Origin of the sequence: Variovorax sp. PAMC28562, assembly GCF_014303735.1 — a bacterium.
GTDB lineage: Bacteria > Pseudomonadota > Gammaproteobacteria > Burkholderiales > Burkholderiaceae_C > Variovorax.
Map to the genome: position 1 here is coordinate 226,265 of NZ_CP060296.1, position 54,086 is coordinate 280,350.

Annotated in this window: 61 protein-coding genes and 4 tRNA genes (2 of these 65 running past the window's edge); 33 read left to right on the top strand and 32 right to left on the bottom strand. The window is 63.3% G+C overall.

The annotated features are described in order from the left end of the window. Positions 1-149, bottom strand: partial view of a hypothetical protein gene (locus tag H7F36_RS01065; protein WP_187052947.1) — the 5' portion only. 7 nt of this gene lie to the left of the window's left edge; the window shows 149 of its 156 coding nt (coding positions 1-149); its start codon is at positions 147-149; its stop codon lies beyond the left edge, outside the window. After that, a complete protein-coding gene (locus H7F36_RS01070) occupies positions 146-457 on the bottom strand; it encodes a hypothetical protein (RefSeq protein WP_187052948.1) in 312 nt (103 codons plus the stop codon). The genes H7F36_RS01065 and H7F36_RS01070 overlap by 4 nt, the downstream gene beginning before the upstream one ends. A 231-nt stretch (positions 458-688) precedes the next feature. Here H7F36_RS01070 and speB point away from each other — a divergent pair, with 231 nt between their 5' ends. Continuing rightward, complete coding sequence (gene speB / locus H7F36_RS01075) at positions 689-1,699, top strand: agmatinase (RefSeq protein ID WP_187052949.1); 1,011 nt, start codon at positions 689-691, stop codon at positions 1,697-1,699. Between the two features lie 353 nt (positions 1,700-2,052). Further along, positions 2,053-2,427: a glutaredoxin domain-containing protein gene (locus tag H7F36_RS01080; RefSeq protein WP_187052950.1), complete on the top strand. Its 375-nt coding sequence runs from the start codon at positions 2,053-2,055 to the stop codon at positions 2,425-2,427. A gap of 34 nt (positions 2,428-2,461) precedes the next feature. On the opposite strand, the gene H7F36_RS01085 is transcribed toward H7F36_RS01080, so the two are convergent. Both H7F36_RS01085 and H7F36_RS01090 read right to left on the bottom strand, forming a co-directional pair. Further along, positions 2,462-2,665, bottom strand: a complete 204-nt coding sequence (locus tag H7F36_RS01085) for a hypothetical protein (protein WP_187052951.1) — start codon at positions 2,663-2,665, stop codon at positions 2,462-2,464. Positions 2,666-2,768: 103 nt separating this feature from the next. Further along, positions 2,769-3,173 carry a DUF4174 domain-containing protein gene (locus H7F36_RS01090; RefSeq protein ID WP_261802455.1) on the bottom strand — a complete coding sequence of 135 codons (405 nt, stop codon included), beginning with the start codon at positions 3,171-3,173 and terminating at the stop codon, positions 2,769-2,771. 168 nt (positions 3,174-3,341) lie between these two features. Here H7F36_RS01090 and H7F36_RS01095 point away from each other — a divergent pair, with 168 nt between their 5' ends. Beyond that, positions 3,342-3,599: a hypothetical protein gene (locus tag H7F36_RS01095; RefSeq protein WP_187052953.1), complete on the top strand. Its 258-nt coding sequence runs from the start codon at positions 3,342-3,344 to the stop codon at positions 3,597-3,599. Between the two features lie 67 nt (positions 3,600-3,666). On the opposite strand, the gene H7F36_RS01100 is transcribed toward H7F36_RS01095, so the two are convergent. From H7F36_RS01100 to H7F36_RS01110, 3 genes are all read right to left on the bottom strand, one after another. Continuing rightward, entirely contained in the window at positions 3,667-4,341 is a 675-nt protein-coding gene (locus H7F36_RS01100) for a response regulator transcription factor (RefSeq protein WP_261802456.1), read from the bottom strand. A 73-nt stretch (positions 4,342-4,414) separates the two neighbouring features. Beyond that, positions 4,415-4,903, bottom strand: coding sequence for a hypothetical protein (locus H7F36_RS01105; protein WP_187052954.1), 489 nt, complete (start codon positions 4,901-4,903; stop codon positions 4,415-4,417). Positions 4,904-5,152: 249 nt separating this feature from the next. Beyond that, positions 5,153-5,395, bottom strand: a complete 243-nt coding sequence (locus tag H7F36_RS01110) for a hypothetical protein (protein ID WP_187052955.1) — start codon at positions 5,393-5,395, stop codon at positions 5,153-5,155. A gap of 187 nt (positions 5,396-5,582) precedes the next feature. Between H7F36_RS01110 and H7F36_RS21980 the strand changes: the two genes are divergently transcribed. The 3 genes from H7F36_RS21980 to H7F36_RS01120 all read left to right on the top strand — a co-directional run bounded on the left by H7F36_RS21980 (position 5,583) and on the right by H7F36_RS01120 (position 8,067). Beyond that, the gene (locus H7F36_RS21980) at positions 5,583-5,855 is read left to right on the top strand and encodes a hypothetical protein (RefSeq protein WP_222620419.1); all 273 of its coding nucleotides are present in this window, start codon (positions 5,583-5,585) and stop codon (positions 5,853-5,855) included. An 18-nt stretch (positions 5,856-5,873) separates the two neighbouring features. Beyond that, positions 5,874-6,740 (top strand): DUF6502 family protein, encoded by an 867-nt coding sequence (locus H7F36_RS01115; protein ID WP_222620420.1) that lies wholly within the window; start codon positions 5,874-5,876, stop codon positions 6,738-6,740. A 259-nt stretch (positions 6,741-6,999) separates the two neighbouring features. Continuing rightward, positions 7,000-8,067 carry a DUF5666 domain-containing protein gene (locus tag H7F36_RS01120; protein ID WP_261802457.1) on the top strand — a complete coding sequence of 356 codons (1,068 nt, stop codon included), beginning with the start codon at positions 7,000-7,002 and terminating at the stop codon, positions 8,065-8,067. 56 nt (positions 8,068-8,123) lie between these two features. On the opposite strand, the gene H7F36_RS01125 is transcribed toward H7F36_RS01120, so the two are convergent. Then, positions 8,124-8,987 carry a DUF6502 family protein gene (locus H7F36_RS01125; protein WP_315971436.1) on the bottom strand — a complete coding sequence of 288 codons (864 nt, stop codon included), beginning with the start codon at positions 8,985-8,987 and terminating at the stop codon, positions 8,124-8,126. Between the two features lie 178 nt (positions 8,988-9,165). On the opposite strand from H7F36_RS01125, the gene H7F36_RS01130 reads away from it, so the two are divergent. The 3 genes from H7F36_RS01130 (at position 9,166) to H7F36_RS22095 (ending at position 10,515) form a co-directional block, all read left to right on the top strand. After that, positions 9,166-9,603 carry a hypothetical protein gene (locus tag H7F36_RS01130; RefSeq protein WP_222620421.1) on the top strand — a complete coding sequence of 146 codons (438 nt, stop codon included), beginning with the start codon at positions 9,166-9,168 and terminating at the stop codon, positions 9,601-9,603. Between the two features lie 131 nt (positions 9,604-9,734). Beyond that, positions 9,735-9,902 carry a hypothetical protein gene (locus H7F36_RS01135; protein ID WP_187052958.1) on the top strand — a complete coding sequence of 56 codons (168 nt, stop codon included), beginning with the start codon at positions 9,735-9,737 and terminating at the stop codon, positions 9,900-9,902. Positions 9,903-10,251: 349 nt separating this feature from the next. Further along, positions 10,252-10,515 (top strand): hypothetical protein, encoded by a 264-nt coding sequence (locus H7F36_RS22095; RefSeq protein WP_261802458.1) that lies wholly within the window; start codon positions 10,252-10,254, stop codon positions 10,513-10,515. Positions 10,516-10,628: 113 nt separating this feature from the next. On the opposite strand, the gene H7F36_RS01145 is transcribed toward H7F36_RS22095, so the two are convergent. The 7 genes from H7F36_RS01145 to H7F36_RS01175 form a co-directional block, all read right to left on the bottom strand. Further along, positions 10,629-10,716: transfer RNA gene (locus tag H7F36_RS01145), tRNA-Ser, on the bottom strand. Positions 10,717-10,753: 37 nt separating this feature from the next. Beyond that, positions 10,754-11,458 carry a TetR/AcrR family transcriptional regulator gene (locus H7F36_RS01150; protein WP_187052960.1) on the bottom strand — a complete coding sequence of 235 codons (705 nt, stop codon included), beginning with the start codon at positions 11,456-11,458 and terminating at the stop codon, positions 10,754-10,756. Positions 11,459-11,466: 8 nt separating this feature from the next. Beyond that, the gene (gene hemW, locus H7F36_RS01155) at positions 11,467-12,672 is read right to left on the bottom strand and encodes a radical SAM family heme chaperone HemW (protein ID WP_222620455.1); all 1,206 of its coding nucleotides are present in this window, start codon (positions 12,670-12,672) and stop codon (positions 11,467-11,469) included. A 110-nt stretch (positions 12,673-12,782) separates the two neighbouring features. Next, the gene (rdgB, locus tag H7F36_RS01160; RefSeq protein ID WP_187052962.1) at positions 12,783-13,379 is read right to left on the bottom strand and encodes an RdgB/HAM1 family non-canonical purine NTP pyrophosphatase; all 597 of its coding nucleotides are present in this window, start codon (positions 13,377-13,379) and stop codon (positions 12,783-12,785) included. Positions 13,380-13,422: 43 nt separating this feature from the next. Next, the gene (gene rph, locus H7F36_RS01165; protein WP_187052963.1) at positions 13,423-14,154 is read right to left on the bottom strand and encodes a ribonuclease PH; all 732 of its coding nucleotides are present in this window, start codon (positions 14,152-14,154) and stop codon (positions 13,423-13,425) included. Positions 14,155-14,198: 44 nt separating this feature from the next. Further along, positions 14,199-15,104 (bottom strand): PP2C family protein-serine/threonine phosphatase, encoded by a 906-nt coding sequence (locus tag H7F36_RS01170; protein ID WP_187052964.1) that lies wholly within the window; start codon positions 15,102-15,104, stop codon positions 14,199-14,201. Continuing rightward, entirely contained in the window at positions 15,101-16,108 is a 1,008-nt protein-coding gene (locus H7F36_RS01175) for a serine/threonine protein kinase (protein ID WP_187052965.1), read from the bottom strand. Before H7F36_RS01175 ends, H7F36_RS01170 begins: the two co-directional genes overlap by 4 nt. 90 nt (positions 16,109-16,198) lie before the next feature. Here H7F36_RS01175 and H7F36_RS01180 point away from each other — a divergent pair, with 90 nt between their 5' ends. The 4 genes from H7F36_RS01180 (at position 16,199) to H7F36_RS01195 (ending at position 20,347) form a co-directional block, all read left to right on the top strand. After that, positions 16,199-17,116, top strand: a complete 918-nt coding sequence (locus H7F36_RS01180) for a YicC/YloC family endoribonuclease (protein WP_187052966.1) — start codon at positions 16,199-16,201, stop codon at positions 17,114-17,116. Positions 17,117-17,127: 11 nt separating this feature from the next. Next, the gene (gene gmk / locus H7F36_RS01185) at positions 17,128-17,748 is read left to right on the top strand and encodes a guanylate kinase (RefSeq protein WP_187054742.1); all 621 of its coding nucleotides are present in this window, start codon (positions 17,128-17,130) and stop codon (positions 17,746-17,748) included. Between the two features lie 46 nt (positions 17,749-17,794). Beyond that, complete coding sequence (rpoZ, locus tag H7F36_RS01190; RefSeq protein ID WP_187052967.1) at positions 17,795-17,998, top strand: DNA-directed RNA polymerase subunit omega; 204 nt, start codon at positions 17,795-17,797, stop codon at positions 17,996-17,998. Between the two features lie 93 nt (positions 17,999-18,091). Then, on the top strand, positions 18,092-20,347 hold the full coding sequence (locus tag H7F36_RS01195; protein ID WP_187052968.1) for a RelA/SpoT family protein: 2,256 nt from the start codon (positions 18,092-18,094) through the stop codon (positions 20,345-20,347). Positions 20,348-20,353: 6 nt separating this feature from the next. Here the strand turns inward: H7F36_RS01195 and greB are convergent, their stop codons facing one another. The 4 genes from greB to hrcA all read right to left on the bottom strand — a co-directional run bounded on the left by greB (position 20,354) and on the right by hrcA (position 22,266). Further along, the gene (gene greB / locus H7F36_RS01200) at positions 20,354-20,956 is read right to left on the bottom strand and encodes a transcription elongation factor GreB (protein ID WP_187052969.1); all 603 of its coding nucleotides are present in this window, start codon (positions 20,954-20,956) and stop codon (positions 20,354-20,356) included. A gap of 56 nt (positions 20,957-21,012) precedes the next feature. Then, positions 21,013-21,089, bottom strand: a tRNA-Arg gene (locus H7F36_RS01205). A gap of 69 nt (positions 21,090-21,158) precedes the next feature. Next, positions 21,159-21,235, bottom strand: a tRNA-Ile gene (locus tag H7F36_RS01210). Positions 21,236-21,261: 26 nt separating this feature from the next. After that, positions 21,262-22,266 (bottom strand): heat-inducible transcriptional repressor HrcA, encoded by a 1,005-nt coding sequence (gene hrcA / locus H7F36_RS01215; protein WP_187052970.1) that lies wholly within the window; start codon positions 22,264-22,266, stop codon positions 21,262-21,264. 28 nt (positions 22,267-22,294) lie between these two features. On the opposite strand from hrcA, the gene H7F36_RS01220 reads away from it, so the two are divergent. From H7F36_RS01220 to rapZ, 3 genes are read left to right on the top strand one after another with little or no spacing between them, the layout of a single operon-like run. Next, entirely contained in the window at positions 22,295-23,191 is an 897-nt protein-coding gene (locus H7F36_RS01220; RefSeq protein ID WP_187052971.1) for an NAD kinase, read from the top strand. Position 23,192: 1 nt separating this feature from the next. Then, positions 23,193-24,875, top strand: a complete 1,683-nt coding sequence (gene recN / locus H7F36_RS01225) for a DNA repair protein RecN (protein WP_187052972.1) — start codon at positions 23,193-23,195, stop codon at positions 24,873-24,875. After that, positions 24,872-25,747, top strand: coding sequence for an RNase adapter RapZ (gene rapZ / locus H7F36_RS01230; RefSeq protein WP_187052973.1), 876 nt, complete (start codon positions 24,872-24,874; stop codon positions 25,745-25,747). The genes recN and rapZ overlap by 4 nt, the downstream gene beginning before the upstream one ends. 33 nt (positions 25,748-25,780) lie before the next feature. Here the strand turns inward: rapZ and mutY are convergent, their stop codons facing one another. The 3 genes from mutY to mutM form a co-directional block, all read right to left on the bottom strand. Then, a complete protein-coding gene (gene mutY / locus H7F36_RS01235) occupies positions 25,781-26,851 on the bottom strand; it encodes an A/G-specific adenine glycosylase (RefSeq protein ID WP_410003057.1) in 1,071 nt (356 codons plus the stop codon). After that, positions 26,841-28,802 (bottom strand): dynamin family protein, encoded by a 1,962-nt coding sequence (locus H7F36_RS01240; RefSeq protein ID WP_187052974.1) that lies wholly within the window; start codon positions 28,800-28,802, stop codon positions 26,841-26,843. The genes mutY and H7F36_RS01240 overlap by 11 nt, the downstream gene beginning before the upstream one ends. A gap of 72 nt (positions 28,803-28,874) precedes the next feature. Continuing rightward, positions 28,875-29,690: a bifunctional DNA-formamidopyrimidine glycosylase/DNA-(apurinic or apyrimidinic site) lyase gene (mutM, locus tag H7F36_RS01245; RefSeq protein WP_187054744.1), complete on the bottom strand. Its 816-nt coding sequence runs from the start codon at positions 29,688-29,690 to the stop codon at positions 28,875-28,877. A gap of 144 nt (positions 29,691-29,834) precedes the next feature. Between mutM and H7F36_RS01250 the strand changes: the two genes are divergently transcribed. The 8 genes from H7F36_RS01250 (at position 29,835) to H7F36_RS01285 (ending at position 36,247) form a co-directional block, all read left to right on the top strand. After that, positions 29,835-31,610 (top strand): tetratricopeptide repeat protein, encoded by a 1,776-nt coding sequence (locus H7F36_RS01250; RefSeq protein WP_410003058.1) that lies wholly within the window; start codon positions 29,835-29,837, stop codon positions 31,608-31,610. Continuing rightward, a complete protein-coding gene (locus tag H7F36_RS01255; protein ID WP_261802459.1) occupies positions 31,607-32,119 on the top strand; it encodes a lipoprotein insertase outer membrane protein LolB in 513 nt (170 codons plus the stop codon). The genes H7F36_RS01250 and H7F36_RS01255 overlap by 4 nt, the downstream gene beginning before the upstream one ends. After that, positions 32,116-32,988 carry a 4-(cytidine 5'-diphospho)-2-C-methyl-D-erythritol kinase gene (gene ispE / locus H7F36_RS01260; protein WP_187052976.1) on the top strand — a complete coding sequence of 291 codons (873 nt, stop codon included), beginning with the start codon at positions 32,116-32,118 and terminating at the stop codon, positions 32,986-32,988. The genes H7F36_RS01255 and ispE overlap by 4 nt, the downstream gene beginning before the upstream one ends. Before the next feature lie 52 nt (positions 32,989-33,040). Then, positions 33,041-33,117: transfer RNA gene (locus H7F36_RS01265), tRNA-Gln, on the top strand. A gap of 97 nt (positions 33,118-33,214) precedes the next feature. Continuing rightward, positions 33,215-34,189, top strand: a complete 975-nt coding sequence (locus tag H7F36_RS01270; RefSeq protein ID WP_187052977.1) for a ribose-phosphate pyrophosphokinase — start codon at positions 33,215-33,217, stop codon at positions 34,187-34,189. A gap of 114 nt (positions 34,190-34,303) precedes the next feature. Next, positions 34,304-35,014 carry a 50S ribosomal protein L25/general stress protein Ctc gene (locus tag H7F36_RS01275; RefSeq protein ID WP_187052978.1) on the top strand — a complete coding sequence of 237 codons (711 nt, stop codon included), beginning with the start codon at positions 34,304-34,306 and terminating at the stop codon, positions 35,012-35,014. Between the two features lie 86 nt (positions 35,015-35,100). Continuing rightward, the gene (gene pth, locus H7F36_RS01280; RefSeq protein WP_187052979.1) at positions 35,101-35,760 is read left to right on the top strand and encodes an aminoacyl-tRNA hydrolase; all 660 of its coding nucleotides are present in this window, start codon (positions 35,101-35,103) and stop codon (positions 35,758-35,760) included. Then, on the top strand, positions 35,705-36,247 hold the full coding sequence (locus H7F36_RS01285; protein ID WP_261802586.1) for a hypothetical protein: 543 nt from the start codon (positions 35,705-35,707) through the stop codon (positions 36,245-36,247). Before pth ends, H7F36_RS01285 begins: the two co-directional genes overlap by 56 nt. On the opposite strand, the gene H7F36_RS01290 is transcribed toward H7F36_RS01285, so the two are convergent. Then, on the bottom strand, positions 36,225-36,509 hold the full coding sequence (locus tag H7F36_RS01290) for a YfhL family 4Fe-4S dicluster ferredoxin (RefSeq protein WP_187052981.1): 285 nt from the start codon (positions 36,507-36,509) through the stop codon (positions 36,225-36,227). The two genes, H7F36_RS01285 and H7F36_RS01290, sit on opposite strands and share 23 nt — an antisense overlap. Positions 36,510-36,573: 64 nt before the next feature. Between H7F36_RS01290 and H7F36_RS01295 the strand changes: the two genes are divergently transcribed. From H7F36_RS01295 to H7F36_RS01325, 7 genes are all read left to right on the top strand, one after another. Beyond that, a complete protein-coding gene (locus tag H7F36_RS01295; RefSeq protein WP_187052982.1) occupies positions 36,574-37,533 on the top strand; it encodes an ABC transporter permease in 960 nt (319 codons plus the stop codon). Beyond that, complete coding sequence (locus tag H7F36_RS01300; RefSeq protein WP_187052983.1) at positions 37,530-38,405, top strand: ABC transporter permease; 876 nt, start codon at positions 37,530-37,532, stop codon at positions 38,403-38,405. The genes H7F36_RS01295 and H7F36_RS01300 overlap by 4 nt, the downstream gene beginning before the upstream one ends. A gap of 42 nt (positions 38,406-38,447) precedes the next feature. After that, positions 38,448-39,458, top strand: coding sequence for an ABC transporter ATP-binding protein (locus tag H7F36_RS01305; RefSeq protein WP_187052984.1), 1,011 nt, complete (start codon positions 38,448-38,450; stop codon positions 39,456-39,458). Positions 39,459-39,538: 80 nt separating this feature from the next. Continuing rightward, the gene (locus H7F36_RS01310; RefSeq protein ID WP_187054746.1) at positions 39,539-40,297 is read left to right on the top strand and encodes an ATP-binding cassette domain-containing protein; all 759 of its coding nucleotides are present in this window, start codon (positions 39,539-39,541) and stop codon (positions 40,295-40,297) included. Positions 40,298-40,382: 85 nt separating this feature from the next. Further along, positions 40,383-41,876: an ABC transporter substrate-binding protein gene (locus H7F36_RS01315; RefSeq protein ID WP_187052985.1), complete on the top strand. Its 1,494-nt coding sequence runs from the start codon at positions 40,383-40,385 to the stop codon at positions 41,874-41,876. Continuing rightward, complete coding sequence (locus tag H7F36_RS01320) at positions 41,873-43,279, top strand: amidase (protein WP_187052986.1); 1,407 nt, start codon at positions 41,873-41,875, stop codon at positions 43,277-43,279. Before H7F36_RS01315 ends, H7F36_RS01320 begins: the two co-directional genes overlap by 4 nt. Before the next feature lie 31 nt (positions 43,280-43,310). After that, positions 43,311-44,672: a tetratricopeptide repeat protein gene (locus H7F36_RS01325; protein ID WP_187052987.1), complete on the top strand. Its 1,362-nt coding sequence runs from the start codon at positions 43,311-43,313 to the stop codon at positions 44,670-44,672. Between the two features lie 15 nt (positions 44,673-44,687). On the opposite strand, the gene H7F36_RS01330 is transcribed toward H7F36_RS01325, so the two are convergent. After that, positions 44,688-45,386: a histidine phosphatase family protein gene (locus tag H7F36_RS01330; RefSeq protein WP_187052988.1), complete on the bottom strand. Its 699-nt coding sequence runs from the start codon at positions 45,384-45,386 to the stop codon at positions 44,688-44,690. A 124-nt stretch (positions 45,387-45,510) separates the two neighbouring features. Here H7F36_RS01330 and H7F36_RS01335 point away from each other — a divergent pair, with 124 nt between their 5' ends. After that, positions 45,511-46,236 (top strand): alpha/beta fold hydrolase, encoded by a 726-nt coding sequence (locus H7F36_RS01335; protein ID WP_187052989.1) that lies wholly within the window; start codon positions 45,511-45,513, stop codon positions 46,234-46,236. Positions 46,237-46,244: 8 nt separating this feature from the next. On the opposite strand, the gene pxpA is transcribed toward H7F36_RS01335, so the two are convergent. Genes pxpA through H7F36_RS01370 form a run of 7 tightly spaced genes read right to left on the bottom strand, consistent with a single transcriptional unit; the run spans position 46,245 to position 52,728 of the window. Beyond that, the gene (pxpA, locus tag H7F36_RS01340; RefSeq protein WP_187052990.1) at positions 46,245-46,979 is read right to left on the bottom strand and encodes a 5-oxoprolinase subunit PxpA; all 735 of its coding nucleotides are present in this window, start codon (positions 46,977-46,979) and stop codon (positions 46,245-46,247) included. Then, positions 46,969-48,036, bottom strand: coding sequence for a biotin-dependent carboxyltransferase family protein (locus H7F36_RS01345; RefSeq protein ID WP_187052991.1), 1,068 nt, complete (start codon positions 48,034-48,036; stop codon positions 46,969-46,971). The genes pxpA and H7F36_RS01345 overlap by 11 nt, the downstream gene beginning before the upstream one ends. Then, positions 48,033-48,698, bottom strand: coding sequence for a 5-oxoprolinase subunit PxpB (gene pxpB / locus H7F36_RS01350; protein ID WP_261802460.1), 666 nt, complete (start codon positions 48,696-48,698; stop codon positions 48,033-48,035). Before pxpB ends, H7F36_RS01345 begins: the two co-directional genes overlap by 4 nt. Then, on the bottom strand, positions 48,699-49,202 hold the full coding sequence (gene coaD, locus H7F36_RS01355) for a pantetheine-phosphate adenylyltransferase (protein ID WP_187052993.1): 504 nt from the start codon (positions 49,200-49,202) through the stop codon (positions 48,699-48,701). A gap of 39 nt (positions 49,203-49,241) precedes the next feature. Further along, a complete protein-coding gene (locus H7F36_RS01360) occupies positions 49,242-49,901 on the bottom strand; it encodes an RsmD family RNA methyltransferase (protein ID WP_187052994.1) in 660 nt (219 codons plus the stop codon). Continuing rightward, positions 49,898-51,250, bottom strand: coding sequence for a M16 family metallopeptidase (locus H7F36_RS01365; RefSeq protein WP_187052995.1), 1,353 nt, complete (start codon positions 51,248-51,250; stop codon positions 49,898-49,900). Before H7F36_RS01365 ends, H7F36_RS01360 begins: the two co-directional genes overlap by 4 nt. A 14-nt stretch (positions 51,251-51,264) precedes the next feature. Next, a complete protein-coding gene (locus H7F36_RS01370; protein ID WP_261802461.1) occupies positions 51,265-52,728 on the bottom strand; it encodes a M16 family metallopeptidase in 1,464 nt (487 codons plus the stop codon). Positions 52,729-52,758: 30 nt separating this feature from the next. On the opposite strand from H7F36_RS01370, the gene ftsY reads away from it, so the two are divergent. Continuing rightward, positions 52,759-53,949 carry a signal recognition particle-docking protein FtsY gene (ftsY, locus tag H7F36_RS01375; RefSeq protein WP_187052996.1) on the top strand — a complete coding sequence of 397 codons (1,191 nt, stop codon included), beginning with the start codon at positions 52,759-52,761 and terminating at the stop codon, positions 53,947-53,949. A gap of 20 nt (positions 53,950-53,969) precedes the next feature. On the opposite strand, the gene H7F36_RS01380 is transcribed toward ftsY, so the two are convergent. Next, positions 53,970-54,086, bottom strand: partial view of an FHA domain-containing protein gene (locus H7F36_RS01380; RefSeq protein WP_187052997.1) — the 3' end only. It continues 216 nt past the right edge of the window; 117 of the gene's 333 nt are visible here — the last part of the coding sequence; its start codon lies beyond the right edge, outside the window — the gene reads right to left on this strand; its stop codon occupies positions 53,970-53,972.

The window sequence follows — 54,086 nt, forward strand, 5'->3', positions numbered from 1 at the left end:
TTTTTCTTGACGAAGCCGGCCGCGTTTTCGTCAGCGCCGGCCTCACCCTCGTCCGAGTGAGGATTCGTCGGATCCTCGTCTGTCGGGAACTCCGGCTGCACGGGGAGCTGCGCCGGATCGTCTTCGGAAGGGACTTTGGGCATGTTCATTTGAGGGGGCTCCTTTGTTGCGATAGGTCCGACCCAGTCGGCGTGACCGGTGCCTTCGGCGCCACTGGCGCTACAGGCCGTGGGTCGGTCGAAGCGGGTCCGACGTACTGCTGCGGCGGCGGCTCCGCGCTCGACGCGGCGCCGCACACGCGCTGCACGTCGCGCCAGGCCAGTTCGACGCTGCGCGGTTCGCGAACCGGCGCGCCGTTGACTGCCTGGTAGTTGCTATTGGCCTGCTCGCAGGACAAGGCGGGCCTTGCCGCTGCCGCTGCTGCTGGCGCGGGTTGCGCGGTGGCCGGCTGCGCCATCGCGATAGCGAGCAGACCGCCGAGTAGTGAGCCTGGTGCAAAGATGCAGCGCCGATGCTGCCCGGAGATTGAAGAATAAGGAGAAGAACACACAACTCACACGGTAAGCCCGACACCCCAGCAGGCATGTAAGGAGATCGCTTTTCCTCGATGGTGAGTTTTTTTGCCGTTCGCGCCGCCGGCATCTCGGTAGCATGGCGAGAGATTCCCAACCCGTTGCCGAGCCCGCCCATGTCATCGCCCACCTCCACTGTCGCGCCCACTGCCACCACGGCCACGGCCGCCCGCTTCAACCAGCCGCTCGGCGGCGACGTCGTGCCACGCTTCGCCGGCATCGCGTCGATGATGCGATTGCCGATTCAGGAAACCAGCGATGGGCTGGACGCCTGCTTCGTGGGTGTGCCGTTCGATCTTGGCACCTCCAACCGCTCAGGCGCCCGCTTCGGGCCGCGCCAGGTGCGCAGCGAGTCCGTGCTGCTGCGCCCTTACAACATGGCGACGCGCGCCGCGCCCTTCGACTCGCTGCAAGTGGCCGACATAGGCGACGTGGCGACCAACGCGTACAACATCTTCGATTCGATCGAACGCATCGAAACTGCCTACGACCGCATCATCGCCAACGGCTGCCGGCCCATCACCATCGGCGGCGACCACACCATCGCCTGGCCGATCCTGCGCGCGATGCACAAGAAGTACGGCCCGATCGGCGTGGTGCATGTCGATGCGCATGCCGACGTCAACGACACGATGGGTGGCGAAAAGATCGCGCATGGCACCCCCTTTCGTCGTGCGGTCGAAGAAGGCCTGCTCGACTGCGACCGCGTGGTGCAGATCGGCCTGCGCGGCACCGGCTACCACGCCGACGATTTCGACTGGTGCCGCAAACAGGGCTTTCGCGTGGTGCAGGCCGAGGAGTGCTGGCACAAGAGCCTGACGCCGTTGATGAAGGAAGTGAAGGAACGCGTCGCGGGCTTGGCAGGCCAGGGTCCGGTGTACCTGAGTTTCGACATCGACGGGCTCGACCCCGCCTTCGCACCCGGCACCGGCACGCCGGAGATCGGTGGCCTGAGCGTGCACCAAGGCATGGAAATCATCCGCGGCCTGCGCGGGTTGAATATCGTCGGTGCCGATCTGGTCGAAATTTCCCCGCCTTACGACCCGCACGGCACGACCGCTTTGGTCGGTGCCAACCTGGCGTTCGAAATGCTGTGCGTGTTGCCGGGCGTGCAGTATCGGGATTGATGCCGCCCACAACTTCAGGTCGTCAGGTCGTCAGGTCAGCGCTCGACTTCATCGATTACTTGCACTCGGGCGTCCAGTTCTACACACCGGCTTCGACTGCCGACGTGAGCGCGCCGATCGACCTCTGCGGCAAGACCATCGGCACCGCCGCAGCACCGCATTTCCGGCGGAGATCAAGACCTGGAGCGACACCAATTGCGTTGCGGCGGTCAAGGCACCGATCACGGTCGAAGGGCCCTCGCCATCAAGCAAATCGCGATCAACGGCACGCCTGTGCCCTGATGCCGGGCTACGGGGGCTAGCATGGGGCGACAGCTGAAACCATTCGATTCAGCAAACCTCAGAAAGCTTTCATGCCGCGTCCCGTCCTAGATGAAGCCCATATCCATCCCGCTGTGCGCACCGCGATTTCGGAGAGCCGGCAAGGGATCGTGCGCGAAGTGATGGGCGCCATCGCCGCCAATGACATCGTGGTGGTCGGCATGGCGATCAACCCCTATCCGAAGAAGGCACGCAAGCTGCTGGACGAGGCCAGGCAGGCATTCAAGTACCTCGAATACGGCAGCTACCTGAGCGGATGGCGCGACCGCAATGCGCTCAAGATGTGGACCGGCTGGCCGACCTTTCCGATGGTGTTCGTCAAGGGCGTGCTCGTCGGCGGCGCCGATGAGTTGAAGGCCTTGCTCGACAGGGGTGAGTTGAAGGGCATGCTGGACCGCCGGGCCTGAACCTCAGGCTGCCTATCGAGCCCGGGCCGCTCCACTATTTGCAGGCGAACACAATCCCGTTTTCCGCTTGCGCTTTGCCCAGAATGGAAGCGGTCAAGCCGTCCTTCTGGCAGTAAGTTATGGCCTGGTCGTAAAACGGTGCCCGGAACGTGCCTTCACGCAGCGAGATGATCTGGTTGGGCGGTGTACCGCAGCCCGCGATCAGCAGGACGAAAAGATAGAGTGCGAACCGGTTCATCGCAGCATTCTGGCGCACTGGGCCATGGAACGCAGGCCACAACCGACGTTCCAACCTGGAGCAAATAGCCGCGGACCTCTGAATAGCATGGGTCAGCGGACGATCAGCGCTGCCGCATCGGCATGCGATCGATCGTTGCAAATACTTGATCCAGATCGACGTCGTTTCCCTTAACCAGCTTCACGCCGCCGTCCTTGCCGACCAGCACGAAGGTCGGCGGGCCGTGCGGATTGAGTTCGAGCGCGCTTAGCAGGGAACGGGTCTGCTCGCGCGTCATCACCAAGCCGTTTCGTCGACCCTGGCCCGCTTCGACGGTGTAGAGAACCATCTCGCGCTCGACGAACGCTGCGCGAGTCGCGGGGCGTTCCAGCGCTGATTCGACGCGCCGCAGCAGAGCACGATCGGAGGCCGGAACGACAACCACGATCGGCCGCGACTGCCATCGTTCGGCGGCCAGCGGGTTATCGGTGGGTGATGCGGCGTGCGACGGAACAATGGGCAAGACCATTGCAAACGCAATGGCTCGCCACATGGCACCTCCTGGAAGCGGCGATAAACATATCGATTTCATGATGGCGAGGTATAGCGCGCAAGCCTCAGCGCCTGAGTCGGACTATCGCGCGAGTGCGCGCGTACGAGAAACAACACGACGGCAGGCACCGTCATACTCGCCCACATGAACGAACCCGTCAGCCTCCGCACAAAAATTCAGTCCATCCGGGATGCTTCCCTGAAAGAGCCACCCTTTCCGTACAGCCAGGTGCCGCCCCACTTCGACATCGGTGACGTGGCAAGGCTCACGCACAAACCTGCGGGTGATCAGCGGGTTCGCCAGCAACGCATCGAAGCCTGGGTGCGGGACGTGGATGCGACTTGGAAGCGGGTCGCCATCAACCAAGCGGCGGCAGCGAAGGCACCGGGCAAAGTGGACTAGCGCCACGGTGATCGGCAACCATCCCGGACTCTTATTCCACGCTCCGCACATGGGTCAATGGCGGTCCTTAATCGAGCAAGCCGTGTTTTAAAGCGAAGTAAGTCAGGTCGCTGTTGGTCGACAGCTCGAGCTTTCTCACCAATCGCGACCGGTAGAGCGTGACGGTTCTGGCCGAAAGATGAAGCTTCTTTGCGATCACGGCCGGCTTGTCTCCCGCCGCCAGAAGCAGAAGAATCTGAAACTCCCGTTTGGACAGGCGTTGATGGAGTGGCAGGGCCCCCTCGCACAATTCGCGCGCAAAGTGCTGCGACAGCGTTGCACTCAGGTATCTGCGGCCGCTGGCGACGCGACGGATCGCAACGATGAGCTGGTCCGGGTCGCAGGATTTGTGAAGGTATCCATGGGCCCCTTCCTCGAGCAGCTTGCGGGCGTACTGCGCTTCCGGATGGCCACTGAACACCAAAATGGCCATTCCCGGCGCCCTGGACCGAAGCGATCCGATGATGTCGAAGCCGTCCCTTCCGGGCATCGTGAGATCCAGCACCAGCACGTCCAGTGTGTTGCGCGTGGCGAGTTCAAGCGCTTCGAAACCATCGGCGGCTTCACCTCCAATGCAGAGATCCGAGTGTTCCAGCAACCAGTGCCGAAGTGCAGTTCGCACAACTGGGTGGTCGTCCGCGATGCCGATCCTGATCGGGACGCGGGCGACTGGGTCAGCTGCGGCGCCGAAACTGTCATTCACCGCGCATCCCGCCGTGCAAGATTCTCTTGGGGCTAAGCAGACTCGTCATTGCGCGCCGCATGCAGTTCGCATTTCAGTTCGCCAGAACCGGATTGCGGCGCTCTTCGTCGAGACGACGCTGCGCCACCGCTGTCGCGCACTGCATCTGCCGGGCATGGCTCGGCAAAGCACACAGGTTGTTCATGCAGACGGCGCGCATCAGCACATTGCGACCTGCGCAAAGACCAGATGAGTGTTCGCCACCGGAAGGCCTGTAGGAAGTCAATCTGCGAGAGGCGGCCGGCACGGGAGCCACGAGGGGAGCGACATAGCCTTGAGGGCTTCGAGCTTCCACTTTGCCGGGCTCCTGGGCCATAGACACCGGCGCTGCCGACTGAGCCTGCTGCGAGTCGTAGCTTTGCGACCGGTGGTGCAGCGCGTACCAAACGCAAAACGCGATGAACAGCAGCAACGGCACGATCAGCAAGCGTGCCATTACCCGGACGATCGGCGCCAACGGCACGGCGCCCTGCCCTTCATCGCCTGTGCTGGGAGAAGCAGTCGACGACGTTTCGTGAGGCATGTGCACGGTCCCACAAACATCGCACCGCGCCTTGCGAGAACCTGCTGTTCGACAGAATTCGCACACCTGGATCGGCGACCGATCGCGCAGCCACAGCAGTCCAACGAAATCGGTCGGGGCTATGTAAGCGCGCAGCGGGTCTGCAAATGCCGGAAAGGGCCACGTGTGTTCCATGGAATCACTCGACTCAGGCCGAAAAGATGTCCTGGAACCCCGAACGCCCCGGGACACGCTTCAGTGCGCAGGCGTTCATGACCGGCCGCGCTGATAAAGAGGCCGACTGTCGTCCACTCGACGCTCCGCTTCGAGCTCCCCGATGACGGTCTTGCTCCGCGCTACCGCTGCCCGTGCTGCAAGGTCAGGCTCAAACGCGGCCAGAGCCAGAAGTTGTTGCGCTGCGTGCACCAGCCGTGCAATCGCGCCCGCTATCGCATCCGTCGCGCTGTCCAGTAGTGCGTTCAGATTGGGTCGTTCAAACAGCGCAAGCTTCATCGTGGCCTCCGAAGTAAGGTGAGAAATGTGAGGAAGTCACATACTATTGCGATACTTTGGTACTCCATTTGTCAGACATTACGCCGTCGCTTGTAGGTTTTGGGAATTGTTTCAGGCTGATTTACAACAATGTGACAATGTCACATAATTGTTGGTGAACAACGCTTCTGCTAAATCCGGAGACGCCATGAGGGATGACAGTCTGTCGATGGGCGTTGCCTTTTCACACTGGCAACAACTCACCGATGAATATGCGCAATCGCTGCAAGCGCTGGCGCGGGGCGACCGCCATTGCGTCGAGAACCTTGATCGCATCGCGCGTACGCTGCTTCAAAGTCAGGTCGCGCGCGCACCGAAGTCGGCATTGCCTCCGCCAGATAAGCCGTCAACTCGATGGAGGTGTTGGTGCAACGCGTTCGCATCTCTGTACAGGCTGCCGCGCGCGGCGGTTCGTCACTGACATGTGCATGAAGGCACCTTGACCGCCGCCGGCACCCAGGAAGCAGGCGTCGTCGCGCTGGACGCTTGCAGGCGTGTTTTGCGTCCAGTCATCCGGCTTGCACTTTCGCTTGGTTTGAAGCACTCGCACTTGCAACGCCTGCTCACAGAGCTTCTGCTGGACGAGGGGACGCATCTGTGGCGCGAACAAGCTGTGGAACCCAACATTAGCCAGCTGTCCGTAACCACCGGACTCAATCGCAAAGCCATCACGCTCAGAGTACGAACGCCTGCCAAGGATGCCCCGCATACCGAACTGTCGGCGGCGGCCAAGACACTCACACTCTGGGCCCAGCTGCGCGAAGACGATCCCGAACTCCAGTCACTTCCAGTTTCTGCGGATGATGGTTCATTGACGTTTGAAGTCATTGCCCGTCGCGCCAGTCGAGGCAACCTGCACCACCGCGCCATTCTTGAAGAACTTATCCGGCTGGATTTGGTAGCAGTACAAGGCGGCCGGGCGAGCTTGAAGACTTCGAGTTTTGTGCCGCTGGCCGATCTGCGCAGCATGCTTGTCGTGCTCGGAGACAACGCCCACGATCATCTGGCAGCGGCCGTCTCGAATGTGCTGCACGACAATCCGCCCATGCTTGAGCGCGCAATCTATGCGCGCGGACTGACGCCTGAGGCCTGCGAGGCGATCCAACAGTTGGTGCGCACGCGATGGTCTGTGCTTCACCGTGAGCTGGCAGCCACAATGACGCGCGCGGTCGACGCAGACAGCGACGACAAGAGCGCCCGCATTCGTGTCGGCATCTATGCGTTCACGGAAAACAGCAGAGAAGATCCAATAGCGAATGCAATCCGGCCCACGAGCCGACAGCTTGGAGCACCCCGCGATGAATAAAAACATTTGGCAGCCCGTTGTGCTTTTCGCGATAAGCCTTCTCATTGGCTCGTGTGGCGGAGGTGGCAGCGGGGGCTCAGGCGGCATAGGCATTGCGGGCACTGGCACAGCCGTGAACGTGGGCGGTTCAGGCGCTGCGCAAGGCGATGGCGCGGCAAACGCCGGAGGCGCCTCGTCTTCCGGCGCCGCCGGAGGCGTTTCTTCCGCTGCCGCAGCCGGTGGCGATGATGGCTCCGGGGTCGGGTCAGGAGGAACAGGCGTGAGCTCTGCGTCGGCCGCGGGCATCGGTTCGACCGACGGCTTGGGCAGCGTGATTCTCAATGGCGTGCGCTACAACACCGACAGCGCCGTGTTCAACTTGCAGGATGCGCCAGAGCTGCTGCTCGGCATGAGCGTCAAGGTCACTGGTCCGGTCAATAGCAACTTCACCGCGGGCACGGCAGCGACGGTCGAGTCGGCTGCCGACTTGCGCGGAACGGTGTCTAACATCGACTTGGCAAGCAGCACCTTCAGCCTGCTTGGTACCACGGTTTCCACGGACGAGGAGACGGTCTGGGCCGACGCGAGCGGGCTGTCCGGCATTGCGGACGGATCGACCTTGCAGGTCTGGGGTTTGCCCGCAGCGCCTGGCATGCTGCGCGCCACGCGTATCGCTCGAGTCGCTTCCGGAGGCGCGCCCATCCTGACGGGCACCGTGCGAAATCTGGACAAGGTTGCCGGCGTCTTCTCGATCGGCACGTTGAACGTGAACTATGCCAACGCCTTGTTTGTCGGTGGTCTTGATTCAGCAACGCTGGCGAATGGAACGATCGTCCGGGTTCGCGGGGTCGGATTTGCCAGCGCAGGTGCGCTGAATGCAACCGCCCTCCAATCGTGGTATTCGCTTGCGCAGGCAACGGGACAGACGGCGACCCTTGACGGCGTGGTGACCGAATACGCTGGACTGGCGTCCTTGAAGGTACTCGGCGTGCCCGTCGATGCGGGCACAGCGCAGATCACCGGCGGGCCGAGTTCGAGCATTGGCAACGGCGTGAAGCTGGAAGTAGCGGGCGTCTTCTCCGCCGGCATGCTGCGGGCGACGAAGGTGAAGATCCGGCACATTTCCGGCACCGGCGGCCCGTCCTCATTCGCACTCATTGGCACGGTAGGCGGGTTCACCAGCGCGGCGGACTTCAAGGTCCGCGGACAGCCCATCAATGCAAGCGGTCAAAACGTGCTGTTCCAAAACGGCATCGTCGGAAACCTCGGCAACGGCGTCAAGGTGACGGTGACCGGCTCACAGGTTCTGAACGGCGTTCTTCTTGCGAACACGGTGACTTTCAACTGAGCAATTCGGGATGAACCAGCGGCAAGCCGCCGGTCATGGCGCACGCGCCTGCGATCTCAGTCGGTCGCGGCAGGTTTCGCCGCTGCTGCAGCGCGCTCTTCGTGATAGGCATAGACGCCCACGCGAATCCGAGCACCGCCATGGCCTTCGGCCGCATCGACGGCCTTTGTCATCAGCCCGGCAAGTTCGTGATGCAAAGCGTCCCATCGCAGTCGCGCCAGTTGCTGGATCGCACCGCAATCGTCGAGCGTGAGGCCGCCAGCGAAAACCGACCGCTCCAGCATCTGGGGCGCCCGACCAAACGTGTTCGACACGCCGGCGAGCAGATGATCCCGTGCGTTGTCGCCGAGGAACGCCAGCATGGATCGCACATCGTCGGCGGGCACGAAGCCAGCGACTGCCAACGTGGCGCGGCCATCCTTTTCCTCGACCATATGCAGTCGCGTCAACTCGTCAAGCACGGCGCGATGATGGTGGTTCCCGCGGCTCGAGCGTCGGGCCAACATCTCGAAGCTGAGCAGCGGCTCCGCGGCAGTGACCGGGAGTGTTTTGAGATCGGGCAACGTGCTTACGAGCTCAAGCCACGCCGTCAAGGTCTTGGAGGCGGCTGACATGTCGGTGTGCGGCAGTGCGTCCGTTGGTGCTCTGACCTTGAGCGTGACCGCCTTGCGATTGAGTCCGGTGGTGATCGACAACTGGCTGATGTTGGGTTCGACTCCTTTTTCACGCCAGGATGTCCGTGCCTCCTCAAGCAGCAGATCGCGCACCAACTCTTCGAGGTCACGATGCTTGACCCCCATATTCAGGGCAAGGCGGATCAAGGGACGCATGACGCGCGCGCAGACCGAAAGCGCCCAGCCTAAGCGTTCATCAATCAACGGTTTCCTCAACGAGCGATCGCAGGACGCGAAAGCGAACAATTCTCATACGCGAGGACTTTATGCGATTTCTGCGCAATCGTTAAGGTCCGGTTCAGCAATCACCGCAGCCAGCAGCAGAAGTTCGGCCCAACGTAGCGGGACAAATCGGCTCAGACAGTCTCTGGACAGAAGAATGCGGTGCCGTCCCACATCCGCCCTGAGCACAAGGAATTTAGGCTTGGCCCGACATGTGAATTTTTCACATGAACGTTTTGAGGATGCAATTGATGGCCTTATTCGCTGGACAGAAAGTCGTGTGCTCCACAGAGATGATCAAAGCACGCGAGGTCGACGAATGAATACCGTTGCAATTCCAGAGCCTTCGACGGCTCTCAAGCCGCTGGTTGAGTGCCGGTTTTGCGGCAAGCAAAACGCAATCGACTCAACGCATTGCAGAGGATGCGGCAACGAGTTCGCCGAGGTAACGGTCAGCGACACCAGCAAGGGGCAGCGAATCCAAAATTTCAGCGCCTGGCAGCAAGTCAGCGCGCGACCCATAACCGCAGCCAATACCGAACCACCACGCGCTCGCTGGCTGTATTGGATCGGCGGCGTCGCGGTGGCTTCGTTGTGCATCGCGGTGCTGGCTTTTCTTTTGTACCGACTGCCTGTCTAGCTTTGCGACCGCGCTGCGCCCTCACGGTACCAACCAACTACCCAAGACGCCGCCACAAATGAAGAATCGAGAGTTCGAATCTGTATTCCACACATGCGCTGCGAAAACAAGAAGAAGTAAGGGAGGCGTTGGTGAAAGTGGATAACGACGACTTCTGGAAGCGACCTTCTCAGCTTGAAGACCTCGAAGCCACGCGGCGTGAGACCGAGCAGCTGCACTCACGCGCATGGCGACGTAACGTCGCAGCATTGCTGTTGATCGTGGTGTTGCTGGGTGTCGTTTGGCTGCTGCGCCGATGAACGCAATACGACACGACAGCCTGCAACGAGCTCCTTTGCAGGCCTTGCTGCTCAGAAAACCGATCATGATGACGATCAAAGCTGTCTGCGAGCAGATCGAAGACTTCCAGGAAGTCGGCGAGCTCCTTTCCGGATGACTGTTTCATCACCACTGTCATCGATTTTCCATCCCTTCAAAGGAATCACCATGCGCCTCAAAGCGGTCTTGTTCTGTCTGGCATTCAGCACTGTGTCTTCAGCAGCACTGTCACAGGTCTCGGTCCAGATCAATGTCCCGGGCATCGTACAGATCGCTCCACCGCCGCCCCGGTATGAGCCGGTTCCACGCGCGGCGCCGGGCCGGATTTGGATGCCTGGCAGATGGGCATGGAACGAGCGTGAATATGTCTGGCGCGCAGGCCAATGGCAAAGTGCACGACCTGACTACGTGTATGCACCGGGTCGCTGGGTGGCAAGAGACGGAGGCTGGCGCTGGTCAGAAGACCAGTGGCGCCGTCGGCCTGACGACAGGCGCGGGCGTGAGGAGGGCGATGAACGTCGGTCGGGGGACGACGAGCAACACGGTGGCGGCTACCACTGTCCGCCGGGCCAGGCCAAGAAGGGGCGTTGCTGAAGCGACACCGCCAGTGACGGGTGGACTGTTTGGCGCCAGACAGCGATAGCGCAAGCGACGACGCGGGCCTTAGGAACCTGGCTTCCTTTGGAAGCCCGTGTTTATGGGCTGACTGGCGGAGAGTGTGAGATTCGAACTCACGGACGCTTTCACGTCGGCAGTTTTCAAGACTGCTGGTTTAAACCACTCACCCAACTCTCCGCAGACGTCCGGCGTTGCACCGGGTAGGTGGCCGATTTTAAGCGTTGATTGCGGACATGCCGTCGGGCATTGGATTCGGCGCCAGATCGAGTGCAGATCGAGGCGACCAGCCTTGCAGCACCAGATCGACGATGCCCTCGGCCCAGAGCCGCCGTTCGGCGGAACCGGCCAACGGTTTCGAGATGAAAAAGCGCACGCCGCCAAAGGCCAGTGTCGACAGTTGCACTGCCGCGAGCTCGGGCGACGGCACGTTGAGGCGACCGGAGCGATGGGCCTCGGTAAGGTAGTCGACCACAGGGCCGAGCACGTAGCTGTTCTCCGCGTAGAGCGACTTGGCCAGTTCAGGAAAGCGGACGGCTTCCGCGATGACCAGCCGGAGTAGCGCCAGAGTTTCCGGCTCTGTCGCGCCGAGGTACATGCGCTCGACCAGGTCGAGCAACAGCTCGCGCTCATCGGCGCCCTCCCGCACGACGGTGGCGTGCATGGTGTTGCGCGCACTGCCGACCGCCCTGTGCACGACCTCGTGGAACAGCGCCTCCTTGTTCTCGAACTGGCGGTAAATCGTGATCTTGGCGACGCCGGCATCGCGGGAGATGGCCTCGATGCTAGTCGCCGCATACCCCTTTTCCAGAAACGATTGCAGTGCTGCCGCGAGGAAAGATTCGCGCAGTTCTGCTGCCTGCACGGCGCTGGGTCGGCCACGAGGTCGCCGTTTTCCCTCCAGAAACTCGAAGTTCAGCATGGCAATCCTCAGGCTGGTGGGAGAAACATTGTCTGCAAATCGCTCAGAAAGTCGAGCCCACGTTCGGTCGGCCATACATGGCGCAGATCGCGCTTGATCAAACCCTTGCGCTCTGCCTCCTCCATTCCACGCTGGATCGTTGTGGTGGCGAGGCCGGTGCGCTCGCCAAACTGCGCCAGCGCGAAGCCTTCTTTCAGGCGCAGTGCGTTCAGCATGAATTCGAATGGCAGGTCGGCAATGGCGACGTCTTCGCTCTGCGCTACTGCGGCGCCGGCCAGCGCACCGTCCATGTAGCGGCGGGGCTCGCGCAGGCGCACTTGACGCACGACGCGGTGTGCAAAGCTCAGCTTGCTGTGCGCCCCGGCTCCTATGCCGAGGTAGTCACCGAACTGCCAGTAATTGAGGTTGTGGGCGCAGCGGTGACCTTCGCGTGCGTAGGCGGAGACTTCGTAGCGCGCCAGGCCGAGTTGGCCGGTGCGCTCGGTGATGCGGTCCAGCATCGCGTAGGCATCGTCGTCTTCCGGGATCACCGGCGGAAACTTCGCGAAGTAAGTGTTGGGCTCGATCGTCAGGTGATAGACCGACAGATGCGGCGGCGCAAGGGCCAGCGCCTGCTGCAGATCGGCATCGAGCTGCTCCAGCGTCTGACCCGGGAGCGCGTACATCAGGTCGAGGTTGAAAGTATCGAAGGCGCTGGCAGCCTCCTCGACCGCTGCAATTGCCTGCGCTCCGTCATGTACCCGGCCGAGCGCTTTAAGGTGCGTGTCGTTGAAGCTCTGCACACCGATCGACAGGCGTGTGACGCCTGCGGCGCGGTAGGCGCGAAAGCGGTTGCGCTCGAAGGTGCCGGGGTTGGCTTCCATCGAGATCTCGCAGTCGGGCGCGAGCTTCAGGCGCGCGCGCAGGTCGCCGAGCAGACGGTCGATTGCGTCGGGCGAGAAAAGACTGGGAGTGCCGCCGCCGATGAATATCGTGTGAACGGTGCGGCCCCAGATCAGCGGCAGCGCGGCATCCAGGTCTGCGACCAACGCATCCAGGTAGCGCTGCTCGGGGATGTCGGCAGTGCTGTCGGCGCTGCTGTCGGCGCTGCTTTTGCCGGCGCGCCACTCGTGCGAGTTGAAGTCGCAATAGGGGCATTTGCGCAGGCACCATGGCAGATGCACGTAGAGCGACAGGGGCGGCAGCGCGGCGAGTTGCAGCGGGCCAGGGCGCATCAGGTGCAGCACATCGTTGGCGTGCGGCGCATTGGCAGACGCTGCGGCTGCTTCGATGGGGATGATCACGGGGTCGTCCGGTGTCGTCGGCGGTAGCGGCGGCGTTGCAGTCACCAGCGCTCGCGCATCAATTGAAGCATCGCCCGCGCTGCTTGGCCGCGATGGCTGTGCGCGTTTTTCTGCTCGGCCGTCAACTCGGCGAAAGTCTTGCCGAGCTGCGGCAAAAACATCACCGGGTCGAAACCGAAGCCGTTGGCGCCGGTGGGCACGCGGGTGATTTCGCCAGGCGCGCGACCGATGGCGATCAGCGGTTCGGGGTCTTCGGCACTGCGCAGCGCGACCAGCGTGCTGACCAGCGCGGCGCGGCGATCGTCGATGTCGGCCATCTGCTCGAGCAGCGCACGCACGTTGTTGTCGTCGCCCTTGGCGTAGCCGAACTGCGTCGCGTAGAAAGCGGTGTCGACACCTGGCAGGCCGCCGAATGCTTCGACGCAGAGACCGGCATCGTCGGCGACCGCCGGCAACCCGGTCGCCGCTGAAGCATGGCGCGCCTTGGCGAGCGCGTTCTCGACGAAGGTGCGAAACGGCTCTTCGGCTTCCTCGACACCCAGCTCCGACTGCCGCACCAGCGTCACGCTCAGCGGCGCCAGCAGGATTTGAAGTTCGGCGAGCTTGCCTGCGTTATTTGAAGCCAGTACGAGTTTCATATGCAAAGGATCCGCGGCGAATGGGCCGGGATCAGTCAAGCAATCACTTGGACGACAGGGCCTGCTGCTGCATGACGATCAGCTCGCCGATGCCCTTTTCTGCCAAGGCCAGCAGTTGGCTCATCTCATCGCGCGAAAACGCTGCGCCTTCGGCCGTACCCTGCACTTCGACGAAATGGCCGGCGCCGGTCATCACGACGTTCATGTCGGTATCGCAGGTCGAGTCTTCGATGTATTCCAGATCGAGCAGGGGCGTGCCTTCGACGATGCCGACCGAGATGGCCGCCACGTGTCCCTTGATGGGCGATGCCTTCAGCGCGCCGGACGCCAGCAACTTGTCGACCGCATCCTGCGCGGCGACGAAGGCGCCGGTGATGGCGGCGGTGCGCGTGCCGCCATCGGCCTGCAGCACGTCGCAATCGAGATGGATGGTTCGTTCGCCCAAGGCAGCCAGGTCGAATACCGCGCGCATCGAACGGCCGATGAGGCGCTGGATTTCCTGCGTGCGGCCGGTTTGCTTGCCCTTGGCTGCTTCACGGCTGCTGCGGGTGTGCGTGGCGCGCGGCAGCATGCCGTATTCGGCCGTGACCCAGCCTTCGCCGCTGCCCTTCTTGTGCGGTGGCACGCGCTCTTCGACCGATGCGGTGCAGAGCACGCGCGTCTGGCCGAACTCGATCAGTACCGAGCCTTCGGCATGGATCGTGAAGCCGCGGGTGATGCGCACGGGGCGCAGGGCGTCGGCGGCGCGGCCTCCGCTTCGTGTGAAAGCAGTCATGTGAAACCCGAAGAAAAAAGTATGAGAAGCCGGCGTGCGCCAACTCAGGTCTTGCGCGAAGCGGAACGGCGGATGGCTTCGTTGATCTCGGCGATGGAGCGCTCGATGGCATCGTCATCGAGATCGTCGAGTTCGCTGTCCGACGGCATGCCCGCCTGGATGGTCGAGGCGAATACGCCGTCGCCGACGCTGTCGGTCGACACGCCGCGCTCGTAACCCGGGGCGTCGGGCAGCTCCCATTCGAGGGCGATAAGAGTGACGTTGTCGCTGTGGCTGCCGCCGTTGCGCAGCGCCATCTCGGCCAGATCAGGGGCAGCATCGGACACCGGCTTGCCGGACGACAGCGTGTGCACGATAACCGCGTCGTCGAGCACACCCCAAACGCCATCGGAGCACAACATGATGCGGTCGCCGCGCTGCAATTGCAGGGGCGGTGAAATGTCGAACAGCGGTGCCGTGGGCGAACCGAGACAGGTCAGCAAGAGGTTGCGATTGACCGGCTCGTTGCCCGCATTGGCGCGTGGGCGCTCGGCATGGGAATGGTCGCGGGTGCGCATCAGCAAGGTGCCGTCGCGGACCACGTAGAGGCGGGAGTCGCCGCAATGAATCCACGTGGCCGTGGTGCCCTGGAGCACCGCGGCCACCACGGTCGTACGCGGCGTGTCGAGCATTGCCTTGGTGCCTGCGTACCGCATGATTTGCTGGTGCGCGGCCATGACCGACGAGGTCAGGAAGGCCTTGACGTCCTTGACGATGGGCCGTGCCTCGCGCTGATACAACGCCGCGATGGTTTGCAGCGCAAGCTGCGCCGCCACCTCGCCCTCGGGATGGCCGCCCATGCCGTCGGCCAGCACGAACAGGCCGGACTCCCGCGTGTAGCAATACCCCATGCGGTCTTCGTTCTTGAGACGGCCGCCCTTGCGGCTAACCTGGAATACTGAGAATTTCATGCGGGTCGCGTCGTTGGCGCGGCCGCCTTCGGCAGCCCCTTCTTGTCGAAGGAGCGCATGTTGTCGATGGAAAGGCGAACCTTTTCGCCCACGGTGAGCTTGGTGTAGTGACGCTCGCCTTCACGGCTTAGTTCTTTTTGCAGCGCGAACACCGACTGCGGGCGCGACAGCGGGTCGAGCGACATGCACCATTCGACAACCTCGATCATGTTGTCTGAATAGATGCCGCGCAGCCGCGACAGCGAGAGGCCGAGCCGGTCTTTTTCGATGCGCTGCGGCGCGTCGTTCGGCGGGTAGCCCTGCATGCAGGCATAGATGCAGGCGCCGATGGCGTAGATGTCGGTCCACGGACCCATCGAAGAGTCGCGGCGGTACATCTCGGGAGCGGCGAAGCCGGGTGTGTACATCGGTCGGATGAAATTGCCTTCTTTGCTAAGCACTTCACGCGCAGCGCCAAAGTCGATCATCACGGCGCGGTCGTCATCGGTCACGAAAATGTTGGCGGGCTTGATGTCGAGATGCAACATTTTGTGCTGATGCACGATGCGCAGACCACGCAGGATCTCATCGAACAACGACCGGATGGTCGACTCCCTGAATACTTTTTGCTTCTTCAGGTCGCGCGCGGTCACGATGAAGTCCTGGAGGGTCGCGCCCTCCAGGTAGTTCATGACCATGTAAACGGTCTCGTTCTCGCGAAAGAAATTAAGCACGCTGACGACCGACGCGTGGGAAATTTGCGCCAGCGATCGGCCTTCTTCAAAGAAGCTTTTGAGCCCCAGCCGGTACAGCGACAGCTTCTCGGGCGACACCTGCGGCGCCAGTTCGCCCATGCCGCGGGTCGCGAGAGACGACGGCAGGTATTCCTTGATGGCGACTTGCTGGCCGCTGTGGTCGACGGCCAGATAGACCACGCCGAAGCCGCCCGCTGAAAGACGGCGGATCACTCGGTAGCCGCCGATGATGGTGTCGGGCAGCAGGGGCGAAGGTTTGACCTTTGACATAATCCGGGAGTTTCGCCCGAAGGCGATGGTGCGGCAAGCGAACGTCGTGCCGGGCCCTCGATGCAGGCGAACAAATCACAGCGAGGCTCAATGCCAGTTTACAGCATGACCGGCTATGCCAGCGGCCAAAACGGCCCGGTTGGCAGCCAATCCGAGGCCGATCCGCGGCCCCCTGCGACCGGCCGACTCGGAGTCGAAATCCGATCGGTCAACAGCCGCTTTCTCGACCTGACTTTCAAGCTGCCGGAAGAACTGCGCCAGCACGAACCCGCGTTGCGCGACCTGATCATCGGCCGGCTCAAGCGCGGCAAAGTCGAGGTGCGAGCATCGATAGAAAGCACTGCGCAAGCGGGCGTGACCGAGCCTTCGGTCAAGTTGCTGCAACGCCTGAACGGCGTGCAGGACGGCATCAAGGCCTGGCTCCCCGGCGCACGCGACCTGAGTGTGGCCGACGTGCTGCGCCTGGCTGGCGGCGACGGTGCCGCAGTACGCGGCGACTGGGCTGCCGACCTGTCAGAAGTCACGAGCAAGGCGCTCGACGCGCTGATGTCCGCGCGGCAACGCGAAGGCACCCGACTGGCCAAGATGCTGGAGGAGCATCTCGGCCAATTGCGCGTGTTGGCAAAGCAAGCTGTTCCGCTGGTGCCGAAGCTCGTCGAACAGCAGCGCGCCAAATTTCTGGAGCGCTGGCAAGATGCCATGGGCCTTACCGGCGGCACCTTGCCGGAGGCTGCGCAAGACCGTGCGCTGACCGAAGCAACCGCTTTTGCCATCCGCATCGACGTGGCCGAAGAACTGACCCGACTCAATTCGCACCTCGACGAGATCGAGCGTCTGGTCAAAAAAGGCGGAGAAATCGGCAAACGGCTCGACTTTTTGATTCAGGAACTGCATCGCGAGGCCAACACGTTGGGTGCGAAATCGGCAGCGCTCGAACTCACTCGCATCGGCGTCGACATGAAAGTGTTGATCGAACAGATGCGCGAGCAGGTGCAAAACATCGAATGAGTGGCGAGCGTATGGACTATCCCGGCAACATTTTCGTGGTCGCGGCGCCGAGCGGCGCCGGCAAATCGAGTCTGGTGAAGGCGTTGATGGAGCTCGATTCGGCGGTGCAGCCATCGGTCTCGCATACGACACGGCCTCCGCGAGGCCAGGAAAAGCACGGGCGCGAGTACTTCTTTGCGTCGCATCCCGAATTCGACGCAATGGTCGCATCTGATGCTTTCGTCGAGTGGGCGCACGTGCATGGTCAGCGCTACGGGACCTCGAAACGCGCCATCGAAGAGCGCATCGCCCAAGGCGCGGACGTCATCCTGGAAATCGACTTTCAGGGCGCGATCCAGATTCGCAAGACGTTTGCGAACGCGGTCATGATCTTTATCTTGCCACCCAGTTGGGAAGAGTTGCGGTCGCGCCTGGAGCGGCGCGGCGAAGACAGCGCGTCGGTTATCGAGCTGCGCCTGCAGAACGCAGCCGACGAGATGGCGCGTGCCAATGAATTCGACTTCGTTATAATCAACGAGTTATTTGAGCGTGCGCTTTTTGACCTGAAAGCCATTGTTCACGCACAACGGCTTCGTTATTCCGCACAGCGCCGAGCCCGTGCCGAAACCTTCGCAGCGCTCAATATTCCCTGATTCAGCTACCTGTTAGCTACCCTAGTTAACCGACCGAAAGATCCTCATGGCCCGCATCACCGTCGAAGATTGCCTGTTGCAAATCCCGAACCGCTTTCAACTCGTGCTCGCCGCGACCTACCGCGCCCGCATGCTGAGCCAGGGCCATGCACCCAAGATTGAAAGCAAGAACAAGCCTTGCGTGACCGCACTGCGCGAGATTGCAGAAGGCAAAATCGGCATTGAAATGCTCAAGAAGGTTCCGGGCTGAGTTGACTCGCAACTCCGCACAAAGAAGCACCGCGCGCGGTGCTTTTTTTGTGTCCGATCGCATCCTTGCAACGTGCACGCTAAAGTGGGGTTCATGAGCGCGGTCGTCAAACCTCATTCCAGTGTCCCCAAAGGCTCGCCACGTCCGAGTCCGGCAGCGCTGAACGCGGCCGCAGCGAGCTTTGCCGCGCTCACCGCCCGCCTCGATTACCTGAACGCAGAAGACACTGAGCAGGTCCGTCGCGCCTACCGTTTCGCGGACGAAGCGCACCTGGGGCAATTGCGCAACAGCGGCGAGCCGTACATCACCCACCCCATCGCGGTCGCGGCGCAATGTGCCGAGTGGAAGCTCGACGCGCAAGCGTTGATGGCCGCCTTGTTGCATGACGCCATCGAAGACTGCGGCGTCACCAAGCCTGAACTGATCGAACGCTTTGGGGCACCCGTCGCGGAGCTGGTCGATGGCCTCACCAAGCTCGACAAGCTGCAGTTCAACACGCGAGAAGAGAATCAGGCCGAGTCATTCCGAAAGATGCTGCTGGCGATGGCACGCGATGTGCGCGTCATCCTGGTGAAACTGGCCGACCGCACGCACAACATGCGGACGCTGGACGACGCACCGCGCGAAAAATGGGCGCGCATCGCGGGCGAGACGCTCGAGATTTATGCGCCGATCGCACACCGGCTCGGGCTGAACCAGACCTACCGCGAATTGCAGGAGTTGTCGTTTCGGCACCTGCGACCATGGCGCTACGCCATCCTCGCCAAAGCCGTCTCCAAGGCGCGCGGTCGTCGGCGTGACCTGATTCAAAAAGTGCAACGGGAGCTGGAGAGCACATTCACCGCGGCGGGCATGGTGGTGCGAATTGCCGGTCGCGAGAAAACGCTTTACTCGATCTACCAGAAGATGGAAGAAAAGCACCTGAGCTTTGCGCAGGTGACCGACATCTATGGATTCCGGATCATCGTGCCGAATGTCATCGCCTGCTACACCGGCCTTGGCATCCTTCACCAGATGTACAAGCCGCTGCCCGGCAAATTCAAAGACCATATCGCGATCGCCAAACTGAACGGCTATCAGTCGCTGCACACGACGCTGGTCGGCCCGTCGGGCGTCAGCGTCGAGTTTCAACTGCGGACCGAGGCGATGCACGTGGTCGCAGAATCAGGTGTCGCGGCACACTGGCTCTACAAAGCCGCGGAGCCAAATGCCACCGGTGCCGATCGCCTGGGCACGAAGTGGCTGCAATCGTTGCTCGACATCCAGCACGAGACGCGCGATGCCGCCGAGTTCTGGGACCACGTCAAGGTCGATCTTTTCCCGGATGCCGTGTACGTTTTCACGCCCAAGAGCCAGATCATGGCGCTGCCTCGCGGCGCGACGGTGGTGGACTTCGCTTACGCCATTCACAGCCGGATCGGCGATCACACGTCTGCAGCGCGGATCAACGGCGACCAGGTTCCGTTGCGCACGGAGCTGAAAAATGGCGACGTGGTCGAAGTCATCACCGCGCCGGTGTCGACCCCAAATCCGGCTTGGCTCGGCTTCGTGCGAACGGGCCGCGCGCGATCGAAGATTCGCCACTATCTCAAGACCCTCGCGCACGCTGAATCCGAAGGTCTTGGCGAGAAACTGCTGGCGCAAGCTCTGCGCGCGGAAGGCCTCGCCACGCTGCCATCCGCGGAGCCGGAAAACCAGGTCATCTGGGAAAAGCTGTTGCGCTTTACCGGAAGCCGCACGCGCGCCGAATTGCTTACCGATATCGGCCTGGGCAAGCGCATCGCCAGCATCGTGGCCAAGCGCTTGATGGCGCTGCTCGCCGAGCGGGGCGAAAAGCCCGATGCGCTGCTACTCAGCCGCGAGCGCTTTACCGCGCAAGAAACCGTGTCGCAAGGCGCGGTGACGCTGGACGGCAGCGAAAACTCTTCGGTGCGCTTCGCCCTGTGTTGCAGGCCTATTCCTGGCGACGGGATCGTCGGCTATCTCGGGCACGGCGAAGGCCTGGTAGTGCACACCGACGCCTGCGGTGTCGGGCAGCGCCTGCACTACAAGGACAGCGAACGGTTCTTTGCCGTCGAGTGGGCGGACGATCCTGTGCGTGCATTCGAAACCGGCGTCGTGGTCACGGTGCGCAACGACAAGGGTGTGCTGGCGCGGGTCGCGGCGACCTTGGCGACTGCGGAGGCCGACATCACGCACGTTGAAATGGCCGACGAGACGCCACAGGAATCGACCGATATGCGCTTCGTCATTGCGGTACGGGACACAACGCACCTGGAATCGGTGTTGCGGGCGGTGAAGCGGACGCCTTCGGTGCTTTCCGCTTCGCGGACAGTGCCCGCGCCCTGAGGCTGATCAGGGCGGCCTACCACTGACTTCCTTGCTGTCTGCCTTGGGGCCAGCTTCGGGATAGGTCACCGACAACACCTCGACCTCGCTCACACCCGCCGGCGTCACGAGTTTGACGACATCGCCCTCGCGCGCTTTCAGCAGTGCACGCGCAATCGGCGAAATCCAGCTGACCTGTGCTTGTGTGCTGTCCGCCTCGTCGATTCCCAATATCGTCACCGTGCGCTCGTCGCCAGCCTCGTCGGCATAGCGAACCGTCGCACCGAAGAACACCTGATCGCTTCCATGATGGACCGCCGGGTCGGTCGGCACGGCGATCTCCAGGCGCCTGGTCAAGAACCGGATGCGCCCATCTATTTCGCGCAGGCGTTTCTTGCCGTAGATGTAGTCGCCGTTTTCCGACCGGTCGCCATTCTTTGCCGCCCAATGGACGGCCTCGACCACCTTGGGCCGTTCGTCGTCCATCAGTTGCAGCAACTCCGCGCGCATTCGGGCGTAGCCCTCAGGCGTGATGTAGTTTTTGCCCCCAGGAGTAAGCGGCACGGACAGCGCAGCAGTGCTGTCGTCCTCGTCGTCCGAGTCGCTTTCCTTGGTGAATGCTTTGCTCATTCAGGATGCTCCAATGAAAAAAGCCCGCAACAGATGTTGCGGGCTTTTCTTGATGGTGGTGCGGCTGGCAGGAATTGAACCCACGACCCCTTGGTTCGTAGCCAAGTACTCTATCCAACTGAGCTACAGCCGCACAGCTTCCGATTATAGCACCGGCAAAAGTGCCTAAGCCGGAGTGTCAAACCGATTTTCGAATGCAACGTGGTAGGCCGTGATGGGCTTGAACCATCGACCAACGGATTATGAGTCCGCTGCTCTAACCAACTGAGCTAACGGCCCACGCGCCGCCGATTCTAGTGGGGCGCCTACTTCCGATGGCTCAGCGCGTTGGTCACCAGCCTCGAAGTGATATCGACGATCTGAATCATTCGCTCGTAGGGCATGCGAGTGGGGCCAATGACACCCAGCGTGCCGACGACCTTGCCGTCGACTTCGTAGTTCGCACTGACGATCGACAAATCGTCGAACGGCACGACCTGACTTTCACCACCGATGAAGATCCGGACGCCGTCGGCCTTGCTCGACACGTCCAGCAAACGCATCAATTGCGCCTTTTGCTCGAACAGTTCGAAGGCCCGGCGCAGCTGGCCCATGTCGCTCGAAAAATCAGAGACGGCGAGCAGATTGCGCTCGCCCGAGATCACGACTTCGTCTTGCGCTTCTGTCATCACCTCGGAGCTCGCCTGTACGGCCGCCTGCATCAGCAACACGATTTCGCCACGGAGTTTTTCGACTTCGGATTGCAGTCGATCGCGCACCTGTTCGATCGTCAACCCGGCGTAGTTGGCGTTGATGTAGTTCGACGCTTCCACCAACTGCGACTGCGTGTAGTCGGCTTCCGGAAAAATCACCCGGTTTTGCACATCGCCATCGGGCGATACGATGATGACCAGCAGCCGGCGGTCCGACAGTCGCAAAAATTCGATCTGCTTGAACACCGAAGCGCGCCGCGGGGCCATGACGACGCCAACGAACTGCGACAGGTTCGACAACAGGTTGGCCGCGTTCGCGATCACCTTCTGCGGTTGGTCTGGCGCCAACGTGGCAGCGCTGAACTGGTCGCGTTGCGCGGTCAGCATCGTGTCGACGAAAAGGCGATAGCCGCGCGCGGTCGGGATGCGCCCGGCAGACGTGTGCGGGCTCGCAATCAGGCCCAGATTCTCGAGGTCGGACATCACGTTTCGGATAGTCGCCGCAGACAGTTCGAGCCCCGAAGCGCGAGACAGCGTGCGCGATCCCACCGGCTGTCCTTCAGCGATGTAACGCTCAACAAGAGTCTTGAGCAGCAACTTGGCGCGATCGTCCAGCATCGATGAATTTTAGTGTTGTAATTTGTGAATGACCTCCCGCTTTCGACGCGTTGCGCTGATTGGCAAGTACCAAGCCTCGGGCGCGCGCGCTCAGGCCGGGGCGCAAGACGGCGTGATGGAAGACATCGGCGCATTCCTCGAATCGCATGGTTGCGAGGTCGTTGTCGAGCAGTCGACCGATGAGCATCCGGAGATCAGCCGCTATGCGGCCTTGAGCGTCGGAGAAATCGGCCGAACCTGCGATCTTGGCTTGGTGGTGGGGGGTGACGGAACGATGCTGGGCATCGGCCGCCAGCTCGCTTGCTACGGCGTGCCATTGGTCGGCATTAACCGCGGACGACTCGGATTCATCACCGACATCCGGCTGGAAGACTACAAGGCGACGCTGGTGCCAATGTTGGCCGGCGACTATGAAGAAGACCATCGCAGCCTGATGCACGCGCGCGTGCTGCGCGACGGCAACGTCGTGTTCGACGCGCTTGCAATGAACGACGTGGTGGTCAACCGTGGCGCGACATCCGGCATGGTCGAACTGCGTGTCACGGTTGGTCGACACATCGTCGCCGTGCAGCGCGCCGACGGATTGATCATTGCCTCGCCGACCGGCTCGACCGCCTATGCCTTGTCCGCCGGCGGCCCTTTGATGCACCCGGCCATTCCAGGCTGGGTCATGGTCCCGATCGCGCCGCACACATTGTCGAACCGCCCGATCCTGCTGCCGGACGCGGACGAGATATCGATCGAACTGGTGTCGGGTCGCGACGCCAGCGCGAACTTCGACATGCAGTCGCTCGCCACGCTAATGCTCGGTGACACAGTTGTGGTTCGCCGGTCGGATCATCGCGTGCGCTTTCTGCATCCGAAGGGGTGGAGTTACTTTGACACGCTGCGCAAGAAATTGCACTGGAACGAAGGAGGTTCCTGAGGTGGCTCTGCGACGTATTGCGCTGCGCGATTTTGTGATCGTGCATGCGCTCGAACTGGATTTTTCGACCGGCTTCACGGTATTGACGGGTGAGACGGGCGCCGGCAAGTCGATCCTGATCGACGCGCTTCAACTGGCATTGGGGAGCCGGGCCGACGCCGGCTCGGTGCGCGAAGGTGCCGAGCGGCTCGACGTGAGCGTGGAGTTCGACGCTGCACCGGCGTTGGCGTCGTGGCTCGACGAAGGTGGCTTCGAGGCCAATGAGGCTTTACTGCTGCGCCGAACGGTCGACCTGCAAGGACGCAGCCGTGGCTGGATCAACGGCGCCCCGGCCACCGCCGCGCAATTGCGCACCGTGGGCGACCTGCTGCTCGACATTCATGGCCAGCACGCTTGGCAGAGCCTGACCCGGCCTGACGCGGTCAGGGGCTTGCTCGATGCGTATGCCGACGTGAGCACGAGCGCACTGGAGGCGAGCTGGCACGGCTGGCGCCAGGCGCTGACCGCACTGGATGTCGCGCGCTCCGCACAAGATTCCTTGCAGCGAGAACGCGAGCGCCTGCAGTGGCAACTCGGCGAAGTCAGCAAGCTCGCGCCCGTCGAAGGCGAATGGCAAGAGCTGTCGGCCAATCACAGCCGCATCTCCAATGCACAGGCGCTGATCGAGGCTGCCGAAGGTGCCATCGCGGCGCTGGAGGACGACGACGCCGGCGCGCTGTCCGCCCTCGCCCGTGCCGTCGCCCTGCTGCAGGACGCCGAGCATATGGAGGCGGAGTTCAAGGCCCTCGGCGAAGTGCTGGCGTCCAGCGTTGCGCAAGCTGCGGACGCTGCGCATTCGCTGCACGGCTACCTTCGGCATACCGACACCGATCCGCAGCGCCTGGCCGAACTCGATTCGCGCATGGGTCTCTGGATGTCGCTGGCACGGCGCTACAAGCGGCCGCCGGCAGAGCTGCCCGCGCTGCTCACGGGGTGGCAATTGGAATTGAAGGCGCTGGATGCGCAAGGCGACCTGGATGCACTCGATCGCGCCGAGCAAGCCGCCAAACAAGGTTATCTACGCGAGGCAAAGGCGCTCAGCAAAGCGCGCAAGCAAGCGGCGCCGCGCCTCTCCGAATCCGTCACCAGAGCGATGCAGGGTCTCGGCATGCAAGGCGGTCGCTTCGAAGTCGAACTGCAGCCCCTCGATCAACCCGGCCGTGCCGGCCTCGAAGAAGTGATCTTTCTCGTCGCCGGTCATCCCGGCAGCACGCCCCGGCCGATCGGCAAGGTCGCCTCGGGCGGTGAGCTGTCGCGCATCGCGCTCGCCATCGCTGTGACGACAAGCGAACTCGGCGCCGCACAGACGCTGATCTTCGACGAGGTCGATGCCGGCGTCGGTGGTGCCGTGGCCGAAACGGTTGGACGTTTGATGGCGCAACTCGGGCGCAGTCGGCAGGTTCTGGCGGTCACGCACCTGCCGCAAGTGGCGGCCTGCGCCGACCATCATCTTCTGGTCGCCAAACGGCAGACCAGCAGCGGCAAGGGAGCGGCAGCGCGCACCGAGAGCACCGTCGCGCCACTCGATGCCGCTGGCCGTACGCAGGAAGTCGCCCGAATGCTCGGCGGCGAGCGTGTCTCGCAAACCTCGCTTGCCCATGCCCGCGAGATGCTCGAAAAGCAGGCGCCGGCGACTGCACCATGAGCCTCGACATCGTGCTCATCACCGGTATGTCCGGGTCCGGCAAGTCGGTCGCGTTGCATGCGTTGGAAGACGCCGGCTACTACTGCGTCGACAATCTTCCGCCGGAGTTGCTCACTGCCTTCGTCGCATTGCAAAAGCAGCAGAACACGAGCCACGTTGCGATTGCCATGGACGTGCGCAGCGGCGTGTCGTTGCCGCTCGTGCCGCAGCAGCTCGACAGCTTGCGACGCGACGGCGTGGTGCTGCGATCGCTGTTTCTGGATTCGACGACCGATGCACTGGTGCACCGTTATTCCGAAACACGGCGCCGCCATCCGCTCTCACGCCAAGACCCTCTGCCCGACCTGCCCGAGCACCAACGCGCACTGGTGCAATCGATCGAGCTGGAGCGCGAACTGCTGGCCGATCTGCGCGACGGTGCCGACGTCATTGACACCAGCATCATCCGGCCAGCGCAGTTGCAGAGCTACATCAAGGCGTTGATCGCGGCGCCGCAAAGCGCATTGACGCTGGTCTTTCAGTCGTTTGCTTTCAAGCGCGGTGTGCCGCTCGACGCGGACTTCGTATTCGACGTGCGCATGCTTCCCAACCCGCACTACGTGCCTGCCTTGCGCGCGCTCACGGGGCGCGATGTGCAGGTGATCGATTGGCTGCGTTCACATGACGACGTCGCGCGCATGTACGGCGACATCGAGCAGTTCCTGGGCCGCTGGCTGGATGCGCTGGCGCACGACCATCGCAGCTACGTGACGGTAGCGATCGGTTGCACCGGCGGCCAGCACCGCTCGGTGTTTCTGGTCGAGCAATTGGCACGAGGGTTCGGCGATCGATGGGCCGCGCTCAAGCGGCATCGCGAACTCGACGCGACCTGAGGCGGGCTTCCGACGGCCCCGGCGCGGGTCAGGTCAACCGCCAGCGACCAGCAATTTGCGCACCGGTGCGGGCAGCCCGAGTTCGGTCCATTCGTGCGCATCGAACCAGCGCCCGTGGTCAGACAAGGCGAGCGCGCCCATGCATTCGACCTTGACCGGATGCAGATGCAGATCCTTGTGCGTCAACACGTGAACGAACGGCACATCGTCTTGCACCGTATTGCACGACGACGGCAAAGCCTCGAGAAGTGCCGCTCGACTTTCGAAGACCGGCAGCGAATACAGGCCCGCCCAGATGCCGCGCGCCGGTCTCTTCTCGAGCCAGGCGCGTCCCTTCGAATCACGGGCGCGAAGCATCCACAGTGACTCCGAGCTACGTCGAAGTTTGCGCAGCTTGACCGGATAGCGCTCCGGTGCGCCTTCGCGCAACGCAGCGCACACATCGCTTACCGGGCATAGCAAACAGGTGGGTTTCCGTGGGAGGCAGATCGTCGCGCCCAAGTCCATCAAGCCTTGCGTGTAACGCGTGATCTCCGCCGGCTCATCGGCGGGCGGCAGCAAGGTCGTCGCATCGTTCCAAAGCGCGCGTTCGTTTGCCGCCACCGACAAGTCGTCGCCAAACGCCAGCATGCGCGTCAGCACACGTTTGACGTTGCCGTCGAGGATGGCCACGCGCTCGCCGAAGCAGAAAGCCGCGATTGCTGCGGCGGTCGATCGACCGATGCCGGGCAGTGTCTGCAACTGCGCAGCCGTGTGTGGAAACGCGCCGCTGAAACGCTCGACCACTTCTTGCGCACATCGGTGCATGTTGCGCGCGCGGCTGTAGTAGCCGAGGCCGCTCCAGAGGCCAAACACCTCGTCCTCGGTCGCCGCAGCGAGTGCTAAGACCGTTGGAAATTTTTCTAAAAAGCGCGTGAAGTAGCCAAGTACCGTGACGACCTGTGTCTGCTGCAGCATGACTTCCGACAGCCAGACTCGGTACGGATCGCGCGTGTTCTGCCAAGGCAAATGGCTGCGGCCATGGGTTGCCTGCCAGCCCGCAATGCGCGCGGCAAAGGTCGGCGCCAGCCGCTGGGCGGCCGACGCGGTCGGTTCAGACTGCACTCAGTTCGCTGCGGACTGAAAAAGCGGTGGGTGCTTCGTTACTGGTGAGCATGGAGGTAAGTTCGCGCAGGCGCTTCTGCAGTTCGCCCAGCCCACTCTCTTGCACAGCCAGTTCGGTGAGCCGCTCTTCCAGGCTGCCGGCTGCATGCTGGATGCGCTCGACCGCTTCGATTCGCTTGCCGAAGTTGCGGCGACGTTCTTTCAGTTGCGCATCGAGTTGGGCGCCAGCTCCCTTGCTCCAGCGCTCGACTTCGGTCATTGCCGCTTCGTTGACCACGCGCAGGCGGCTGGCCAGTGCGCGCACGAGTTTGTCGCAGAAGTCGGGCTGCGCCAGTTTGATCAAGTTGCCGACGCCGAGGTACTGCGTGTGGCTGACTTCGATCTGCGTCAGCTGACGTTCGAAACCCACCAAGTCGGGCTCGGCCGGCGCCTGCAATGTGAAGCCGTGCTCTGCGTTGAGCTGTCGAAAGGTCGCATGCAACATGGCCTGAATTTCGGCCGTGGTGGCCTGCACTTCACGCAGGTTGTTGCGCAGCGCATCGAAGGTTTCCGCGTAGATCTTGCGGACGTTGAACTTGATGCCTGGCCGTTTCAACGCCGCGGCAAGCCGGCCCATGTCGGCTTTGAGCGCTGTGTTGCCCAGCACCGCGTACACCTCGCGCAGCAGCTTTCCCTGGACCGAGCGCAAAGCAAGAATTCGCGTGTTGCTGCCTTCGAACTCGGTTTGCTCCTGTTCGATGCGCGTACGCATGTGACGGATGACCGAGACGTTTTTGCCGCGAAGGCCTTGCAGTTCGAGTGCCTGCTCGGACAGGTCGCGTTGGCGCACGGTCAGGATCCGCGCCGCTTCGGCCCGAAGCGCCGCAATGCCCGAATCGACAGCGAGTCGCAGCATCGTTTCGCGTTTGCCCAGCAAACCTTCGCCCAAAACCGATTCGAGCGCCGGCAAGCGGCTCGCCTGCAACAACGGTGGGTCGCGGCGGATCTTGGCTTGCAGGCCCTTCTGCGCAGATACCGGCAGCACGCGCGCAAGTGGAACGCCCAGCAACTCTGCAGCGCCGACGCGCTGGCGTTCGATTTGCGCATCGATCTGTGCGGGCGTGCTCAGCGTGTCCCACATCGTGTCGATCTTGTTGAGCACAACGATACGCGTTTCGCCAGCGTCGCCTTCGGTGATGAGGTGTTCGCGCCAGATTGCCAGATCGGAGCGTGTCACGCCGGTATCGGCGCCCAGAATGAAGACGACCGCATGCGCCTGCGGAATCAGGCTGACGGTGAGTTCGGGTTCTGCACCGATCGCATTCAGACCCGGCGTGTCGAGAATGACCAAACCCTGCTCGAGCAAGGGATGCGGCATGTTGAGCAGCGCGTGCCGCCAGCGCGGGATTTCGACGCGGCCGCCGGAGTCGCGCACCGGGTTGTCATCCGGCGTGTCGTCACTCCAGAAGCCCAGCGCCTTGGCTTCTTCGATAGGAACCCAACGCACCTCGGCGACCTTGTTCATCACGCCGCCGAGCTGCTCCGCGTCGTCGACATCGATTGGAATGTCGGTCCAACGCTCGGGCTCGTCGCGCCAATGGGCCAAAGAATAGGCTTCGAGCCGCGTTTCAATGGGCAGCAGGCGCAGGCTCGGCAGCTGGCCGGCGGTGTAGCCGAGTTCCGTCGGGCACATCGTCGTGCGCCCGGCGCTGGCCGGCATGATGCGCCGTCCATAGCCGGCAAAGAATATCGCGTTGATGAGTTCTGATTTGCCGCGCGAGAACTCGGCAACGAAAGCCACCATGACCTTGCTGGTCCGCATCTGCGATTCGAGTTCGCGCAGTCGCTCGGCCACGGCTTGGTCGAGCAACTCGTTTTCGTTCAACCAACCTGCAAGCCATTTCAGGCGGTGCGCGAAATTGCGTCGCCAGGCGCCATGCTGGTCGAATTGCTGGTTGAAGGAGCGGCTCAATTGGAAAATGTAAGTGGGCTTACAAAATATAGCATCCACAGCCCGACCGGCGGGGGCAATACCCAGACTGTTTCAGTACTTTTGACAGTTGTTGCAGAAAAATGTCGAGCGCTGCCCTTGCTTGATTTGTCGGATTTGCGTTCCGCAAACTCGGCACGGCTCGCCTGCGCGTCCATAAACCGTCGCTTCGAGCTGAAAGTAGCCTGATTGCCCATCGATGTTCGAAAAGTCACGCAGCGTGCTGCCACCGCGCTGCACCGCCCGCGCCAGGATCTCTCGGATGGCGGTGTGCAGGCGCAAGGCCCGCGGGCGACTGATCCGTGATGCAGAAACCGTCGGCCGGATTTCCGCCATGAACAACGCCTCGGACGCGTAGATATTTCCGACCCCCACCACCACGTCGCCGGCGAGCAGCACTTGTTTGATTGCGGCTTTGCGGCGGCGCATGCCGGCATGGAAAGTCTCGAAATCGAAGGCATCGCCCAGTGGCTCCATGCCCAGTCCTCCCAGCAACTTGACCGCCAGCGGCGCCCCCTCGTCTTCGACATACACGACGGAACCAAAGCGCCGCGGGTCGTTCAGGCGCAACGTGCCCTTGTCGGTCATCAAATCAAAATGATCATGCGGACCGGCTGGCGGTAGCCCTGATGTGAAGCGCAAGCTGCCGGACATGCCGAGATGCAATAGCAAAAGCCCCCGGTCCATGTCGATCAGAAGATATTTGCCTCGCCGGCGCACCGCCTTAACAGTTCGCCCGACCAAGGCCTCAGGCGCTACCGAGAGCGCCCAGCGGAGCGGCTTTCCGACCTGCACGGCCGAGATGCGCGCGCCCGCGATCCGATCGGCAAATCCGAGCCTTGTGACTTCAACTTCGGGTAATTCGGGCATGCAGAGCCAAGCAATCGATAAACACTGACACGAATTCGGGCAGGCTCCTAAGCCCTCGCTCAACGTGCCGCAAAAGCCTTGGATTATTATGGTTCGATGACCTTACCGCCCCGCCGACTCCGCCTTGCGGCGGCCGCGCTTCCCATGTTTCTGGCAGTGGCCGCCTACGCCCAGCCCGCAACACCCCCCGCCGCGGCGCCGACCATCGAACCTGCCAAGTCTCCTGTGACGACGCCTGCGGCAACGGCAGCGCCGCCCGCAGTGGAAGACACCTCGCCCCCCGATCAGTCAGCGCTGACCGCGCAGTTGTTCTACGAAGTGCTGCTCGGCGAACTGACCGCACGCTCAGGCGAGCCAGGCGATGGCTATGCGCTGATGCTCGACGCGGGTCGTAAGACATGCGACGGCAAGCTTTTCCAACGTGCGGTCGAAATCGCGCTGCAGTCGCGCTCCGGCGATGCAGCGCTCGCTGCGACGCGCGCCTGGAAAGTGGCGGTACCGACGTCTCGCGAGGCTCGTCGCTTCGAACTGCAGATCCTGATCGCGTTGAATCGCGTTGGCGAAACCGTGGAGCCGCTGCGAATCGAACTGGCCGCGACGCCGCTGCCCGAGCACCCGTTTTTGATGGCGATGATCGCGCGCAACTACGCACGCGCACCCGACAAAAAGGTCGCCGCAGAGGTGGTCGAAAAGGCGCTCGCCGACGACCTTAAAAATCCCGCGACGGCTGGTCTGGCCTGGACCACAGTTGGCCGATTGCGCCAGCTAGCTGGCGACAATCCAGGGGCGCTCGACGCAGCGATCAAAGGCCAGGAGGCCGATCCCTCATCTGATGGCCCGCCTGTGCTGGCGCTGGAGTTGATAGACCCAGGACAGCCCTTGGCCGAGCCCATCGTCAAGCGCTATCTGGCAAGCCCGAAAGCCGTGCCCGAAGTTCGCATGGCCTATGCGCGCGCGCTGACGGAGGGCCGCCGCTATACCGAAGCCACTGCCGAACTGTCGAGCCTCACGTCAGCACGACCCGAGATGCCCGACCCGTGGCTGCTGCTCGGCTCGCTTCAGTCGCAAGCGCGGCAAGACTCGGCCGCCGAAACCTCGTTGAAGCGCTATATCGAGCTCTCGAACGGGCAGCGCGATGCCGACGAACGCAAGCGCGGTGAAACGCAGGCGTATCTGATGCTGGCGCAGTTGGCGGAGCGCCGCAGGGACTTCACGGGGGCCGAGCGTTGGCTCACGAAGATAGACAGCACCGACGACGTGGTGTCGGCGCAAAGCCGCCGCGCCGGGCTGCTCGCGCGTCAAGGCAAGTTGCCGCAAGCGCGCGAGATCATTCGCGCACTGCCAGAGCGCACCGCCGAGGACAAGAAGCAGAAGTTCATGGCCGAGGTGCAGTTGCTGCGTGACGGCAAGCAGTACCAGGCGGCTTACGACATGCTGGCCAAGGCCAGCGCGGACGAGCCGGAAAACAGCGACCTCATCTATGACCAAGCGATGGTTGCCGAGAAGCTGAATCGCCTTGACGACATGGAGCGCCTGCTGCGCCGTCTGATCGTGTTGAAGCCCGAAAACCAGAACGCCTACAACGCCCTGGGCTACTCGTTTGCCGATCGCAAGGTTCGACTCGATGAGGCGCGCACGCTGATCCAGAAGGCAGTGCAACTCGCCCCTGAAGATCCATTCATTGCCGACAGCCTCGGCTGGGTTGAATTCCGGTTGGGCAACACGGCCGAGGCCACCCGCATTCTTCAAGCGGCCTACAAGCAGCGCCCTGATCCGGAAATTGGCGCCCACTACGGCGAAGTGCTCTGGCATGCAGGCGACAAAGAGCGCGCTGTCTCAATTTGGAAAGAGGCGGCATTGGCGGATGCCGAAAACGAAACCTTGCAGGAAACGCTCAAGCGCCTGCGCGTCAAGTTGTGACCGGTGCCGCGGCCCAGCCGTCGCGTCGATTTGCGCTGACGCTGGGTGGCGTTGCGATGTTGGTGATGTCGGGCTGCGCCACGGTGAAGAATCCGTCGAACGGCTCCGATGCGCAGGCATGGACCGGCCGCATGTCCCTCAGGATCGAAAGTGAACCGGAGCAGACCTTTTCCGCCCTTTTCGAGCTACGCGGCACTGCCGAAACGGGCGAGCTGACGTTGAGCAGCCCGATCGGCAGCACGCTGGCAGCGTTGCACTGGGCGCCCGGCGAGGCGGTGTTGAACGACGGAAGCCGAACCCGCCGGTTCGATTCGGTCGACCAGTTGATCCAGGCTGCCACTGGTGCAGCCATTCCTGTCGGCGCGCTGTTCGGCTGGCTCGTCGGCCAGGATGCGCAGGTGTCCGGCTGGAGGGCCGAACTGGGGCAGTTGGCGCAAGGGCGACTGCAAGCGCGCCGCGAAGCGCCCTTGCCGCGCGCCGATCTGCGCGTCGTTTTCGAACGGGCATGAAGGCGCTCTACGATCTCCCGGCGCCCGCCAAACTGAACCTGTTTCTCCACATCACGGGGCGACGAGCCGACGGCTATCACCTGCTTCAATCGGTCTTCATGATGATCGACTGGTGCGACACGCTTCACGTTGAATTGCGGAGCGACGGGGGCCTCAGCCGCGAAGACCTCACCACGCAGCTACCCGCCGAGGACCTAATACTGCGCGCGGCGCGTGCCTTGCAGCAATTCGCATCGCCCGGACAGGGTGCGCACATCGGCGTGGCGAAGGATGTCCCTGCGGAGGCCGGCATGGGCGGCGGCTCTTCTGACGCGGCCACCTGTTTGCTGGCACTGAACCGGCTCTGGAAACTGCATTTGCCTTTGGCACGGCTCGAAGAAATCGGGCTGGCGTTGGGCGCAGACGTGCCGTTCTTCTTGCGCGGGCGCAACGCTTGGGTCGAGGGCATCGGTGACCAAATTACTGCGATCGACGTGCCCGCAGCCCGGTTTGCCGTCGCAAAGCCTGCCGAGGGACTCGAAACCCGTCTGATTTTTGACGCGTCGGACCTGAACCGCGCTACGCCCGCTGCTATAATCTCGGGCTTTGCTGCAGATAGCGCGGCCTCAGGTTCCAACTCCGGTAAATCGGGTATTGCCTTTGGTCACAACGACCTGCAGCCGGTTGCACAAAGGCTTTGCCCGGCGGTTTCCGATGCCATCGACTGGCTCGGAGCTCAAGGACTTTCAGCCCGAATGACCGGCTCCGGAAGTGCGGTTTTTGCGGCAATGCCGCACGATGTTGAACTGGCAGATGCCCCTGAGGGCTGGCGAGTTCGCAAGTGCAGCAATCTGGCGGTTCATCCTCTTTTCGGGTGGGCCGCTGATTAGTCAGGATTTTCGGTAGGCGTCCGCTCCAAAAGAGCAGGTCGTCCACCCGTGTAGGGGCGTCGCCAAGCTGGTTAAGGCACTGGATTTTGATTCCAGCATTCGAAGGTTCGACTCCTTCCGCCCCTGCCAAACGTTTTGAACTTGCAGCCGTCGGGCTGCAAGACCCTGGACCTAGCGGCTCGACCGGGCCATTTCGCATTGCCGGATGCATTCTGCCGAGACCCTCATGCAGGTTCATCATCCTGATTTCATGGTTTTCACCGGCAACGCCAATCCTGGCCTTGCGGCGGAAATCGCGCAGCACCTCGGCACTACCTTGGGCGCGGCCCGGGTCGGCCGCTTTTCCGATGGTGAAGTCACGGTCGAGATCAATCAAAACGTCCGGGCGCGCGATGTCTTCGTGGTGCAGTCCACCTGCGCACCGACCAACGAGAACCTGATGGAACTGCTGATCATGGTCGACGCGCTCAAGCGCGCTTCGGCCGACCGGATCAGTGCTGTCATTCCTTATTTCGGCTATGCCCGGCAAGACCGTCGCCCGCGCTCGAGTCGCGTGCCCATCTCGGCCAAGGTCGTTGCCAATCTGCTTGAAACCGTCGGCGTCGAGCGCGTGCTCACGATGGACCTTCACGCCGATCAGATTCAAGGCTTCTTCGACATTCCGGTCGACAACATCTACGCGTCACCGGTCTTGCTCGGCGACTTGCGCTTGAAGAACTACGAAGACCTGATCGTCGTGTCGCCTGATGTCGGCGGCGTGGTCCGCGCCCGTGCACTGGCAAAGCAATTGAACACCGATCTGGCCATCATCGACAAGCGTCGCCCGAAGGCGAACGTGAGCGAAGTGATGAACGTCATCGGCGAAATCGATGGCCGCAATTGCGTGATCATGGACGACATGATCGACACCGCCGGCACGCTGGTGAAGGCGGCCGAGGTCTTGAAGGAACGTGGCGCAAAGAGCGTCTATGCGTATTGCACGCACCCGATTTTTTCGGGTCCTGCGATCGAGCGTATCGCCCAGGGCTCGGCACTGGACGAAGTGGTCGTGACCAACACGATTCCCCTTTCTGAAAACGCGCTGGCATGCGGAAAGATTCGCCAACTCTCCGTTGCACCGCTGATTGCCGAGACGATCCAGCGCATTGCCAAAGGTGAGTCGGTCATGAGTTTGTTCTCGGATCAAGACAACTTGTTCTGAGCAAAAAGCCGGCTTCTCTTTCAGGGAAGCCATTTTGAAACCGGCGCCGCACTGGTCGCGGTCGGCGCTTAAGAAGCGAAATGGCAATTGCGCCATCGCTCCAAGGAGTTAACTATGAAATTCGTCGCTTTTGAGCGCGCCAAGCAGGGCACGGGTGCGAGCCGCCGTCTCCGCATTTCGGGCAAGACGCCCGGTATCGTCTACGGTGGTGAAGGCCAGCCGATGCTGATCGAACTCGATCACAACGCGCTGTGGCATGCCCTGAAGAAAGAAGCTTTCCATTCGACCGTGCTCGAAATGGAAATGGACGGTGCCGCCAGCAAAGTGCTGCTGCGCGACGTGCAATACCACCCGTTTCGACAGCTGGTGCAACACATCGACTTTCAACGCGTCGACGCCCGCACGCGCCTGACCATGAAGGTACCGGTTCACTTCAAGAACGAAGCCGAATCCGATGCCGTCAAGCTCGAGCACAACCTCGTCAACCACGTGACGACCGAACTCGAATTGAACTGTCTGCCGACCGATCTGCCCGAGTTCATCGAAGTTGACCTGTCGGGCTTGAAGAAGAACGGCACCGTCACGCTGAAGGACATCAAGCTGCCCCGTGGCGTGAAGTGGGTCAGCCGCGGCAAGCTCAATCCGGTGCTGGCTTCGGCTGTAGCACCTGCGGCTGAAGAAGTCGACGAGCCGGCCGAAGGCGCTGCAGCCGACGCCGCCGCGCCCGCGGCAACTGGCAAGGGCGGCAAGGCACCTGCTGCAAAGACACCCGCTGCCAAGACCCCGGCAGCGAAGACGCCTGCTGCCAAGACCGCAAAGAAGTAATTCTTTCGCGCCTTGTGCCGCAAACGGCCCGCCTCGTGCGGGCCGTTTGCTTTTGTGCAGTGACAACCTCCCCTGATAATTTCCAGATGATCAAGCTCTTCGTCGGCCTCGGCAATCCAGGCCCGGAATACGAAGCCACGCGGCACAACGCGGGCTTCTGGTGGACCGATGCACTGGCGCGTGACCTCAAGGTGTCGCTGGTGCCCGAGCGCAGCTACCACGGCTTCGCGGCACGCGCGCAAGTGAATGGCCAACCGGTCTGGCTGCTCCAGCCGCAGACGTTCATGAACCTGTCGGGCAAGTCGGTCGCGGCACTTGCTCGCTTCTTCAAGATCGCGCCGGAAGAAATCCTGGTGGCCCACGACGAACTGGATGTAGTGCCTGGCGAGGCCAAACTGAAATTCGGCGGCAGCCACGCCGGACACAACGGCCTGCGCGATATCCATGCGCAACTCGGCACTGGCGACTACTGGCGACTTCGCCTCGGCATCGGGCACCCCGGCGTGAAATCCGAGGTGGTGAACTGGGTGCTCAAGAAGCCATTGAAGGAGCAGCGCGAAGCTATCGACGATGCCATCGCGCGCACGCTGCATGCGGTGCCGGCGCTGCTGGCCGGGCAGATGGAGAAGGCGACTTTGCTCATCCACACCAGCAAGCCGCCGAGACCCAAACCGCCGCGCCGTGAGCCGGATGGTGGCGGTGGAGGCACTGGCAGCGAAGGCGGCGCTGCGCCAGCCGCAGCCTGACAAGCGAAAAAGACAGAAAGGGAGAAAGGGAGAAAGAATGAGATCAACGAAGTTACCGAAGCAACGAGTCACCGGCCTACTCATTGCGACGGGCCTTTTCGCAATGGCTGCAACGGCTACCGCAGCATCCACTGCGCAGGCGAACGCACAAGGCACCTGGCGCTGCGGCAATACCTACACCGATCAACCCTGCAAGGGCGGCAGCGAAGTGAAGGTTGACGACTCGCGCAGCGAAACAGACCGCCGTGCGGCCGATGCGGCAACGCGACGCAATGAGCGCCGTGCCGACGAACTGGAACACAGCCGGCTCGGTCGAGAGAAAGTGGCAGCAGAAGGCGACCGCCGCGCGGCAGCCGATGCACGCCGCAATGCCGTCGCTGAACGCAAGCTGGCCTCGGCCGAAAAGTTGCAGCAAGCACGTCTGCGTAAGCTCGCGACCGAGCCGCGCAAATCAACGCAGACGTTCAAGGGCCCGGCGAAGCCGTAGCGCCCACGGTCGCCTTGTCGGCCGTCAGGCGCTCGAACTTCATCCACAGCGTCTCGCGTGTCTCGACATGCCCAGGGTGAGTCGGTATGCACGCCACCGGACAGATCTGCACGCACTGCGGCTCATCGAAGTGGCCGACGCACTCGGTGCACTTGTTGGGATCGATCTCGTAGATCTCGACACCCATGTAGATGGCGTCGTTCGGGCACTCGGGTTCGCACACATCGCAGTTGATGCATTCGTCGGTGATCATGAGCGCCATGGGGTCAATTATCCGCGCGGCGGCATGGCGCTTGCGTGTGTCGGGTTATGCTGCGCCCCGCCTCATGAGTCTGTTTCTTCTAAAGCGCCTCGCCACGCTGATCGGTACGCTGATCGGCGCTTCGGTCATCGTCTTCCTCGTACTGAAGATCCTGCCCGGCAATGCCGCGCAGTTGCTCATGGGCCCCGATGCCGCGCCTGAAGCGGTGGCGGCGCTGGCCACCAAGCTCGGCCTCGACCAGCCGGCCTGGACACGCTACTGGCACTGGATCGGCGGCATCCTCACCGGCAATCTTGGCGACAGCTATGCCTACAGCTCACCGGTGCTGGACCTTATTCTCGAACGGCTTGCGCTGACCGTGCCGCTCGCCCTGATGGCGATGGCGCTCACCACCGTGCTCGCGCTGCTGGTCGGCGTGACTGCTGCAGCGCGTCACAACAAGCTCGGCGATGTGGGCCTGATGGGCATGACGCAGATCGGTATCGCGATTCCCAACTTCTGGTTCGCGATCCTTCTGATACTCGTCTTTTCGGTCAACCTCCAGTGGTTCTCGGCCGGCGGCTTCGACGGTTGGGGCGAAGGCATTGGCGGTGTGGCGGCCGGCATCAAGGCCCTTCTGTTGCCCGCGTTGTCGCTCGCAGTCGTGCAGGCGGCCATCCTCGCGCGCATCACGCGATCGGCCGTGCTCGAAGTCATGCGCGAAGACTTCGTCAGGACGGCCCGCGCCAAAGGCGTATCGCAACGCGCCGTGTTGTGGACCCATGTGCTGCGCAACGCCATGATCCCCGTCGTCACCGTCATGGGCATGCAGTTTTCGGAGTTGCTGGCCGGCACCATCGTGGTCGAAAACGTGTTCTACCTGCCCGGCCTCGGCCGCCTCATCTTTCAGGCCATCAGCAATCGCGATTTGATCGTCGTTCGCAACTGCGTGATGTTGCTCGCGGCCATGGTGGTCATCGTCAATTTCGTGGTCGACGTGCTGTACGCGGTCATCGATCCGCGCATCAAGGCCAGCGACATATGAATGCCATCGTCATTCCGAGCGGTGCGGCGCTTACAGTGCCGGGCTTCTGGCGCCGCGCCTTGCACCACCGCAGCTTCATGCTAGGCGCTGTGCTCACAGCGCTGCTGCTGCTGGCGGCCGCCGTGTCGCTCGTATGGACCCCGTGGTCACCGTACGAGATGGACCTCGCCGACAAGCTGAAGCCGCCTTCGGGCTCGCATTGGCTCGGCACCGACACCTATGGCCGCGACGTCGTCTCGCTGTTGCTGGTTGGCGCACGCGCGTCGATCCTGGTCGGCATGATCGCTGTCGGCATCGGCCTCACGGCCGGCACCGCCCTCGGCTTGCTCGCTGCGGCACGGCGTGGCTGGATCGAAGAAGCCGTCATGCGGTTTTCCGACTTCACGCTGGCGTTTCCGGCGATCCTCTCGGCCATCATGATGACGGCGGTCTTCGGCGCCGGCATCGTCAATGCGATCGTCGCGATCGGCATCTACAACATCCCGACCTTTGCGCGCATCACGCGCGCATCGGCCAACGCAATCTGGTCGCGTGAATACATTGCGGCCTCGCGCGCCTGCGGCAAAGGGTCGTTCGCAATCACCATGCAGCACGTGTTGCCCAACATCTCGGCCGTGCTCATCGTGCAGATCAGCATTCGCTTCGCCATCGCGATCCTGGCCGAGGCCGCCCTCTCCTACCTCGGCCTCGGCACGCAGCCGCCGCAACCTTCGTGGGGCCGCATGTTGAGCGAGGCGCAGACCATGATGTTCCAGGCGCCGTTGCTCGCGGTGTTTCCGGGTGTGGCCATCGCGCTGGCGGTGCTTGGGCTCAACTTGCTCGGCGACGGGCTGCGCGACCTGCTCGATCCACGTCTTGCGCGCGCTCGTTGAACATCCCGACGAGCACCCGATGAAGCCCCGCTGATAAATCCCATGGCACTGCTCGAAGTCAACGATCTCCACATTCAGCTGCAAACGCAACGCGGCCCGGCCGAAGCAGTGCGCGGCATCGGCTTTGCACTGGAGCGCGGCGAGACGATGGGCATCGTCGGCGAATCGGGCTGCGGCAAGTCGATCACCGTCCAGTCGTTGATGGGTTTGCTTCCCACGACCGCGAAGGTCACCGGCAGCATTCGCTTCGACGGCACCGAACTCGTCGGGCTTGACGAGGCTGCCATGTGCGAGATTCGCGGAAACCGCATCGGCATGATTTTTCAGGAGCCGATGACGGCACTGAATCCGGTGCACACTATCGCGCGACAAGTCGGCGAACCGCTTCGACTACACCGTGGGCTCTCAGGCGCCGCGACTCGCAAAGAGGTGTTGGCACTTCTCGACCGCGTCGGAATTCCCGATGCAGCGTCGCGGCTCGACGCCTATCCGCACCAGTTCTCCGGCGGACAACGGCAGCGCATCGGCATTGCGATGGCGCTGGCCTGCGGTCCCGATCTGCTGATCGCCGATGAGCCGACCACCGCGCTCGACGTCACCATTCAAAAGCAGATCCTCGACCTCATCCAGAGCCTGGTCGCAGAGCGCGGCATGGCGCTGATCTTGATCTCGCACGACCTTGGCGTCATCGCGCAGAGCGTCTCGAAAATGATGGTCATGTACGGCGGCAGCATCGTCGAAAGCGGTGCGACTTCGGTCGTCTTCGCTGAACGTGCGCATCCGTACACACAAGGTCTGTTTGCAGCACGGCCTGCCCTCGGCGCACCGCGTGGCGTGCGGCTGGCGACTATCAAAGGCAGCGTGCCCGAGCTGGTCGACATGCCGCCAGGCTGCCCCTTCGCGGGGCGCTGTGCATACACCATCGATGCCTGCGTTTCGACGCGGCCACCGCCTGTCGCATTGCCGAGTGGCGACGTCGTGCGTTGCATACGACTCGGCGATTTCACAGCCATGCCGCCTTCAAGCCCGATGGCTTTGGAGGCAGTGTCGTGAACGCATCCGTGAGCACCTCTGCAACCAGTTCCATCGCACCCAAGCTGCTCGAAGTCACCGACCTGGTGCGCCACTACGCCATGCCGCGCGAGTCCTTGTTCGCTGCGCCCAAACTGGTAACGGCGCTCAATGGCGTGAGCTTCTCGATCGAACAAGGCCGCAGCCTCGGCATCGTCGGCGAGTCGGGCTCTGGCAAGTCGACCATCGCGCGATTGGTGATGGCGCTCGACAAGCCGACCTCTGGCCGTGTGGAATTGCTGGGTCGTGATTTGCACACCTTGCCGCGTGCCGATTTGCGGACTGCGCGGCGCGACATCCAGATGGTGTTTCAAGACCCGTACGGCTCGCTCGACCCACGTCAAACGGTCGCGCGCATCGTTGCCGAGCCACTCGAGGCGCTGGCCGAAACGACGCGCGCCGAGCAGCGCGAACGCGCCAGTGAATCGCTTGCCGCGGTGGGTCTGCGCTCGACCGACATGAACAAGTATCCGCACGAATTTTCGGGCGGCCAACGGCAACGCATCGCGATCGCCCGTGCGCTCATCACGCGACCCAAACTCATCGTGGCCGACGAGCCGGTGAGTGCACTAGACGTGTCGGTGCAGGCCCAGGTGCTCAACTTGATGAACGACCTGCAGCAGCAGTTCGGCATCAGCTATCTCCTCATCAGCCACGACCTCGCGGTCGTCAACCATCTGTGCGACGACGTGTGCGTGCTGCACCGTGGCGTCATCGTGGAACGCGGTGCGCCGCAGCAGCTGTTCGCGCACGCGCAACACCCCTACACGCAGGCGTTGCTGGCGGCCGTCCCCCGGGCGGAACCGGTGATGCCCGCATAAGCAAATGCTTGCCGGCCCACAGGCCGATCGCGCATGATGTAACTTTGTTTTCCTTGATTTCATCAGTCCTTCTGGAGCCCCGACCATGCTGAACAGACGCACCGTCCTCACCTCATCTGCCGCGGCCGCACTGGCCTCGACCTTGCCAACGCTTGCCTTGTCGCAAGGCCGCAAGGATTCGATCGTGATCGGCATGGCGCTCGAACCGCCGGGGCTCGACCCGACCGCAGGCGCTGCCGCAGCCATTGCCGAGATCGTTCAATACAACGTGCTCGAAACGCTGACCAAGATCAACGCCGACGGCAGCGTGACGCCGATGCTGGCCGAAAGCTGGGAGGTATCGCCCGACCTGAAGACGTACACGTTCAAGTTGCGCCGCGGCGTCAAGTTCCAGAACGGCGAACCGTTCAACGCGACGACAGTGAAGTTCGCCTTCGACCGCGCCGGCGGTGAGAAGAGCACCAACAAGGACAAGCGGACCTTCGCCAACCTGAGCACGCAAGTGATCGACGACGCCACCGTGGTCGTGATCAACAAGGAGATCGATCCCGACCTGCCCTTCGTGCTGGGGCAAGCGACGGCCGTGATCGTTGAGCCCAAGAGCGCCGACACCAACGCGACCAAACCGATCGGCACCGGCCCCTACAAACTGGAGAGCTGGGCCAAGGGTTCGTCGCTCGTTCTGACCAAGTGGGAAGGCTTTCGCAGCCCCGGCAACGCCAAGATCAACAAGGTCACGTTTCGCTTCATTGCCGACACCGCCGCACAGGCCGCGTCGCTGTTGGCCGGCGACGTCGATGCGTTCCCGCGCGCCGGCACACGCATCGTTCCGCAGTTCAAGAGCAACCCGCAATTCCAGGTGATCCTCGGCGGCTCGCGCGCCAAGACCATCGTCGCCATCAACAACAGGAAGAAGCCGCTGGACGACGTGCGCGTGCGCCGCGCCATCCTGGCTGCGCTCGACCGCAAAGCCTTCATCGAAGGCGCCGCCGATGGCTTTGGCGTGCCGATCGGAAGCCACTACGTGCCGGGCGCGGCGGGCTACATCGACACCACGGGCATCAACCCGTTCGACATCGAAAAGGCCAAGAAACTGCTGGCCGAAGCCGGCGTCAAGACACCGCTCGAACTGACGATGACCTTGCCGCCACCGCCCTATGCGCGGCAGGGCGGAGAAGTGGTCGTGGCTCAGCTCGCCAAGATCGGTATCGTCGTCAAGGTGCAGAACGTCGAGTGGGCGCAGTGGCTCAGCAACACCTACGGCGGCCCGCACAACTACGACCTGTCGATCATTTCGCACGTCGAGCCGTTCGACATCGGCAACTACGCCAAGCCGGACTATTACTGGGGCTACCAGTCGAAGGCTTTCGACACGCTGTTCGACAAGATCAAGAGCACCGGCAACGCGGCCGAGCGCCTCAAGCTTCTGGGCGAAGCGCAAAAGATGCTGGCGACCGATGCCGCCAACGGCTTCATGTACCAGCCGCAGTTCCCCACCATCGCCAAGAAAGGCGTGAAGGGTCTGTGGAAAGAAATGCCGATTTCCGTCAACGATCTGTCGGCACTGAGCTGGTCGTGAGCCAGGCACTCAACGAACTGACTGCGCGCGAGCTGGTCGAAGCCTACCGCGATCGCGCGCTTTCGCCGGTCGAGGTGACGCAGGCGGTGCTCGCGCACGTCGAGCGTTGGGAGCCGCACCTGCAGGCGACGTACCTGCTGCGTCCCGAGTCCGCGCTCGAGCAGGCGCGCGCATCGGAAACGCGCTGGCGCAACGGTTCACCGCTCGGCCCGCTCGACGGTGTGCCGACCACCATCAAGGAAAACATCGCGACGCGCGGTGATCCGCTGCCGGCCGGCACCGCGGCAGTCGAGTTGCGCCCCGCCCCCGCAGACGCGCCTCCGTCGGCCCGCCTGAAAGAAAGCGGCGCAGTGATCGTCTCGAAAACGACGATGCCCGACTACGGCATGTTGTCGTCGGGCCTGTCGAGCTTTCATACGCTGGCGCGCAACCCATGGGACTTGAGCAAGACACCCGGCGGCTCAAGCGCCGGCGCAGGTGCTGCCGCAGCCGCCGGCTACGGACCGCTGCACATTGGCACCGACATCGGCGGATCGTTGCGCCTGCCGGCCGGCTGGTGCGGCATCTTCACGCTCAAGCCGAGTCTGGGTCGTATTCCGATCGACCCGCCGTACATGGGTCGCTCCGCCGGTCCCATGACGCGCACCGTGGGCGATGCGGCGTTGATGATGGAAGTGCTGGCACTGCCGGATGCGCGCGACAGCATGAGCTTGCCGGCACAAGACATCGCATGGTCTTCGAGCGAAGTGGCCGTCGACTTCTTGAAGGGGCTGCGCATCGGCTTGCTGCTCGATGCCGGCTGCGGCCTGGCGGTCGAGCCCGAGATCAAGGCGGCCATCGAAAATGCAGCGCGCCTCTTCGAACAAGCCGGCGCCATCGTCGAGCCGATGCAGCCCTTTATGTCGCAGGCCATGCTCGACGGCATGGATCACCTGTGGCGCATGCGCTCGCTTGTCGACATGAGCACGCTGCCGCCTGAGCGACGCGCCAAAGTGCTGCCGTACATTCTTCAGTGGGCCGAGAGCGCCGCCGGGTTCAGCGGCGAACATGTGTTCCGTGCCCTCAGTCAGTTCCATGCGACCCGCGTGGCGTCGGTCGATGCCTGTGCGAAGTACGACTACGTGATCTCGCCCGTTTCGCCCAACATGCCGGCCCCCGCCGACCATGCATCGCCGACCAACGATCCGTTGCGGCCGCTGGAGCACATCGGCTTCACGGTGCCGTACAACATGTCGGAGCAGCCGGCGTCATCGATCAACTGCGGTTACAGCGCGGCGGGTTTGCCCATCGGGCTGCAGATCGCCGGACAACGCTTCGACGACCTGGGCGTACTCAAGGTGTCGCGCGCTTTCGAGCTGATTCGCGAGCCGCAACGCGCATGGCCGCAACCGCCGAAAAACTGAGAACCCGGTCGATTCCGCGACTCGCACGCAGATGCTCACGACAGACAGTCTCGGCAACCCGTTGACCCTCGACGACGAGGCCAGCCGGGCCTTGGTCGACGACTTCGTCATGGGCTTCATCTCGACCGAGGGCCGGGCCGCCAACTTGCTGGCCACCGCCGACACCGACCTGAGCCCGATCGTGCAGGCGTATGCGGCGACGCTGCATCTGTTCGCGGAGTCGCGCGATGCGGTCGCCAACGCGACGCCGTACCTCGACCGGGCGAAGGCGGGTGCGACCGACAATGCGCGCGCCACATCGCGCGAGCGCCGCTACATCGCAGCCGTCGAAGCATGGGCTGCCGGCGACACCGCGCGCGCCATCGCGCTGCACACCGAGCAGGCGCGCGAACACCCGCGCGACCTCGTGTCGCTCAAGCTCGGCCAATACCACTGCTTCAACACCGGCGACTGCCCCGGCATGCTGCGGCTGGCACTGGCTGCCCTGCCCGCTGCGGCCGATATTCCGTACATGCACGGCATGGCCGCTTTCGGCTACGAACAGTGCCACCTGATGCGCAAGGCCGAGGCGAGTGCGCGCCGAGCCATCGCCATGTGCCGCAAGGAGCCCTGGGCACATCACGCGCTGGGGCACGTCATGCTGACCGAGGGCCGGCTCACCGAAGGGCTGGCGTTCATGCAGGACGTGAGCGACACCTGGACTGGTCTCAACTCGTTCATGGTCACGCACAACTGGTGGCACGTGGCGCTGTTCCTCATCGATCTCGGCCGTGATGCCGAGGCACTGGATATCTACGACCGGCAAGTGTGGGGTGTAGCCAAGGACTACTCGCAGGACCAGATCGGTGCGGTGTCCCTGCTGGCCCGCTTCGAACTCGCGGGCATCGACGTCGGACATCGGTGGAACGATGTGGCCGGCTACCTGCCGCGCCGGCTCGACGACCATGTGCTGCCGTTTCTGGACCTGCAATACCTGTACGGCCTGGCACGCGCCGATCGCCCCGAAGCCGACACGCTGCTGCGCAACATCGAAGCCTTTGCACCGCACGCGCCGGCGTCGACGCGTTCAGCCTGGCAACGCGTGTGCGTGCCGGCCGCCATGGGCTTGATGGCGCACGCACGTGGCGACTTCGTGACCACCATCGAAGCACTCGGCCAGGCTTTGCCGCGACTGGTCGAGATCGGCGGCAGCCATGCGCAGCGCGATCTGTTCGAACAGGTTTATCTCGACGCGCTGGTGTGTTGCGGCACCGAGGCCACGCTGACAGGTGCGCAAGGCGTGCTGCAACAGCAGCTCAATGGACAACCCGAATCGCTCCGGTTGCGCCGGCAGACAGCGGCGGTGTACGTGCGCCTCGGCCTGGACACGATGGTCACCACACCGGACAGCTAGCGAGTCCCGGTGCTGCTAGCGCTTGGGCAGGTGCCGCGTCTGGTCGTATGTCGGCTGCGCCGGCAGATCGTCGAGGTGCCGTGTGTCGGCCCAGTCGAGAATCTCGATGCTTGTCGGCACCGCCGCATCGGCGATGCGAACACGATTGAACCCGGCATTCGGAATATCGCTGCGACGCGGCCCGCTCAGGCCCAGGCCATTGGCGGTGCGCCACACCATGTCGAGCACGCCACCGTGGGTCACGACCAGCACGCACTGGCCCGCATGGAGCGCCGCGATGTCACCGAGCGCGCCCATGATGCGCGCATGAAAATCGCGCGCATTCTCGCCCTCGGGCATCGCGTGGTCCTCGCGAAACTCCAGCCACTGCTCCCATGCACGCGGATGCAGGTTCTGGATTTCATCGGCACGCATGCCCTCGACAAGGCCGAAGTTCTGCTCCCGCAGCGAGACACGCGTCAAGACGGACAGGCTCAGTTGCTGAGCGGCCGGCGCAGCCGTTTGCTGCGCTCGCATGAGGTCGCTGCTGAGCAGATGCTGCACCGTCTCGCCTGCCAGTCGCAGGCCGAGACGACGCGCCTGCTCGTGCCCCATGTCGTTCAACGGCACGTCGATATGACCCTGGAATCGCAACTCGCGATTCCAGTCGGTCTCGCCGTGGCGAATGAGGATGATTTCGGTGGCGGAAGGAGATGCGGTGATGGGCGTTGGCATGAACGTCTATTTTCCCTTGCAACTGCGACGACCGTGTTGCGCCTCTTCGACGACTTCGACGACTTTCATCGGCATGCTCTAGCGACCGCCAATGGCACACCGCCGCTTCGCCGAAAATCGCCTGATGACCTCGCTCACCCGCCCCGTCCGCCTTGTTCTTCTTCCCGGTCTTGCCTGCGATGCGCGCTTGTGGCGCGATCAACTTCCCGTGTTGCCGGCGGCGCTCGAAACAAAGGTCAGCGATGCAGCGACGCGCTACGGCACCATCCCCTCGATGGCCGCCGCAGTGCTCCGCGAGAACGCCGGTCTGCTCATTTTGTGCGGTGCCTCGATGGGCGGAATGATCGCCATGGAAGCCGCGCGACAAGCGCCCGAGCGCGTCGTCGGGCTGGCATTGCTCGGCACCAACGCACAACCTGAAGGCGCTGAAACCTACGCATTGCGCGAAGCGGCCATCGAACTGTTCGAGCGCGGCGACGTGCGCGACGTGATCGAGCCGAACATCGTGTTCGCTTTTCATCGGGCACAGGCGACCGACCGCGAACTCACGCAGCGGTACCTGCAAATCGTGCTGGACGCGGGCGCCGTGCAACTCATCCGCCAGAACCGCGCCGTGATGCAGCGGCCCGATGCGCGCACGCACCTTCCTTCGTTGCGCTGCCCGGTGCTGGTGATGTGCGGTGACAGCGACACCTTGACGCCGCCTGCCTGCTCACGCGAAATCGCCGCGTTGGTGCCGCAAGCAGAGGTGGTGTGGGTACCGCAATGCGGCCACATGCTGACGATGGAAAAGCCGGCGCTGGTCAACGCCGCCCTGGTCGACTGGCTCGAACGCGTCAGCGCAGCCTGAACACGCCATCAGGCGTGCACGGCAATGCCTTCTTCGAGCAGCCGCTCGCGGATGCGTTTGGCAAAAGCCAGCGCATGCGCGCCATCGCCGTGCAGACACACGGTCTGCGCATTGACCGCGACGATGCTGCCGTCGATGGCCGTCACCTGGTGGTCGCGCACCAGCGACAGGGTCTGCGCCAACGACTGTGCTTCGTCTTCGATGAGCGCGCCGGGCTGGCTGCGCGGCACCAGGCTGCCATCGGACTGGTAGCCGCGGTCGGCAAAGACTTCTTCGACCGGCGTCAGGCCGGCCTTTCGCGCCGCATCGATCATCCCGCTGCCCGCCAGCCCGAAGAACTTGAGCGAAGGATCGAAGCGGCGCACCGCCTCGCAAATAGCGGCGGCGAGTTCGGGCTCTTTCGCCGCCTGGTTGTAGAGCTGGCCATGCGGCTTGACGTGGACCAACGTACCGCCCTCGGCCTTGACGATCGCAGCCAGCGCGCCGATCTGATACAGCACGCCAGCGGTGATCTCGTCTGGCGGCAAGTGCATGGTGCTGCGGCCGAAGTTCGCTCGATCGGGAAAGCTCGGATGCGCGCCGATCGCGACGCCGTGCCGGATGGCCCAGCGCACGCATTGCTGCATGGTCTTTGCGTCGCCAGCATGCCAGCCGCATGCGATGTTGGCCGAACTCACCAGCGCGAGAAGCGCTTCATCGCTGCCGGCGCCTTCGCCAAGGTCGGCGTTCAAATCAATCTGCATGGCTTGTTCCTTCGATCACCTCTCGGGGCAATGGTTCGACCACCGCATTCTGGGACGACACCGGCCAGCCTGCAGAAGCGAGGCCTTGATCGACCTGCGCCAGATACCGTTGCTGTCCATCCCACGCCGCCAGCGCTTCGGTGGCATCGACTCGCACCATCTGCAGTCGGCCGTTGAGCGGCGCCTGCGCCAGCTTCCACAAGTCCGCGCGAATCACCACGCCGACGCGCGGATAGCCGCCAGTGGTTTGCGAATCGCCCATCAGGATGATCGGCTTGCCCGACGGGGGCACCTGAACAGTCCCCGGAATGACGCCCGCCGACAGCATGTCGACGTTGCGCTTGCGCCTGAGTTCGGGCCCATCGAGCCGGCTGCCCATGCGGTTGCTCTGCGGCGTCACGCGCCATGTCGCGCTCCATAGCAACTCTCGCGAAGCGACGGTGAACTGATCGAACTCGGGGCCGGGCATCACGCGCAACGGGATCGGCGCATTGGCGCTCACGTGATGGCCGTCGATACCCCAGCCCGGCGCGCGCAACCCAAAAGCGCGACGCCTCAACAACGCCTGGGTCAACGTCGAAACGCCGATCGGCAAGCGGTCGCCCTTCTTCAATGCGCGGCCCTGATGACCACCGAACCCAGCCTTGAGATCGGTGCTGCGCGAGCCGAGTATCTGCACCACGTCGATGCCGCCGGCCACTGCGAGCCAGCTGCGCAGGCCCTGCTTGGCGCTCTTGGCGTTGGCGCCGGCGAGCACCAGGTTCTGCCCGGCGGACACCGGCACGCTCCAGTTCGGCCAGAGCGGAAAGCCATCGAGCGTCGCACCGAAATCGTCACCCGCCAGTGCGATGCGTGTGTGGGTCTCGAAGCGAAATTCGCAACGACCCATCGTCAATTCGAGCCCGGCCGCGTTGTCGTCGTTGCCGACCAGCCGGTTGGCCAGCGTCAACGCCAGCGCATCGAGCGCACCGCCCGGGCAGATGCCGAACTGCCGATGACCGTAGCGCCCCAAATCCTGCACCGACGACAGCATGCCGGGCCGCACGACGACGATCATGGTTGCACGCTTTCGGCGACGAAGCGCACGCGATCACCGGGACGCAGCAAGGTCGGCGGTTCGTTCTTCGGGTCGAACAGCTCGATCGACGTGCGGCCGATCAGCTGCCAGCCCCCGGGCGACATCAGCGGATAGATGCCGGTCTGCTCGCCACCGATGCCGACCGAGCGTGCCGGCACCGCGGTCCGCGGCTCTGCGCGACGCGGCGTTGCAAGCGCTGTCGGCAAGCCGCCCATGAAAGCGAAGCCGGGCAAAAACCCGAGGAAGTAAACGATGTAGTCGGCGGCCGCATGGCGCTGCACCACCTCGGCCGGCGTGAGGCCCGTGTGAGCTGCGACGTCGGCCAGGTCGGGGCCGTCTTCGCCGCCATAGCGCACCGGAATCTCGATCTGCCGGCCTTCGATGGCAGTGGCGGCGAGTTGCGGCCACGCTGCGAAGACCTGTATCTCGAGCTCGGAAGCCTCGATCTCGAGTGGGTCGAACAGCAGGGTCAGATTGTTCATGCCCGGCAGCACTTCATGCACACCGCGCCAGCGCGATGCTTCGCTGGCGAGCGCCCAGATTTTCTGTTGCTGTGCCAGCGTGGCCGGCGCGGGTAACTCGCAGAGCAAGGCTGCATCGCCGAGCGAGTGCAGGCGGGGCGGCTCGGCCGACATCACCATCTATTCGCGGCCCAGGCTGCGGACTTTGGCGATGAGTTCGGTCTGCACGCTGGGCGAAACGAACTTGTCGACTTCACCGCCGAGCATCGCAATCTCGCGCACGAAGGTGCTGGAGATGAACTGGTATTTGTCGCTAGGCGTGAGGAACACGGTCTCGACGTTGGGCATGAGGGAGCGGTTCATGCCTGCGAGCTGGAACTCGTAGTCGAAGTCGGTGACAGCGCGCAGGCCGCGCACCATCGCCTTGCCGCCGCGCGCCACCACGAAGTCGCGCAACAGGCCCGAAAAACTTTCCACGGTCACCTGGTCGCTGTAGGGCTCGACGGCCTGCTGCGCCATCTGGATGCGCTCTTGCAGCGAGAACAGCGCCTTTTTGTGATGGCCGGCCGCAACCGCGACGATCACCTTCGAAAAAAGCTGGGTGGCACGTCGCACCACGTCTTCGTGGCCGAGAGTGATGGGGTCGAAGGTACCGGGGTAAACCGCGATCACGTTGCTGGTCATGGGCTCCACTCCTTCGGCCTTCGCGGCCGGGTCGGCGGATTATGCAGCGCTGGCCGGGCCCTTTCGCAGCAGATGGGCGTGCACCGCCCCGGCCTTCAGGTGTCGGTAGACATGAAGGCCGAGCGGCGCCAGCTCTTCGTCGTTCCAGAGACGTGCGGCTTCGAGATAGACCGCGCCATCGTCGTGTACCGCGCGCGCCGCGGCACGCAACGCCGGCTCATACAGCGCCGGGCTTTCGAAAGGCGGGTCGAGAAACACCGCATGCATTGAATTGGCCGTCGTGCGCTCGAGTGCCGTAACGCCATTGCCGCGCTCGACGCGCACCGCCTCGGCCGCAAGCTTGGTTTTGAGCTTGAGCAACTGGTCGACGAGCGCGGATTCCTGATCGACCAGCAGCACGCTGACGGCACCGCGCGACGCCGCTTCGAGCCCAAGCGCGCCGGTGCCGGCAAACGCATCGATGCAGTGCCAGCCGGGCAGAGCGCCGCCGGTAGCGCCGGATGAAGCGCCCGCAAGGCTGGCGAGCCAGTTGAACAACGTCTCGCGAACCCGGTCGGGCGTCGGACGCAGCCCCGGTTTGTCGGCGACGGCGAGGCGCGTGCGCTTCCACTGGCCGCCGATGATGCGGACCTCATGCGGTCGTTTGTCGGCGCGGCCCGTCGGCTGAACGCGTGCTTTGGTCTTGTCTGGTTTTTTCATGGCTTGGCGCCGACGATAACCGTGACCATGCGCTCGGGCTGCAATTTGCGGGCAAACGCGGCCTTGATGTCGGCCGCAGTGATCGCGTTCATGCGCGTGGTCCAGGTGTCGAGGTAGTCGAAAGGCAGGTCGTACCAGGCAATGTTGGCGATGTTGCCGAGCAGCTTCTTGTTGCTGTCGAGAAGCAGCGGAAACCCACCGACGACGTTGTCCTTGGCAGCCTTGAGTTCGGCCTCGGTCGGGCCATCGGCAACGAACTTCGCAAGCACTTCGCGCGACACCTTCACGGCTTCGTCGGCCTGGTCGGGCCGCGTCTGGAAGCCGATGCGAAAGGCGCCGGCCTCCAGCCCCGGCGCAAAGCCGCTGTAGATGCTGTAGGTGAGTCCGCGCTTCTCGCGCACCTGCTCGGTCAGCCGCGACACGAATCCGCCGCCACCCAACACGTAGTTGCCAAGGTTCAACGCGAAGTGATCGGGATCGTTGCGCCGGTAGCCCGGTTGCCCGATGACGACCTGCGCCTGTGCAGACTCGAAAGGAATGCGTTCTACCTTCGGTGCCGTGAGCGCGACCACCTGCGCAATGACAGGCAGCGTGGCGCAATTCGCGGTTTGCGGCAGTCGCGCCAGCAACGCCGTTGCTATCGCATCGGCCTGCGCTCGCGTCACTGCGCCGACGATGCTCAGCTTGGCGCGGCACGGCAGCATCAGCTCCACGTATCGCGCGCGCATGGTCGCAACGTCGATGCGTGCCAGGGTGGCCTCATCGGTCTCCTGGCCGAGCGGATTGGACCCGTACACCGCATGCGCGAAGTTGCGTGCCGCGACGATGCCGGGCTTGGTGTTCGCCTCCTTGATGGCCGCGGTAAGGCGCTCGCGTTCTCGCTGCCAGACGTCGTCGGGGAAGGCGGGCTCGCCGATGACGCGTGCCGCCAGCGCAACGGCCTTGTCGAGCAACTTGGGATCGGAGAGGCTGCGCAGCGTGAAGCTAGTGCGCTCGGTGCCGGCACCGACGTTGAACTCGGCGCCCAGATCGGCCCAGGCTTCGCCCAGCGCGTTCTGGTCCATGGCAGGTGCACCGTCCACGGCACGAATGCCCTTTTCGACCATGTCTGCAGTGACGCCGGCCAGGCCCGCTTGCGCATCCGGGTCGCGGCGGCTGCCTGCATCGAAGTCGAGCTGCACATCGACGATGGGCAAGGTGCTGACGGCGCCGAGGTACACCTTGGCGCCGTTCGGCAGAGTCCAGTGCTGGATCGGAATGGCGGCCTGTGCACCCGAAACGGTAAGCGTCGCAGCGGCGGTCAACGCGGTCATGGCGGCCACGGCCGCGATCTTCTTGAAGGTCAACATGGGTTGCATTTCTTTCAGCGCAGTTCGCCCGCAGGCACGGCGGGCGCACGCGGGCGCCGGTTCTTGTCGACCGGCAGCGGCCGCAAAGTGGCGACAGTAAGTTGATCGTCACCGAAGTACTTGGCAGCGACCGCCTGCACCTGCGCCGGCGTGACGGCCTGCAGCCGCGCGATGATCTTTTCGCTGGCATCGAGCGGCAGTCCCTCGACCCAGTTGCTGCCCAGCTCACGCGCTTGCGCCATCACCGAATCGAGCTTGTAGGTTTCGCTGGCGACCCATTGCGTCTTGACGCGCGCCAGCTCGGCGGCGCCGACGCCATCGCGTGCCACGCGCGCTATTTCGGCGCGCAGTGCAGCCTCGACCTGCTCGGGTGTCTTGCCGGCAGCCGGAACACCGTCGAGCATGAAGACCTGCGGACCGCGACCGACAAAGCCGGCCGATGCGCCGGCCGAGTCCGCTACGCGGTCGGGGCCTTGCGTGAGCGCGCGGTCGAGACGCGAGCCGGAGTAGCCGTCGAGCACGGCCGACAGCACGACCAGCGCCCACACGTCGCTTTCGGCGTCCAGGCTGGTGATTTGTGGCGAACGAAACGCGAGCGACACGTACGACTGCTCGGCGGGTGCCTTGAACTCGACGCGGCGAACGCCCTTCTGTTCCGGCTCGGTGCGCGGCTTGCGCACCGGCAACGCACGCGCCGGGATGCTGCCGTAGTATTTTTCGGCCAGTGCACGCACGCGCGCCACGTCGACGTCACCGGCGATCACGATGGCCGCGTTGGCGGGTACATACCAGCGCTGGTGAAAGGCGCGCACATCGTCGGGCGTCATCGCTTCGAGATCGCTCATCCAGCCGACGATCGGGCGGTGGTACGGCGAAGCGGTCCAGATGGCGGCGTTCTGCTGTTCGCCGAGCAAGGCCCGTGGCTGGTCGTCGGTGCGAAGCCGTCGCTCCTCTTTCACTACTTCGATCTCGCGCTTGAACTCGTCGTCGACCCACTGGCTGTTGGCGAAGCGATCGGACTCGATCTTCATCACGTCTTCGAGCTTGCCTTCAGGGATCTGCTGGTAGTAGCCGGTGTAATCGCGCGTAGTGAAGGCGTTTTCGCGGCCACCGAGGGCTGCCACGCGGCGCGAAAATTCGCCGGGCTTGAGTGTCTTGGTGCCCTTGAACATCATGTGTTCGAGCGCATGGGCCACGCCCGAAGTGCCGTCGACTTCGTCGATCGACCCGACCCGCACCCAGACCATCTGTACCGCCGTCGGCGCGCGCCGGTCGGGCTGCACGATCAGCGTCATGCCGTTGGAGAGGGTGAATTGCTGAGGCTGCGTCGACGTTGATGCGGGGGTGGGGGTGGCAGTCGCGGTGGCAACAGAGGGTGAGGGCTGGGTTTGAGCCTGTGCAGGTACCGTCCACAGCGCCATGAGCGCCATCGTCAGCACCGCACCGGACGCAGCACGGCGTGGCGAGGGGTGTTTCATAGAATGGGTCCGATTGTAAAAACCTCCCGAATGTTCAGTTTCTTCAAGAAAAAGCCTGCGGTCGAAAGTCCTGCGGCACCCATTGCCCCTCCCCCGCTGGAAAAGCCTGCCGAATTGCCTGCTCAAGCAGCGCCGGCGCGCTCGGTTTTTGCACCCTCGACATGGTTCAAGGGCGAGACGGCGGTAGAAGTTCCGGTGGCGCCGCCGCCGGTTGCCGTGCCCGCGCCGCCATCGGTGGTTGCGCCTGCGCCTCAGCCGGTGGTAGCGCCAACGCCCGTCTCCGCTTTAGCGGCAACGGTAGCGCCCCCCCCCGCTGCCGCCTCCCGCGCCGGATGGATGGACAAGCTCAAGTCCGGCCTCCGCAAGACGGGCACCAGCATTGCCGCGACCTTCGTCAATGCGCAGATCGACGACGCCTTGTACGAGGAACTGGAGTCGGCACTTTTGATGGCCGACACCGGCGTCAAAGCCACCGAATATCTTCTGGAAGACTTGCGCCGCCGGGTGAGAAGCACCATGCCAAGCAATGCAGCGCAAGTGAAAGTGCTGCTGGCCGACGCTATCGCCGACCTGCTGAAGCCACTCGAAAAGCCGATGGTCATCGGGCAGCACACACCCACGGTGATCATGGTGGCGGGCGTCAATGGCGCCGGCAAGACGACGTCGATCGGCAAGCTGACCAAGCACCTTGCCAACGAAGGCGCGTCCGTCTTGCTGGCTGCGGCGGATACCTTTCGGGCCGCGGCGCGCGAACAATTGCTGGTATGGGCCGATCGCAACACGGTGGAGATCGTCAGCAACGCGGGCGGCGATCCGTCCGCCGTGAGCTTCGATGCCGTCAAGGCGGGTAAGGCGCGGGGCAAGGACGTGGTGCTGGTCGATACCGCAGGCCGGTTGCCCACCCAACTGCACCTGATGGACGAGTTAAAAAAGATCAAACGCGTCGTGAGCAAGGCCGATGCGACGGCACCGCACGAGGTCTTGCTGGTGATCGACGGCAACACCGGCCAGAACGCACTGGCGCAGGTCAGGGCTTTCGACGAAATACTCGGTTTGACGGGCTTGATCGTGACCAAGCTCGACGGCACGGCCAAGGGCGGCGTACTGTGCGCCATCGCGCGGGAACGGCCGATTCCGGTCTATTTCATCGGTGTCGGCGAAAAGCTGGAAGACTTGGAAACGTTCGACGCCCGCGAATTCGCTCAGGCTTTGCTCGGTTAGCAGCCGCTGAGTCAACTGTCTCAGTAGGTAGTGAGCGACAAGGCCTGGCCAGTGAAGGCGGTCACGTCGCGTTCGAGAAATCGCAGTTCGTAGTCGCCGATGCGGATCACATCCTGATGGCGTAACTTTTGGCGCTG

What these genes read in the sequence shown, in the direction of transcription:
- H7F36_RS01070 (WP_187052948.1), bottom strand. Translation starts at nt 457, where the DNA reads ATGGCGCAGCCGGCCACCGCGCAACCCGCGCCAGCAGCAGCGGCAGCG.
- speB (WP_187052949.1), top strand. Translation starts at nt 689, where the DNA reads ATGTCATCGCCCACCTCCACTGTCGCGCCCACTGCCACCACGGCCACG.
- H7F36_RS01080 (WP_187052950.1), top strand. Translation starts at nt 2,053, where the DNA reads ATGCCGCGTCCCGTCCTAGATGAAGCCCATATCCATCCCGCTGTGCGC.
- H7F36_RS01085 (WP_187052951.1), bottom strand. Translation starts at nt 2,665, where the DNA reads ATGAACCGGTTCGCACTCTATCTTTTCGTCCTGCTGATCGCGGGCTGC.
- H7F36_RS01090 (WP_261802455.1), bottom strand. Translation starts at nt 3,173, where the DNA reads ATGGTCTTGCCCATTGTTCCGTCGCACGCCGCATCACCCACCGATAAC.
- H7F36_RS01095 (WP_187052953.1), top strand. Translation starts at nt 3,342, where the DNA reads ATGAACGAACCCGTCAGCCTCCGCACAAAAATTCAGTCCATCCGGGAT.
- H7F36_RS01105 (WP_187052954.1), bottom strand. Translation starts at nt 4,903, where the DNA reads ATGCCTCACGAAACGTCGTCGACTGCTTCTCCCAGCACAGGCGATGAA.
- H7F36_RS01110 (WP_187052955.1), bottom strand. Translation starts at nt 5,395, where the DNA reads ATGAAGCTTGCGCTGTTTGAACGACCCAATCTGAACGCACTACTGGAC.
- H7F36_RS21980 (WP_222620419.1), top strand. Translation starts at nt 5,583, where the DNA reads ATGAGGGATGACAGTCTGTCGATGGGCGTTGCCTTTTCACACTGGCAA.
- H7F36_RS22095 (WP_261802458.1), top strand. Translation starts at nt 10,252, where the DNA reads ATGCCTGGCAGATGGGCATGGAACGAGCGTGAATATGTCTGGCGCGCA.
- H7F36_RS01150 (WP_187052960.1), bottom strand. Translation starts at nt 11,458, where the DNA reads ATGCTGAACTTCGAGTTTCTGGAGGGAAAACGGCGACCTCGTGGCCGA.
- hemW (WP_222620455.1), bottom strand. Translation starts at nt 12,672, where the DNA reads ATGCGCCCTGGCCCGCTGCAACTCGCCGCGCTGCCGCCCCTGTCGCTC.
- rdgB (WP_187052962.1), bottom strand. Translation starts at nt 13,379, where the DNA reads ATGAAACTCGTACTGGCTTCAAATAACGCAGGCAAGCTCGCCGAACTT.
- rph (WP_187052963.1), bottom strand. Translation starts at nt 14,154, where the DNA reads ATGACTGCTTTCACACGAAGCGGAGGCCGCGCCGCCGACGCCCTGCGC.
- H7F36_RS01170 (WP_187052964.1), bottom strand. Translation starts at nt 15,104, where the DNA reads ATGAAATTCTCAGTATTCCAGGTTAGCCGCAAGGGCGGCCGTCTCAAG.
- H7F36_RS01175 (WP_187052965.1), bottom strand. Translation starts at nt 16,108, where the DNA reads ATGTCAAAGGTCAAACCTTCGCCCCTGCTGCCCGACACCATCATCGGC.
- H7F36_RS01180 (WP_187052966.1), top strand. Translation starts at nt 16,199, where the DNA reads ATGCCAGTTTACAGCATGACCGGCTATGCCAGCGGCCAAAACGGCCCG.
- gmk (WP_187054742.1), top strand. Translation starts at nt 17,128, where the DNA reads ATGGACTATCCCGGCAACATTTTCGTGGTCGCGGCGCCGAGCGGCGCC.
- rpoZ (WP_187052967.1), top strand. Translation starts at nt 17,795, where the DNA reads ATGGCCCGCATCACCGTCGAAGATTGCCTGTTGCAAATCCCGAACCGC.
- H7F36_RS01195 (WP_187052968.1), top strand. Translation starts at nt 18,092, where the DNA reads ATGAGCGCGGTCGTCAAACCTCATTCCAGTGTCCCCAAAGGCTCGCCA.
- greB (WP_187052969.1), bottom strand. Translation starts at nt 20,956, where the DNA reads ATGAGCAAAGCATTCACCAAGGAAAGCGACTCGGACGACGAGGACGAC.
- hrcA (WP_187052970.1), bottom strand. Translation starts at nt 22,266, where the DNA reads ATGCTGGACGATCGCGCCAAGTTGCTGCTCAAGACTCTTGTTGAGCGT.
- H7F36_RS01220 (WP_187052971.1), top strand. Translation starts at nt 22,295, where the DNA reads ATGACCTCCCGCTTTCGACGCGTTGCGCTGATTGGCAAGTACCAAGCC.
- rapZ (WP_187052973.1), top strand. Translation starts at nt 24,872, where the DNA reads ATGAGCCTCGACATCGTGCTCATCACCGGTATGTCCGGGTCCGGCAAG.
- mutM (WP_187054744.1), bottom strand. Translation starts at nt 29,690, where the DNA reads ATGCCCGAATTACCCGAAGTTGAAGTCACAAGGCTCGGATTTGCCGAT.
- H7F36_RS01250 (WP_410003058.1), top strand. Translation starts at nt 29,835, where the DNA reads ATGTTTCTGGCAGTGGCCGCCTACGCCCAGCCCGCAACACCCCCCGCC.
- ispE (WP_187052976.1), top strand. Translation starts at nt 32,116, where the DNA reads ATGAAGGCGCTCTACGATCTCCCGGCGCCCGCCAAACTGAACCTGTTT.
- H7F36_RS01270 (WP_187052977.1), top strand. Translation starts at nt 33,215, where the DNA reads ATGCAGGTTCATCATCCTGATTTCATGGTTTTCACCGGCAACGCCAAT.
- H7F36_RS01275 (WP_187052978.1), top strand. Translation starts at nt 34,304, where the DNA reads ATGAAATTCGTCGCTTTTGAGCGCGCCAAGCAGGGCACGGGTGCGAGC.
- pth (WP_187052979.1), top strand. Translation starts at nt 35,101, where the DNA reads ATGATCAAGCTCTTCGTCGGCCTCGGCAATCCAGGCCCGGAATACGAA.
- H7F36_RS01285 (WP_261802586.1), top strand. Translation starts at nt 35,705, where the DNA reads ATGGTGGCGGTGGAGGCACTGGCAGCGAAGGCGGCGCTGCGCCAGCCG.
- H7F36_RS01290 (WP_187052981.1), bottom strand. Translation starts at nt 36,509, where the DNA reads ATGGCGCTCATGATCACCGACGAATGCATCAACTGCGATGTGTGCGAA.
- H7F36_RS01295 (WP_187052982.1), top strand. Translation starts at nt 36,574, where the DNA reads ATGAGTCTGTTTCTTCTAAAGCGCCTCGCCACGCTGATCGGTACGCTG.
- H7F36_RS01300 (WP_187052983.1), top strand. Translation starts at nt 37,530, where the DNA reads ATGAATGCCATCGTCATTCCGAGCGGTGCGGCGCTTACAGTGCCGGGC.
- H7F36_RS01305 (WP_187052984.1), top strand. Translation starts at nt 38,448, where the DNA reads ATGGCACTGCTCGAAGTCAACGATCTCCACATTCAGCTGCAAACGCAA.
- H7F36_RS01310 (WP_187054746.1), top strand. Translation starts at nt 39,539, where the DNA reads ATGCCGCGCGAGTCCTTGTTCGCTGCGCCCAAACTGGTAACGGCGCTC.
- H7F36_RS01315 (WP_187052985.1), top strand. Translation starts at nt 40,383, where the DNA reads ATGCTGAACAGACGCACCGTCCTCACCTCATCTGCCGCGGCCGCACTG.
- H7F36_RS01325 (WP_187052987.1), top strand. Translation starts at nt 43,311, where the DNA reads ATGCTCACGACAGACAGTCTCGGCAACCCGTTGACCCTCGACGACGAG.
- H7F36_RS01330 (WP_187052988.1), bottom strand. Translation starts at nt 45,386, where the DNA reads ATGCCAACGCCCATCACCGCATCTCCTTCCGCCACCGAAATCATCCTC.
- H7F36_RS01335 (WP_187052989.1), top strand. Translation starts at nt 45,511, where the DNA reads ATGACCTCGCTCACCCGCCCCGTCCGCCTTGTTCTTCTTCCCGGTCTT.
- pxpA (WP_187052990.1), bottom strand. Translation starts at nt 46,979, where the DNA reads ATGCAGATTGATTTGAACGCCGACCTTGGCGAAGGCGCCGGCAGCGAT.
- H7F36_RS01345 (WP_187052991.1), bottom strand. Translation starts at nt 48,036, where the DNA reads ATGATCGTCGTCGTGCGGCCCGGCATGCTGTCGTCGGTGCAGGATTTG.
- pxpB (WP_261802460.1), bottom strand. Translation starts at nt 48,698, where the DNA reads ATGGTGATGTCGGCCGAGCCGCCCCGCCTGCACTCGCTCGGCGATGCA.
- coaD (WP_187052993.1), bottom strand. Translation starts at nt 49,202, where the DNA reads ATGACCAGCAACGTGATCGCGGTTTACCCCGGTACCTTCGACCCCATC.
- H7F36_RS01360 (WP_187052994.1), bottom strand. Translation starts at nt 49,901, where the DNA reads ATGAAAAAACCAGACAAGACCAAAGCACGCGTTCAGCCGACGGGCCGC.
- H7F36_RS01365 (WP_187052995.1), bottom strand. Translation starts at nt 51,250, where the DNA reads ATGTTGACCTTCAAGAAGATCGCGGCCGTGGCCGCCATGACCGCGTTG.
- H7F36_RS01370 (WP_261802461.1), bottom strand. Translation starts at nt 52,728, where the DNA reads ATGAAACACCCCTCGCCACGCCGTGCTGCGTCCGGTGCGGTGCTGACG.
- ftsY (WP_187052996.1), top strand. Translation starts at nt 52,759, where the DNA reads ATGTTCAGTTTCTTCAAGAAAAAGCCTGCGGTCGAAAGTCCTGCGGCA.